56 protein-coding genes and 1 pseudogene (2 of these 57 running past the window's edge) are annotated in these 55,116 nt (G+C 70.7%); 24 read left to right on the top strand and 33 right to left on the bottom strand.

Features of this window, described 5'->3' with window-relative positions; all coding sequences use genetic code 11:
- On the bottom strand, nt 1-799 hold the 5' portion of the coding sequence (locus tag KTR66_RS01660) for an amidohydrolase family protein (RefSeq protein ID WP_213609683.1). 680 nt of this gene lie to the left of the window's left edge; the window shows 799 of its 1,479 coding nt (coding positions 1-799); the start codon lies at nt 797-799; its stop codon lies beyond the left edge, outside the window.
- Between the two features lie 111 nt (nt 800-910).
- On the opposite strand from KTR66_RS01660, the gene dctP reads away from it, so the two are divergent.
- The 11 genes from dctP to KTR66_RS01605 all read left to right on the top strand — a co-directional run bounded on the left by dctP (nt 911) and on the right by KTR66_RS01605 (nt 10,956).
- A complete protein-coding gene (gene dctP, locus KTR66_RS01655; protein WP_213609681.1) occupies nt 911-1,888 on the top strand; it encodes a TRAP transporter substrate-binding protein DctP in 978 nt (325 codons plus the stop codon).
- A gap of 78 nt (nt 1,889-1,966) precedes the next feature.
- Nucleotides 1,967-2,557, top strand: a complete 591-nt coding sequence (locus KTR66_RS01650; protein WP_213609922.1) for a TRAP transporter small permease — start codon at nt 1,967-1,969, stop codon at nt 2,555-2,557.
- The gene (locus tag KTR66_RS01645; RefSeq protein WP_213609678.1) at nt 2,554-3,831 is read left to right on the top strand and encodes a TRAP transporter large permease; all 1,278 of its coding nucleotides are present in this window, start codon (nt 2,554-2,556) and stop codon (nt 3,829-3,831) included. The genes KTR66_RS01650 and KTR66_RS01645 overlap by 4 nt, the downstream gene beginning before the upstream one ends.
- A gap of 56 nt (nt 3,832-3,887) precedes the next feature.
- A complete protein-coding gene (locus tag KTR66_RS01640) occupies nt 3,888-5,012 on the top strand; it encodes an efflux RND transporter periplasmic adaptor subunit (protein ID WP_213609676.1) in 1,125 nt (374 codons plus the stop codon).
- The gene (locus tag KTR66_RS01635) at nt 5,009-6,199 is read left to right on the top strand and encodes an FtsX-like permease family protein (protein WP_213609674.1); all 1,191 of its coding nucleotides are present in this window, start codon (nt 5,009-5,011) and stop codon (nt 6,197-6,199) included. The genes KTR66_RS01640 and KTR66_RS01635 overlap by 4 nt, the downstream gene beginning before the upstream one ends.
- Entirely contained in the window at nt 6,196-6,891 is a 696-nt protein-coding gene (locus tag KTR66_RS01630) for an ABC transporter ATP-binding protein (RefSeq protein WP_213609672.1), read from the top strand. Before KTR66_RS01635 ends, KTR66_RS01630 begins: the two co-directional genes overlap by 4 nt.
- Before the next feature lie 33 nt (nt 6,892-6,924).
- Complete coding sequence (locus KTR66_RS01625; RefSeq protein ID WP_213609670.1) at nt 6,925-7,275, top strand: copper resistance CopC family protein; 351 nt, start codon at nt 6,925-6,927, stop codon at nt 7,273-7,275.
- On the top strand, nt 7,272-8,168 hold the full coding sequence (locus tag KTR66_RS01620) for a CopD family protein (protein WP_213609668.1): 897 nt from the start codon (nt 7,272-7,274) through the stop codon (nt 8,166-8,168). The genes KTR66_RS01625 and KTR66_RS01620 overlap by 4 nt, the downstream gene beginning before the upstream one ends.
- A 66-nt stretch (nt 8,169-8,234) precedes the next feature.
- Nucleotides 8,235-9,470, top strand: a complete 1,236-nt coding sequence (locus KTR66_RS01615; RefSeq protein WP_213609666.1) for an ABC transporter substrate-binding protein — start codon at nt 8,235-8,237, stop codon at nt 9,468-9,470.
- 4 nt (nt 9,471-9,474) lie between these two features.
- Entirely contained in the window at nt 9,475-10,734 is a 1,260-nt protein-coding gene (locus KTR66_RS01610) for a serine hydrolase (protein ID WP_213609664.1), read from the top strand.
- A gap of 69 nt (nt 10,735-10,803) precedes the next feature.
- Nucleotides 10,804-10,956: a hypothetical protein gene (locus KTR66_RS01605; protein WP_213609662.1), complete on the top strand. Its 153-nt coding sequence runs from the start codon at nt 10,804-10,806 to the stop codon at nt 10,954-10,956.
- Here KTR66_RS01605 and KTR66_RS01600 read toward each other — a convergent pair.
- From KTR66_RS01600 to KTR66_RS01585, 4 genes are read right to left on the bottom strand one after another with little or no spacing between them, the layout of a single operon-like run.
- Nucleotides 10,953-11,645, bottom strand: a complete 693-nt coding sequence (locus KTR66_RS01600) for an SDR family NAD(P)-dependent oxidoreductase (protein ID WP_213609660.1) — start codon at nt 11,643-11,645, stop codon at nt 10,953-10,955. The genes KTR66_RS01605 and KTR66_RS01600 overlap by 4 nt on opposite strands.
- Entirely contained in the window at nt 11,632-13,296 is a 1,665-nt protein-coding gene (locus KTR66_RS01595; RefSeq protein ID WP_213609658.1) for a hydantoinase B/oxoprolinase family protein, read from the bottom strand. The genes KTR66_RS01600 and KTR66_RS01595 overlap by 14 nt, the downstream gene beginning before the upstream one ends.
- Complete coding sequence (locus KTR66_RS01590) at nt 13,296-15,389, bottom strand: hydantoinase/oxoprolinase family protein (RefSeq protein WP_213609656.1); 2,094 nt, start codon at nt 15,387-15,389, stop codon at nt 13,296-13,298. The genes KTR66_RS01595 and KTR66_RS01590 overlap by 1 nt, the downstream gene beginning before the upstream one ends.
- A 2-nt stretch (nt 15,390-15,391) precedes the next feature.
- Entirely contained in the window at nt 15,392-16,180 is a 789-nt protein-coding gene (locus tag KTR66_RS01585; RefSeq protein ID WP_213609654.1) for an SDR family oxidoreductase, read from the bottom strand.
- 125 nt (nt 16,181-16,305) lie between these two features.
- Between KTR66_RS01585 and KTR66_RS01580 the strand changes: the two genes are divergently transcribed.
- Nucleotides 16,306-17,277, top strand: coding sequence for a D-glycerate dehydrogenase (locus KTR66_RS01580; protein WP_213609652.1), 972 nt, complete (start codon nt 16,306-16,308; stop codon nt 17,275-17,277).
- Nucleotides 17,278-17,290: 13 nt separating this feature from the next.
- Here KTR66_RS01580 and KTR66_RS01575 read toward each other — a convergent pair whose 3' ends face one another.
- Both KTR66_RS01575 and KTR66_RS01570 read right to left on the bottom strand, forming a co-directional pair.
- Nucleotides 17,291-17,791: a LysR family transcriptional regulator substrate-binding protein gene (locus tag KTR66_RS01575; protein ID WP_213609920.1), complete on the bottom strand. Its 501-nt coding sequence runs from the start codon at nt 17,789-17,791 to the stop codon at nt 17,291-17,293.
- Between the two features lie 15 nt (nt 17,792-17,806).
- Entirely contained in the window at nt 17,807-18,085 is a 279-nt protein-coding gene (locus KTR66_RS01570) for a LysR family transcriptional regulator (RefSeq protein ID WP_213609650.1), read from the bottom strand.
- 81 nt (nt 18,086-18,166) lie between these two features.
- Here KTR66_RS01570 and KTR66_RS24685 point away from each other — a divergent pair.
- The 3 genes and pseudogenes from KTR66_RS24685 to KTR66_RS01555 all read left to right on the top strand — a co-directional run bounded on the left by KTR66_RS24685 (nt 18,167) and on the right by KTR66_RS01555 (nt 20,091).
- A pseudogene (locus KTR66_RS24685) lies at nt 18,167-19,171 on the top strand (formylglycine-generating enzyme family protein).
- Between the two features lie 208 nt (nt 19,172-19,379).
- A complete protein-coding gene (locus KTR66_RS25000; RefSeq protein ID WP_256437495.1) occupies nt 19,380-19,511 on the top strand; it encodes a hypothetical protein in 132 nt (43 codons plus the stop codon).
- Between the two features lie 13 nt (nt 19,512-19,524).
- The gene (locus KTR66_RS01555) at nt 19,525-20,091 is read left to right on the top strand and encodes a hypothetical protein (RefSeq protein WP_213609644.1); all 567 of its coding nucleotides are present in this window, start codon (nt 19,525-19,527) and stop codon (nt 20,089-20,091) included.
- Nucleotides 20,092-20,094: 3 nt separating this feature from the next.
- Here the strand turns inward: KTR66_RS01555 and KTR66_RS01550 are convergent, their stop codons facing one another.
- Nucleotides 20,095-22,407, bottom strand: a complete 2,313-nt coding sequence (locus KTR66_RS01550) for a methyl-accepting chemotaxis protein (RefSeq protein WP_213609642.1) — start codon at nt 22,405-22,407, stop codon at nt 20,095-20,097.
- 124 nt (nt 22,408-22,531) lie between these two features.
- On the opposite strand from KTR66_RS01550, the gene KTR66_RS01545 reads away from it, so the two are divergent.
- From KTR66_RS01545 to KTR66_RS01535, 3 genes are all read left to right on the top strand, one after another.
- Complete coding sequence (locus KTR66_RS01545; RefSeq protein ID WP_213609640.1) at nt 22,532-23,167, top strand: flavin reductase family protein; 636 nt, start codon at nt 22,532-22,534, stop codon at nt 23,165-23,167.
- A 58-nt stretch (nt 23,168-23,225) separates the two neighbouring features.
- Entirely contained in the window at nt 23,226-24,875 is a 1,650-nt protein-coding gene (locus KTR66_RS01540) for an iron ABC transporter permease (RefSeq protein ID WP_213609638.1), read from the top strand.
- 182 nt (nt 24,876-25,057) lie between these two features.
- Complete coding sequence (locus tag KTR66_RS01535; RefSeq protein ID WP_213609636.1) at nt 25,058-25,417, top strand: VOC family protein; 360 nt, start codon at nt 25,058-25,060, stop codon at nt 25,415-25,417.
- A gap of 95 nt (nt 25,418-25,512) precedes the next feature.
- Here the strand turns inward: KTR66_RS01535 and KTR66_RS01530 are convergent, their stop codons facing one another.
- From KTR66_RS01530 to KTR66_RS01475, 12 genes are all read right to left on the bottom strand, one after another.
- On the bottom strand, nt 25,513-26,700 hold the full coding sequence (locus KTR66_RS01530; protein ID WP_213609634.1) for an acetate/propionate family kinase: 1,188 nt from the start codon (nt 26,698-26,700) through the stop codon (nt 25,513-25,515).
- A 3-nt stretch (nt 26,701-26,703) separates the two neighbouring features.
- Nucleotides 26,704-27,636: a phosphate acetyltransferase gene (locus KTR66_RS01525; RefSeq protein ID WP_213609632.1), complete on the bottom strand. Its 933-nt coding sequence runs from the start codon at nt 27,634-27,636 to the stop codon at nt 26,704-26,706.
- A 9-nt stretch (nt 27,637-27,645) separates the two neighbouring features.
- The gene (gene fabI / locus KTR66_RS01520; RefSeq protein WP_213609630.1) at nt 27,646-28,425 is read right to left on the bottom strand and encodes an enoyl-ACP reductase FabI; all 780 of its coding nucleotides are present in this window, start codon (nt 28,423-28,425) and stop codon (nt 27,646-27,648) included.
- A complete protein-coding gene (locus tag KTR66_RS01515; RefSeq protein ID WP_213609628.1) occupies nt 28,425-30,740 on the bottom strand; it encodes a DUF3141 domain-containing protein in 2,316 nt (771 codons plus the stop codon). The genes fabI and KTR66_RS01515 overlap by 1 nt, the downstream gene beginning before the upstream one ends.
- Before the next feature lie 90 nt (nt 30,741-30,830).
- On the bottom strand, nt 30,831-31,322 hold the full coding sequence (gene bfr, locus KTR66_RS01510; RefSeq protein WP_213609626.1) for a bacterioferritin: 492 nt from the start codon (nt 31,320-31,322) through the stop codon (nt 30,831-30,833).
- Nucleotides 31,323-31,343: 21 nt separating this feature from the next.
- On the bottom strand, nt 31,344-31,514 hold the full coding sequence (locus KTR66_RS01505; RefSeq protein ID WP_213609624.1) for a bacterioferritin-associated ferredoxin: 171 nt from the start codon (nt 31,512-31,514) through the stop codon (nt 31,344-31,346).
- Nucleotides 31,514-32,536, bottom strand: a complete 1,023-nt coding sequence (locus KTR66_RS01500) for a Fe(3+) ABC transporter substrate-binding protein (RefSeq protein WP_213609622.1) — start codon at nt 32,534-32,536, stop codon at nt 31,514-31,516. The genes KTR66_RS01505 and KTR66_RS01500 overlap by 1 nt, the downstream gene beginning before the upstream one ends.
- A 132-nt stretch (nt 32,537-32,668) precedes the next feature.
- Complete coding sequence (locus KTR66_RS01495) at nt 32,669-33,457, bottom strand: HpcH/HpaI aldolase/citrate lyase family protein (protein WP_249731758.1); 789 nt, start codon at nt 33,455-33,457, stop codon at nt 32,669-32,671.
- Nucleotides 33,458-33,519: 62 nt separating this feature from the next.
- On the bottom strand, nt 33,520-33,954 hold the full coding sequence (locus tag KTR66_RS01490) for a RidA family protein (protein ID WP_213609620.1): 435 nt from the start codon (nt 33,952-33,954) through the stop codon (nt 33,520-33,522).
- 52 nt (nt 33,955-34,006) lie between these two features.
- On the bottom strand, nt 34,007-35,596 hold the full coding sequence (locus KTR66_RS01485; protein WP_249731757.1) for a cisplatin damage response ATP-dependent DNA ligase: 1,590 nt from the start codon (nt 35,594-35,596) through the stop codon (nt 34,007-34,009).
- A gap of 73 nt (nt 35,597-35,669) precedes the next feature.
- The gene (locus KTR66_RS01480; RefSeq protein WP_213609618.1) at nt 35,670-36,635 is read right to left on the bottom strand and encodes a tripartite tricarboxylate transporter substrate binding protein; all 966 of its coding nucleotides are present in this window, start codon (nt 36,633-36,635) and stop codon (nt 35,670-35,672) included.
- 55 nt (nt 36,636-36,690) lie between these two features.
- Entirely contained in the window at nt 36,691-37,707 is a 1,017-nt protein-coding gene (locus KTR66_RS01475) for a ligase-associated DNA damage response exonuclease (protein WP_213609616.1), read from the bottom strand.
- Between the two features lie 53 nt (nt 37,708-37,760).
- Here KTR66_RS01475 and KTR66_RS01470 point away from each other — a divergent pair, with 53 nt between their 5' ends.
- Nucleotides 37,761-40,247, top strand: coding sequence for a ligase-associated DNA damage response DEXH box helicase (locus KTR66_RS01470; RefSeq protein ID WP_213609614.1), 2,487 nt, complete (start codon nt 37,761-37,763; stop codon nt 40,245-40,247).
- On the opposite strand, the gene KTR66_RS01465 is transcribed toward KTR66_RS01470, so the two are convergent.
- A complete protein-coding gene (locus tag KTR66_RS01465) occupies nt 40,244-41,686 on the bottom strand; it encodes a TRIC cation channel family protein (protein WP_213609612.1) in 1,443 nt (480 codons plus the stop codon). The genes KTR66_RS01470 and KTR66_RS01465 overlap by 4 nt on opposite strands.
- Nucleotides 41,687-41,778: 92 nt before the next feature.
- Here KTR66_RS01465 and pdeM point away from each other — a divergent pair, with 92 nt between their 5' ends.
- On the top strand, nt 41,779-42,492 hold the full coding sequence (pdeM, locus tag KTR66_RS01460) for a ligase-associated DNA damage response endonuclease PdeM (protein WP_213609610.1): 714 nt from the start codon (nt 41,779-41,781) through the stop codon (nt 42,490-42,492).
- On the opposite strand, the gene KTR66_RS01455 is transcribed toward pdeM, so the two are convergent.
- Nucleotides 42,465-43,346 carry an amidohydrolase gene (locus tag KTR66_RS01455; RefSeq protein ID WP_213609608.1) on the bottom strand — a complete coding sequence of 294 codons (882 nt, stop codon included), beginning with the start codon at nt 43,344-43,346 and terminating at the stop codon, nt 42,465-42,467. The two genes, pdeM and KTR66_RS01455, sit on opposite strands and share 28 nt — an antisense overlap.
- Before the next feature lie 65 nt (nt 43,347-43,411).
- Here KTR66_RS01455 and KTR66_RS01450 point away from each other — a divergent pair, with 65 nt between their 5' ends.
- Nucleotides 43,412-44,161, top strand: a complete 750-nt coding sequence (locus KTR66_RS01450) for an SDR family oxidoreductase (protein ID WP_213609606.1) — start codon at nt 43,412-43,414, stop codon at nt 44,159-44,161.
- Between the two features lie 55 nt (nt 44,162-44,216).
- On the opposite strand, the gene alaS is transcribed toward KTR66_RS01450, so the two are convergent.
- The 11 genes from alaS to KTR66_RS01395 form a co-directional block, all read right to left on the bottom strand.
- Nucleotides 44,217-46,859 (bottom strand): alanine--tRNA ligase, encoded by a 2,643-nt coding sequence (gene alaS / locus KTR66_RS01445; RefSeq protein ID WP_213609604.1) that lies wholly within the window; start codon nt 46,857-46,859, stop codon nt 44,217-44,219.
- A 52-nt stretch (nt 46,860-46,911) separates the two neighbouring features.
- Entirely contained in the window at nt 46,912-47,310 is a 399-nt protein-coding gene (locus tag KTR66_RS01440; RefSeq protein ID WP_213609602.1) for an AtzH-like domain-containing protein, read from the bottom strand.
- Nucleotides 47,307-48,473 carry an amidase gene (locus KTR66_RS01435; RefSeq protein WP_213609600.1) on the bottom strand — a complete coding sequence of 389 codons (1,167 nt, stop codon included), beginning with the start codon at nt 48,471-48,473 and terminating at the stop codon, nt 47,307-47,309. Before KTR66_RS01435 ends, KTR66_RS01440 begins: the two co-directional genes overlap by 4 nt.
- Nucleotides 48,474-48,527: 54 nt before the next feature.
- A complete protein-coding gene (gene recA, locus KTR66_RS01430) occupies nt 48,528-49,568 on the bottom strand; it encodes a recombinase RecA (protein ID WP_213609598.1) in 1,041 nt (346 codons plus the stop codon).
- A 116-nt stretch (nt 49,569-49,684) separates the two neighbouring features.
- Nucleotides 49,685-51,127, bottom strand: coding sequence for an ATP-binding protein (locus tag KTR66_RS01425; protein ID WP_371818971.1), 1,443 nt, complete (start codon nt 51,125-51,127; stop codon nt 49,685-49,687).
- Nucleotides 51,124-52,179, bottom strand: coding sequence for a flagellar biosynthesis protein FlhB (locus tag KTR66_RS01420; RefSeq protein ID WP_213609596.1), 1,056 nt, complete (start codon nt 52,177-52,179; stop codon nt 51,124-51,126). Before KTR66_RS01420 ends, KTR66_RS01425 begins: the two co-directional genes overlap by 4 nt.
- A gap of 3 nt (nt 52,180-52,182) precedes the next feature.
- Entirely contained in the window at nt 52,183-52,962 is a 780-nt protein-coding gene (locus tag KTR66_RS01415; RefSeq protein ID WP_371818970.1) for a flagellar biosynthetic protein FliR, read from the bottom strand.
- A complete protein-coding gene (locus tag KTR66_RS01410) occupies nt 52,959-53,234 on the bottom strand; it encodes a flagellar biosynthetic protein FliQ (protein WP_213609594.1) in 276 nt (91 codons plus the stop codon). Before KTR66_RS01410 ends, KTR66_RS01415 begins: the two co-directional genes overlap by 4 nt.
- A gap of 47 nt (nt 53,235-53,281) precedes the next feature.
- Entirely contained in the window at nt 53,282-53,596 is a 315-nt protein-coding gene (locus KTR66_RS01405) for a flagellar hook-basal body complex protein FliE (RefSeq protein WP_213609592.1), read from the bottom strand.
- Nucleotides 53,596-54,003 carry a flagellar basal body rod protein FlgC gene (gene flgC, locus KTR66_RS01400; RefSeq protein ID WP_213609590.1) on the bottom strand — a complete coding sequence of 136 codons (408 nt, stop codon included), beginning with the start codon at nt 54,001-54,003 and terminating at the stop codon, nt 53,596-53,598. The genes KTR66_RS01405 and flgC overlap by 1 nt, the downstream gene beginning before the upstream one ends.
- Before the next feature lie 31 nt (nt 54,004-54,034).
- A complete protein-coding gene (locus tag KTR66_RS01395; protein ID WP_213609588.1) occupies nt 54,035-54,421 on the bottom strand; it encodes a flagellar basal body protein in 387 nt (128 codons plus the stop codon).
- Nucleotides 54,422-54,507: 86 nt separating this feature from the next.
- Here KTR66_RS01395 and KTR66_RS01390 point away from each other — a divergent pair, with 86 nt between their 5' ends.
- The 3 genes in view from KTR66_RS01390 to fliP are tightly spaced (at most 36 nt apart) and all read left to right on the top strand, a layout consistent with a single transcriptional unit that may run on beyond the window.
- Nucleotides 54,508-54,786: a hypothetical protein gene (locus KTR66_RS01390; RefSeq protein ID WP_213609586.1), complete on the top strand. Its 279-nt coding sequence runs from the start codon at nt 54,508-54,510 to the stop codon at nt 54,784-54,786.
- A gap of 36 nt (nt 54,787-54,822) precedes the next feature.
- A complete protein-coding gene (locus KTR66_RS01385; RefSeq protein ID WP_213609583.1) occupies nt 54,823-55,074 on the top strand; it encodes a hypothetical protein in 252 nt (83 codons plus the stop codon).
- Nucleotides 55,071-55,116: the 5' portion of a flagellar type III secretion system pore protein FliP gene (fliP, locus tag KTR66_RS01380; RefSeq protein WP_213609581.1), read on the top strand. The gene runs 677 nt beyond the window's last position; only the first 46 of its 723 coding nucleotides appear in the window; the start codon lies at nt 55,071-55,073; its stop codon lies off the right edge, out of view. Before KTR66_RS01385 ends, fliP begins: the two co-directional genes overlap by 4 nt.

Below are 55,116 nucleotides of genomic sequence, written 5' to 3'. Positions count from 1 at the left end.
AGCGGCCGAAATTCTCGCTCATGCTGCATTTGTGGTGGCTGATGACGACTTCGAGCGGCTTGTCGGGCGTGCCCGCCTCGCGCCCCGTGCGCAGCGTCTCGCGGATGCTGTCCATCACATGGTCCGCCTCGTCGCGCATATGGGTCGCGTAGAGGCCGCCCTCCTCGCGCAGCACTTCGGCGATGGCGATGACCTCCTCGGTCGGTGCCTGGGCATTGGGCGGGTAGTAGAGGCCGGTGGAGAAGCCGCCCGCGCCTTCGCGCAGCGCGCCGCGCAGGCGTTCCTGCATATGGGCGATCTCGCGGTCATTGGCCGCGCGATAGACATCGCCCGCCATGGCCTCCACGCGCAGCGACATGTGCCCGCAAAAGGCGAAGGTGTTCACCGAGGTCGGCTTCTTCGCCAGCGCCTCGGCATATTCGCCGAAGCCGCCCAGCGTGAACCAGCTCTCATCGCCCAGAAGATCGAGCGGCGGCGGCGGGCGGTTGGAGAGGCGCAGCGGCGCGAGGCTGACGCCGCAATTGCCGACGACGACAGTGGTCACCCCCTGGCTCGTCTTGCAATGCATGCATTCGGGGCCGCAGACCACGGCCCGGTCATCATGGGTGTGGGCGTCGATGAAGCCCGGGGCGAGGGCCAGCCCCTTCGCCTCGATCTCCTCCTGGCCCGTGGCGCTGCCCAGCGCGCCCACCGCCACGATCCGGTCCCCCTCCACCGCCACATCCGCGCGGAAACGGGGCGCGCCCGTCCCGTCGAAGACGGTGGCGTCACGGATCACCAGGTCACAGCGCAGGGTCATGGGCGTTCCTCAACTCTTCATTGGCAAGATGGAACAGCTTTGCGCCGAAGGCCATGTTGCGTGCAGGCACCCTAATAACGTATCCCGGTTTTACAAAATCCGGAGGTAAACATGTCCCTGATTCGCCGTTCCGCCCTTCTGGCGGGGCTTGCCACGCTCGTGATGGGCGGCGCCGCCTCGGCGCAGACCCAGATCACCATCCAGCACGCGCTGCCGCCCAACAGCCACACCGGCGCGGGCCCCATCGCCTTCAAGGAGACCTTCGAGCGGCTGACGAACAATCGTTACCGCATCGTCATCCAGCGCAACGACAATGAGCGCGAAATGATCGAGAGCGTGCAGATCGGCACCATCGACTGCACCTTCACCTCGACCGGCCCCGTCGGCAATTTCGTGCCCGAGGTCCGCATCTTCGACGTGCCCTTCCTGTTCCGCGACACGGCCCATGCCCGCGGCGTGCTGGACAGCGAGATCGGCCAGCAGGTCCTCGCCCGCTTCAACGCGCGCGGCCTGCACGGCGTGATCTGGACCGAGAACGGCTTCCGCCACCTGACCAATTCCCGCCGCGACGTGAACACCCCGGCCGATATCCGCGGCCTCAAGGTGCGCACCATGGAGAACCAGGTGCATATGCGCGCCTTCTCGGTGCTGGGCGCGCTGCCCACGCCGATGGCCTTCTCCGAGCTGGTGCCCGCGCTGCAGCAGGGCACGGTGGACGGTCAGGAAAACCCGATCTCGGTGATCGTGGCGAACAACCTGAACCAGGTGCAGCGCTACATGACGCTGACCAACCACGTCTATTCGCCGGCCGTGATGATCTGCAACCCGGGCACCACGCAGCGCCTGAACGCCGCGGATCGCGCGCATTTCATGACCGCCGCCCGCGCCGCGCAGGAAGCCAACCGCGCCCGCGTGACGGCCGACGAGGCCTCGGGCGTCGAGGAACTTCGCCGCCGCGGCATGACGGTGATCACCACCGTCAACACCGCCGCCTTCCAGGAAGCGCTGGCGCCCGCCTTCGCCGAGTGGGAGCGGACGATGGACGCGAACACGCTGCGCCGCATCCGCGACTGGCGCCCGGCGCAATAAGCCCGAAGCGCTGACGATCCTGGCCGCGGGGCGCACCCCCCGCGGCCTTTTGCTTGAGGGGGGACCCGCGTGAATCCCATGAACACCACGCCGCTCGCGATCGTGCTTTGCGGCACCGTCGCGCTGGTCCTGGCAGCCCTTTGGGCCGGCCGGCCCGGCCCGGGCCCGCATGCGGGGATCCGCCGCGCCGTCCTCGCGGCCGACCGCATCAGCACCGGCATCGCCACCGCCATCGCGGTGGCCGCCCTCCTCGTCGCCGTCTTCGCCGGTTTCTGGCAGGTGGTGGCCCGCTTCGCCACCGAGACGCCCTCCGTCTGGTCCGAGGCGCTGGTCCGCACCGCGCTGGTCTGGATGGCCTTCCTCGGCCTCGCCGCCGCGATCCGCACCGGCTCCCTCGTCTCCATCGACATGGCGCATCGCTATTCGCGCGGCGCGGTCCGGCGCGGCATCGAGGCCGCGGTGCTCGCCGGCAACCTTTCGCTGATGGGCGTGCTCTTCTGGTTCGGCTGGATCATGGCCGAGCGCGTGAAGTTCCAGGAGATGGCGGGCCTCGAGGTCTCGATCAGCTGGGGCTATGCGGCGCTGCCCATCGGCGCGGCCTTCGCCGTGCTGGGCGCACTCGGGCAATTCCTCGACCACAGGTCGGAAGAACTGGAGATGGCCGTATGAGCAGCTTCATGCTGACCGCGATGCTGGTGCTCTTTGCCGCCAGCATCCCCGTCGCCGTCGCCATCGGCATCGCGGCCGTCATCGGCGTCGCCAACTTCACCAACTTCCCCCTGATCGTGGCCGCCCAGCAGCTCTATGTGGCGCTGGACCGATTTCCGCTGGCCGCCATCCCCTTCTTCATCCTGGCCGGCAATCTGATGGATGTGGGCGGCATCTCCCGCCGCCTCGTGGATTTCGCCAAATCCATCGTGGGCGGCATCCAGGGCGGGCTGCCCGCCACCTGCATCGTCACCTGCATGATCTTCGCGGCCATCTCCGGCTCCTCCGTCGCCACCACCTTCGCGATTGGCGCGGTGATGATCCCGGCGCTGATCAAGGCGGGCTATCCGGTGCCCTTCGCGGCGGCGCTGATGGCCACAGCCGCCGAGCTCGGCGTCATCATCCCGCCCTCCATCCCGATGATCCTCTATGGCGTCACCACGCAGACCAGCATCCCCGAGCTCTTCATGGCGGGCTTCGGGCCGGGCATCCTGATCGGCGGCGCGCTGATCGCGACCGTGCTCATCTGGTGCCGCATCACCGGCTGGGGGAAGAATGACGGCGAGGGCCGGCTGTCCGTGCTGACCGCGACCAAGCAGGCGGGCTTCGCCCTCTTCATGCCCTTCGTCGTGCTGGGCGGCATCTATGGCGGCATCACCACGCCGACCGAGGCCTCGGTCATCGCCGTCATCTACGCCGTGCTGGTCGGCATGTTCCTGCACCGCGAGATCACGCTGCGCGACCTCTACCCCATCTTCAAGAAGTCGGTGATCAGCTCGGCGGTCATCATGTTCATCATCGCCTGTGCGGGCCTCTTCTCCTGGCTGCTGAACCGCCAGGGCGTGCCGGACGCGGCGGCGGAACTCATCGTCCATACCTTCGACTCGCCCACCTGGTATCTGCTCGGCGTGAATGCCTTCCTCTTCGTGGTGGGCATGTTCGTCGAGACCTCGGCCTCCATCATCGTCCTCGCCCCCATCCTGGCCGAGGCGGCGGAGCGGATGGGCATCAACCAGGTGCATTTCGGCACGGTGATGGTGGTGAACCTGGCGATGGGCATGATCACGCCGCCCTTCGGCGTGAACCTCTTCGCCGCGGCCCAGGTGGCGGGCACCAGCATCGACCGGATGATGCGCTACCTGCCCATCTTCATCGCGGTGATCTTCGCCTGCCTCATGGTCATCACCTATGTGCCGGCCATCGTGATGTTCCTGCCGGACCTGGTGTTCAGGTGATCTCCCGCTTGACCTGACCGGCGTGGGAAGGCGCAACCTTCCCCGCCATGAGACGCTTGCGCTGGCTTCTGCTGCTGCTGCTTCCCCTCGCGATCGCGGGGGGCCTCTTGGCCTGGGGCCAGCGCCCGCTGGAGGTGAGCCTTGCCCGCGTCGAGCGTAACGTGCCGCTCCGCGTCTTCGGGCTCGGCACGGTCGAGGCGCAGATCCTCTCCCGCATTGGCTTCGAGATCTCCGGCACGCTGGTGGCGCTGGAGGCCGATCACGGCGACCGCGTGGCGCAAGGCACGGTGCTGGCGCGGCTGAACGAGACCTCGCAGCGCGCCCGCGTCGCCCGCGCGGAAGCGACGGTACAGAGCGCCGAGGCCCAGCAGCCCCGCGTCGCCGCCATCGCCGAACGCGCGGCCGCCACCTATGCCCAGAAGCGCAGCCTGGCCCAGCGCCGGCGAGAGCTCGCCACGCGCGGCAGCGGCTCGCTGGAGGCGGCCGAGATCGCGGAGACCGAGGCGACCACGGCGGCGGCCGATCTCGCGGTCGCGCGGGCCGACATCACGGTGGCGCAGGCGCTGCTGGCCGATGCCCGCGCGAACCTGGCCGCCGAGCGCGGAACGCTCGCCAAGCACAGCCTGGTGGCGCCCTTCGACGCGCTGGTCATCGCCCGCAACCGCGAGGCGGGAAGCGCGGTGCAGCCGGGCGAGGTGATCTTCACCCTGGTCGCCCCCGGCAGCCTCTGGGCGCTCGCGCATGTGGACGAGGCGCGGGCGGGCCGCCTGCGCGAAGGCCAGCCGGCCGAGGTCCGCCTGCGCTCCCTCCCCGGCGAGGTCTTCCCGGCCCGCGTGGTGCGCATCGGCCTGGAGAGCGACCGCGTGACGGAGGAGCGCCGCGTCTGGCTGCGCTGCGAGCGCTGCCCCGAGCGCCCCGTGCTGGGCGAGCAGCTCCAGGTCGAGATCGAGACCGGCCGCCTGGCCGAGGCCCGCCTGGTGCCGGAGGCCGCCATCACCGGCTTTGACGGCGCCACGGGAAGCGGCTGGGTGCTGGAGGGCGGCCTGCTGCACCAGCGCCCGCTGCGCTTCGTGGGCCGCACGCTGGATGCGCGCCTGGTCCTCGCCGATGGCAGCCCCGAGGTGGTGACGCGCATCCTGCCCGGCTTCCGCGAGGGGCGGGCCGCGCGCGCCATCCCATGAACCTCGCGCTGCGCGACATCCGCCACAAGCTTGGCCGCTTCCTGCTGACCTGCGCGGGGCTCGGCCTGCTGCTGGGCGTCGCACTCGCCATGGTCGGCATCTATCGCGGCGTGGTGGAGGAAGCGCTCTCGCTCACCCGCGCGCTGGACGCCAATCTCTGGGTGGTGGAGGGCGGCACGCGCGGCCCCTTCGCGGAAGCGAGCCGCATCCCGGGCGACACGCGTGAGGCGGTGGCGCGCATCGCGGGTGTTACGGCCGCCGGCAGCGTCACCTTCCAGACCGTCGAGGCGCGCGTGGCCGGCAGTGCCGCCGCCAGCACCGCCGGCGCCTTCCGCAATGAGGCGGGGCGCGAGCGCGTGGGCGCGCCGCTGCGCGTGCAGATCGTGGGGTATGAGCTGGACCGGCCGGGCGGCCCGCCCGCGCTGGTGGAGGGCCGTGGCATCGCCGCGCGCCGCGAGATGGTCCTGGACCGCGGGGCGCGCCAGCCCTTGGGCGCCATGGTCGAGATCGGCGGGCTGCGCTTCCGCGTGGTGGGGCTGACGGCGCGCGCCGTTTCCTCCGGCGGCGATCCGCTGGGCTGGATCACGCTGGCCGATGCGCAGGAATTGCAGTTCCGCCTGAACGCGCCCGCCGCACGCCGCGCGACCGCCAGCGGCAGCCAGGGCCAGCCGCAGGATTCGGTGAACGCCGTCATTGCCCGCCTCGCCCCGCATGCGGACCCGGCGCAGATCACCGAGCAGCTGCGCCGCTGGAAGCACCTGGCCGCCCTCTCGGAGGCCGAGCAGGAAGAGGTGCTGACCCGCAGCGTGGTGGAGCGCGCACGCAAGCAATTGGGCCTCTTCACGGGCATCCTGCTGCTCGTCTCGGGCGTGATCGTGGCGCTGATCGTCTACATGCTGACCATGGACAAGCTGCGCGAGATCGCGACGCTGAAGCTGATCGGGGCACCCGACCGCGCCATCGTCTCGCTCGTCATGCAGCAGGCGCTGCTGCTGGGGGCCGTGAGCTTCGCCAGTGGCGCCGCGCTGCTGCTGCTGGTGAAGGACGTGTTTCCCCGCCGCGTCGTGCTGGGGCCGGAGGTGCTGCTGGCGGTGGCCGGCGTGGTCTTCGTGATCTGCCTGCTGGCCAGCCTGCTGGGCGTGCGGGCCGCGCTGCGCATCGAACCCGCCCAGGCGCTGGGCGGATGAACCTGGTCGAGCTGGCCGGCATCGCCAAGGGCTTCGGCCGTGGCGAGGCGCGCGTCCAGGCGCTGTCCGACATCCATCTGACGGTCGCCCCCGGCGAGGTGGTGGGGCTGCGCGGCCCCTCGGGCAGCGGGAAATCCACCCTGCTCAACGTCGTCGCCTGCATTCTGGAGCCCGATGCGGGGGTGATGCGCCTAGCCGGCGAGACGGTCTGGGAGGGCGCCTGGAAGCGGCGAGACCTGCGGGCGCTGCGCCGCGAGAAGATCGGCTTCATCTTCCAGGCGCACAATCTGCTGCCCTTCCTGAACGCGACCGACAATGTGGCGCTGGCCATCACGCTTTCGGGCGTGGGCCTCAGCGAGGCGCGGCAACGCGCGGCGGCGCTGCTCGATCACCTCCAGGTCGGCCGCCGCGCCAGCGCCATGCCGGCGCTGCTCTCGGGCGGCGAGGCGCAGCGGGTCGCCATCGCCCGGGCGCTGGCCAACCAGCCGCGCATCATCCTGGCCGATGAGCCGACGGCGGCGCTCGATTCCGAACGCGCGCGGGTGGTGATGGAATTGCTGCGCCGCGTGGCGCGGGAGCAGCAGGCCGCCATCCTCGTCGTCACGCATGACGAGAAGATCTTCGACCGCTTCGACCGCATGGTGAATCTGCGCGACGGGCGGATCGAGAGCGAGACGCATCCCGGCGCTTGACCCTGACCTCATGGGAAGGCCGAGACAGGGCGCATGCGCAACCTGCTCGCTGCCCTGCTGATTCTCGCCCCCGGCCTCGCGCTCGCGCATTCCGAATTGCGCAGCAGCAGCCCGGCCGATGGCGCGCGCCTCACGGGCCCCCCCGCCGAATTCCTGCTGCGCTTCAACGAGGCGGTGCAGGTGACCTCGCTGCGCCTGCTCGATGCCGCGGGCCAGCCCTTGCCGCTGCGCCGCGCGGGCGATGCCGCGCCCCGGCGAGAGGAGCGCGCCACCCCCGAAGCCCCCCTGCCCCCCGGCGCGCTGCGCCTCGAATGGCGCGCCATCTCGGCCGATGGGCACCCGATCCGCGGCACCATCCGCTTCACGCTGGAGCGCGCGCCATGATCCTCGAATATCTCCAGCCCGATCCGAGCCTGCTGGATGGCGCGACGGTGCTGCTGCGGGCCGCGCAATACGCCACCTCGCTGGGCGCGGCCGGCATCGGGCTCTTCCTGGCGGCATTCGGCCATCGGCTGGATGCGGCGGGGATGGCGCATCTGCGCCGCTGGCTGCTGGGCGCCGCCTTGGCCGGCATCGCCGTCTCGCTGGCGGGCCTCCTGCTGCGCGCGCAGATCCTGAGCGGCGGCGAAGCCTGGTTCGACGGCGCGGTCTGGCGGGCCATGATGGTCTCGCGCATCGGCGATGCCTTCTGGCTGCGCTGTGCGGGCCTGGCGCTGCTGGCGCTGGCGGCGATGCCCTGGCCGGTGGCCCCGGCGCTGGCCGCCATGGGTGCGCTGATGGCGGCGGCGAGCTATGCGGCCATGGGCCATTCCACGCTGTTCCGCCCGCGCCAGGAACTCTCCGCCCTGGTCACGCTGCACCTGCTGGCCGTCGGCTTCTGGATCGGCAGCCTGCCGCTCTTGATCCGCGCCGCCCGCGCGGGCGAGGGCGCGCTGATCGCCGCCTGGTCGCGCGCGGCCCTCGCCATGGTGGCGGTGGTGGTGCTGGCGGGCGGCATGGCGGCCGTGCTGCTGGTGCCGCGCTGGGATCTGCTCTTCGCCGCCTGGTATGGCTGGGCGATGATCGTGAAGCTGGCCCTGGTGCTGGGCCTGATCGCGCTGGCCGCCCGGCACAAGCTGCGCCTGACGCCGGCGCTGGAAGCCGGCGATGAGGCCGTGCCGGGAAAGCTGGCGCGCTCCATCCGCATGGAGGCGGTGCTGGCCCTGCTGGTCTTCTGGGCGGCGGCCGAAATGGTCTCGGTCCATCCCATTGATGCGGGCCATCGCATCGCCCCCTGAACCCGGCGCTTGCGCGCGGCCCGATCCCCGCGCAGCATCCTTCCAACATCAGGGAGGCCAAACGCCATGAATCCGATCACCCGCCGCGGCGCACTCGGCGCCGCCACCGCCATCGCGGCAACACCGCTGCCCGGCCGCGCCCAGCCGCGCGACAATGTGATCCGCATCGGCGTCCTGGCCGATATGAGCGGCCCCTATCGCGACACCTCCGGCCCCACCTCCGTCGCCGCCGTGCAGCAGGCGATCGAGGATCTCGGCATGGCGCAGCGCGGCGTGCAGGTGGAGGTGCTCTCGGGCGACCACCAGAACCGGCCGGATGCGGCGCTCGCCCTCGCCCGCCGCTGGATCGACACACAGGGCGTGGACATGATCTGCGAGGTGAACAACAGCGCCATCGCGCTGGCGCTGGCCAACCTCGTGCGCGAGAAGGACAAGATCCAGCTCGCCTCCGGTGCCGCCTCCTCCGCGCTGACCGGCCCGCAATGCTCCACGCATACGGTGCAATGGACCTATGACACCTGGATGTTCGCCAATGTGGTGGGCGGCGCCACCGTCCGCTCCGGCGGCGATTCCTGGTTCTTCATCACCGCCGACTATGCCTTCGGCCACCAGCTGGAGCGCGACACCTCGCAATTCGTCACGCGCTCGGGCGGGCGGGTGATGGGCAGCGCCCGCTACCCCTTCCCCGGCACCACCGATTTCAGCTCCTTCCTGCTGCAGGCGCAGGCGAGCCGCGCGAAGGTGGTGGGCCTCGCCATGGCGGCGGCCGACATGCAGAACTGCGTGAAGCAGGCGCATGAATTCGGCCTGACGCGGCGCGGCCAGCAGCTCGCCGGCATGATCATGTTCGTGCAGGACATCCGCTCCATCGGCCTCGAGGCCGCGCAGGGGATGGTGATGAGCGAGGTCTTCTACCACGACCTGAATGACCGCACGCGCGGCCTCGCGCAACGCATCCTGCGCCGCACGCCGGACAACATGCCGAACCAGGAACATGCCGGCACCTATTCCTGCGCCATCCATTACCTCAAGGGCGTGATGGAAGTGGGCGTGCCGCGGGCCAAGGCGAGCGGCATCGAGGTGCTGAACGTGATGAAGCGCATGCCGACCGAGGATGACGCCTTCGGCCCCGGGCGCATCCGCGAGGATGGCCGCAAGATCCACCCCGCCTATCTCTTCGAGGTGAAGGCGCCCCGCGAATCCCGCGGCATGTGGGATTTCTACAAGCTGCGCGCGACCGTCCCCGCCGAAGAGGCCTTCCGCCCCCTCAACGAGGGCGGCTGCCCTCTGATCAGGACCTGAGACCATGCAGCGCCGTCATCTCGCCCTGCTGCCCGCGGGCATCCTCGCCACCCCGGCGATCGCGCAGGAGGCGGAGCGCAGCCAGGACCTGGTCCAGGGCTTCTCCCGCGCGCGCCTCGCCCGCTTCCAGCCCGCCATGGCGCGGGAGGTGGAGCGCGGCAGCTTCAATGGCTGCGTGGCGCTGATCGCGCGCAACGGCCAGATCATCCATCACGAGGCCTATGGCCATCAGGACAATGCGCGGCGCATCCCCATGACGCGCGAGGCCATCTTCCTCCTGGCCTCCATGACCAAGCCCATCACCAGCGTCGCCGCCATGATGCTGGTGGAGGAAGGCCGCATGAAGATCGGCGACAACATCACCCAATGGCTGCCCGAGCTGCGCGAGCTGAAGGTGATGACCCGCGAGGGCGAGGTGCCGCTGGCCCGCCCCATCACCGTGCAGGACCTGCTGCGGCATTCCTCGGGCTTCGTCTATGCGGCGGCCTCGCCCTTCCCGCGCATCCGCGAGCTCTATGAGGAGAACGACATCGAGGCCCGGCGCGGCCCGGTGCCGGGCGATGAGATGCTGCGCCGCCTGGGCACCATTCCGCTGGCCTTCCAGCCGGGCGCGCAGTTCTTCTACTCGATCAGCACCGATGTGCTGGGCCTGCTGCTGCAGCGCGTCGCCGGCCAGCCGCTGGACCGGCTGATCGCCGAACGCATCACCGGCCCGCTCGGCATGACGGACACGGTCTGGTGGGTGGACCCGGCGCGGCGTTCGCGCGTGGCGGAGAGCATCGCCTCCGACCCGCTTTCCACGCCCATGTGGAACAGCTACCGCATCGAGCAGAACCCGGTTCCCGCCGGCCATTTCAAGGGCGGCGCGGGGCTGGTGGGCACCAGTTCGGACTATTTCCGCTTCGCGCAGATGGTGGCCAATGGCGGCAGCTTCGAGGGCAAGCGCTACCTCTCGGCGCCCACGGTGAACTGGATGCTCTCGGACCATATGGGCAGCATGGGCGGCACGCCCCAGGCCAGCACGGGCCCGGGCTATGGCTTCGGCCTCGGCTTCGCGGTGCGGCGCGAGCAGGGCATCGCCGTCGCCCCCGGCTCGCCCGGCGATGCGATGTGGGCCGGCGCCTGGGGCACCAGCTTCACCATTGATCGCGCCGAGAAGCTTGTCGGTGTCTTCATGGCGCAGGGGCCCTCCTCGCGCACGCATACGCGCATGGTGTTCAAGAACATGGTCTATGGCGCGATGGTGGAGAGCCTGCGCGGCTGAGGCTTGCGGCAGATCATTTTGTCCCCACCTCCCGGTCGTTAAACCGACCGGGAAAGAGGACGAACGACGATGCTGCTGAAACTGATCTGCGCCCGGGTGCTGCTCTCGAAATTCGCCATCCGCGGCGCGTTTGCGGCGGGCGCCATGGTGGGCACGGCGGGCGTGATCGGGCTTTGCGCGCTGCGGAAGACGATCGCGGAGAAGCGGGACAGCGCCGCCTAGAAGGTCTCGACCCAGGGACGCAGCGCGATCTCATGGCTCCACGCGCTGCGCGGCTGGTGCAGCGCGTGCAGATAGGTGTCGGCGATCGCATCGGGGTCGAGCAGGGAATCCGTGCCCGGCGCGGCCACGCGACTCGCGGAAGCGATGCCGCCATCAATCACGAAATGGCAGATATGGATGTTCTGCGGGTGCAGCTCGCGTGCCAGGCTTTCCGCCAGGCCGCGCAGCGCGAACTTGCCCATGGCGAAGGGCGCTGATTTCGGAAAACCCTTCACGCCGGCCGAGGCGCCGGTGAAGAAGATGGAACCGCGCCCCACCGCCAGCATGCGCCGCGCCGCCTGCTGCGCGGCCAGGAAGGCGCCGAAGGCGCAGACTTCCAGCGTGCGGCGCACCTGCTCGGGGTCGAGCTCGATGAGCGGCCCGCGCACACGGAAGCTCGGATTGTAGACGACGAAGGCGGGCGCGCGCTGCGCGGCGTCCAGCGCCTCGAACAGCGCGGCCACGGAAGCCGGATCGGCTGCATCGCAGCCATGGGTGCTGGCGCCGGTCTCGGCGGCGAGTGCGGCGAGCTTGCCCACATCCCGCGCCGCCAGCGCCACATCCCAGCCGGCGGCCGCGAGCTTGCGCGCGAGCGAGGCGGAAAGCCCCGCGCCCGCGCCGATGATCAGGGCGGTGTCAGCCCTGGCCATAGACCCGCTTCGCCTCGGCCAGGCTCACCAGCCCATCGGCCACGTCGCGCGCCACCAGCGCGGGGTCGCGCTGCTTGGGGTCGCCCATGCCGCCGCCGCCGGGCAGCTTGAGCACCAGATGCCGCCCCTTCGGGATCACCTGGAAGCCCTTGGTGCGCAGCACCGTGCCATTGGCGTCATCGAGCCCGACCCAGCCGCCCGCGCCCTCGCCACCGCCAAAGCGGCCCTTGGGCGGATTGGCCACGCGGTCGAAGATCGCGTTCACGGCGAATTCGGCATCCTTCTTGGCGCCGATCTCCATGATCTGGCCGAAGCCGCCGCGCGTCTTGCCCGGGCCCGCGGAATCCGGCCGCAGCTCCTTCCGCCAGAAGATCACGGGCGCCACGTTTTCGGTGGCCTCCACCGGCATGGTGCGCACGCCGGAGGGGAAGGCGATGCCGTCCAGGCCATCCTTCGTGGGCCTGGCGCCGGTGCCGCCGGAGTTGAAGGTGATGATCTCGAAATCCTCCACCTCCGCCGCCTGCCCGCTCACCTGGCTGCCACCGCGCAGCGGCGGGTTCCACAGCGCCGACGAGCCCTCGGCATTCACGCGGTCCGGGATGGCCTGGGCGAGGCATCCCATCATCAGATCGGGAATGAGCTGGCCGATCACATGCCGCACGCTGACCGGATAGGGGCGCGGCGCGTTCAGGATGCAGCCCTCCGGGATTTCCATGCGGAACGGCAGCAGGCTCGCCCAATTGTTCGGGATCTCGGGCGCGATCACGCATTTCAGGCCGAAGCAGGCATAGGCGCGGCAATAGGCCGGCGGCACGTTGATGCCGCGCGTGGAGAGACCCGAGGTGCCCGCGAAATCCACCACGATCTCGCCGCCCTCGGCGCGCATCGCGGCCTGCAGCGTGACCGGCGCCTCATAGCCATCCGAGCGGATCTCGCCGCGCCAGACGACGCTTTGCGGCAGCTTCGCGATCTCGGCCTTGGTGGCGCTCATGCTGCTGTCGAAGATGAAGGCGGCCAGATCGTCCAGGCTCTCCATCCGATACTCGTCCATCATCTCGACGAGGCGCTTGGCGCCGGCATCATTGCAGGCGCAGAGCGAGTAGATGTCGCCCTCCAGCTCGACGGGCGTGCGGCTGCCGGCGCGGATGAAGTCGAAGAAGGTGTCGTTGGGCTGGCCGGCCTCGAAGCACTTCACGATCGGGATATAGAGCCCTTCCTCGAAGACCGAGCGCCCCTCGGGCCCCATGCCGAGGCCGCCGATGTCGATGATATGCGCGGTATTGGCGAAGAGGCCCACGATCTTCCCGTTGCGGAAGGCGGGGCTGACCACCGTCAGGTCATGCAGGTGGCCGGTGGCGAGCCAGGGGTCATTGGTGATGTAGTGGTCGCCCGGCTTCATGGTGTGGGCGGGGAATTTCTTGAGGAAATGCCCCACCGCCTCGGCCATGGAATTCACATGGCCCGGCGTGCCGGTGACGGCCTGCGCCATCATCCGCCCTTCCAGATCGAAGACGCCGGCCGAAAGATCGCCCGCCTCTCGCACCGTGGTGCTGAAGGCGGTGCGGATCATGGTCTGCGCCTGTTCCTCGACCACCGCGATGAGGCGGTTCCACTGGATCTGGCGTTGGATCTTTTCGAGTGCCCCGCTCATCACGCATCCCCTCGCGTCAGTTCCAGATAGCCCAGCCCATCCATCCGGCAGGTCCAGCCCGGGCCCACCAGCGTGGAGGTCTCATCCTCCGCGATGATGCAGGGCCCCGGCACTTCCGCCCCCGGCGCCATCTGCGTGCGGTCATAGACCTGCCAGGTGGCGACCACGCCGGTCGCGGTATCGCGCACCTGCTGGCTGCGGATGGGCTTGGGCGCGGGTGCGGCGGCCACTTCGGCGGCAGGTTCCACATCCTCCACCACGGTGGCGACGGTCACGGCGAAGCTCAGCACCTCCACATCGCTGCCCGGAACCGGGCGGTCGTAGAAGCGCGTATACTCCGCGTCGTAAGCCGCGCGGATGGCGGCGATGTCGGCCTCCACCAGCGGCCGCACGGGCAGCGCGACGGCGATCTCATGCCCCTGCCCGACATAGCGCATATAGCCGATGCGGTGCTCGACGGTCGCAGCACCAAAGCTGCCCTCCGCCACCACCTTGGACGCCTCGGCGCTCATCGCCGCCAGCAGCGCGTTTACGCCGGCCACGTCGAAGCTCGCGAAGCGGGTGTAGAGGCTCTTCACCACCTCATAGCCCACGGGCGCGCGCAGGAAGCCGATGGCCGAACCCACGCCCGCGCCGGACGGCACCAGCAGCTTCTTCACGCCGATCTTCTCGGCCACGCGATAGCCATGCACGGGCCCGCCGCCACCGAAGGCGATGATGGCGCGGCCCTCATAGGATTTGGCAGACTCGATGGCATGGACACGCGCCGCATTGGCCATGTTCTCATCCACCATCTCGACCACGCCGAGTGCGGCCATGCCGGCCTCCAGGCCGAGGCCCTTGCCCACATGCTCCACCAGCGCCGCCTCGGCGGCCTGGGTGTTGAGCGCGAGCGAACCACCCGCGAAGGCCGCCGCGTCATAGCGGCCGAGGGTGAGGTTCGCATCCGTCACCGCGGGCTTGGTGCCGCCGCGGCCATAGCAGGCCGGGCCGGGATCGGCGCCCGCGGATTCCGGCCCCACCTGGATGCGCCCCATGCTGTCGAGATGCGCGAGCGACCCGCCACCCGCGCCGATCTCCACCATCTCGATCACGGGGATGCGCAGCGGCAGGCCCGAGCCCTTCCGGAAGCGGCCGACGCGCGCGACCTCGAAGGTGCGGCTCGCCTGCGGTGCGAAATCGTCGATCAGGCAGACCTTGGCCGTGGTGCCGCCCATGTCGAAGCTCAGCACCTTGCCCCAGCCGCGCTGCTTGGCCACATGCGCCGAGAAGATCGCACCCCCCGCCGGCCCGCTCTCCACGAGCCGGATCGGGAAGCGCGACGCCGTCTCGATGGTGGTGAGCCCACCGCCCGAGAGCATCAGGAAGAGCGGGCAGGTCATCCCACCCGAACGCAGCCCCGCCTCCAGCCGCGCCAGGTAGCTGGCCATGAGCGGCTGCACATAGGCATTGGCGACGGTGGTGGAGAAGCGCTCCCATTCGCGCATCTCGGGGCTGACTTCGCAGCTGAGCGAGATCGGCAGTTCCGGCCATTCGGCGCGGATGATCTCGGCCGCGCGGCGCTCATGCACCGGGTTCACGAAGCCATGGATGAAGCCGATGGCGAGGCTCTGCACGCCCTCCGCCTTCATGAAGGGGATCCAGGCGCGGACCGCCTCCTCATCCAGCTTCACCAGCACCTGGCCGGTATTGTCCAGGCGCTCCGTCACCGGCAGGCGCCAGCGGCGCGGCACCAGGGGCTGCGGCAGCTCGATGTTCAGGTCGTACTGGTCGTAGCGGCTCTCATTGCCCAGCGCGAGCACATCGCGGAAGCCCTCGGTGGTGAGCAGCGCGGTGGGCGCGCCCTTGCGCTCGATCAGCGCATTGGTGGCGAGCGTGGTGCCATGGATCAGCAGCGTGATGTCGGAGGGCTGCAGCCCGGCGCGGGCGAGCACCACCCGCACGCCTTCCAATACGCCCAACTCCGGCGCATGCGGCGTGGTGAGGACCTTGGCGGTCCAGCGCTGGACCTGGTCCTCGCCCGTGGTCGCCTCGATCGCCACATCCGTGAAGGTGCCGCCGATATCGACGGCGAGGCGAGCCTGACTGGACATGCTCACCACCCGCGCACCATCCCGCCATCGGTGCGCATGATGCTGCCCGTGATGTAGGCCGCCTGCTCACTGCACAGGAAGGCCACCAGCGGGCCGTATTCGCCGGGCAGGCCATAGCGCCCGGCCGGGATGGTCTTGCTGCGCTCGGCGATCACCTCATCCACCGTCTTGCCCTGGCGCTTGGCGAGGCTACCCGCCGTCTCCAGCGAACGGTCCGTGCGGATCGCACCGGGGGCAACGATGTTGCAGGTGATGCCCTCATGCGCCACCTCGGCGGAGAGCGTCTTCATCCAGCCCATGATGCTGGCGCGCAGCGTGTTGCTCAGCACCATGTTGGGCAGCGGCTGCAGCATGCCGGTGCTGCCGACATTGATGATGCGGCCATACTTGCGCTCGCGCATGCCGGGCAGCAGCCGGTTGGTGATGCGGATGGGCGAGAGCACGATGCTCTGGAACCAGGTGGAGAGCAGCGCCTCCGTCACCTCCAGCGCGGGGCCGGGCGGCGGGCCGCCATGGTTCTGCACCAGGATGTCCACGCCGCCCATGGCCGCCACCGCGCCATCGGCCAGCGCGTCCATCTGCTCGGGCTTGGAGACATCGGCCGGGATGCCGGTGCAGGAAGCCGCACCCGCCGCCACCAGTTCCTTGGCGGCCACATCCAGGCTCGCCTGGTCACGCCCGCTGATGACCAGCGCCGCGCCCTCGGCCGCCAGCGCATCCGCGATGGAGCGCCCCAGGCCCTTGGAGGCCCCCATCACCAGCGCGCGCTTGCCCTTGAGCCCGAGATTCATGGTCCATATCCCCTGAAAAAACCGGGCTTGACCCTGCCGCGCCGCGCCCCCTCTGGCAAGCCGCCGCGCGGCCGTTATGTTGCGCCCTCCCAAGCCCGCATCGGGCAAGTGACCAGGAAACGACCATGCCGAAGCCCGTGCTGCTCATCACCCGCAAGCTGCCCGAAGCCATCGAGGCGCGCGCCGCGCGGGATTACGAGGTGCGGCTGAACCCCGATGACGCCCCCTGGTTCCGCGACGGCGCCGAGATCGCCAAGCGCGCCCAGGGTGCGGATGGCATCCTCTGCGCGGCCGGCGACCCGATGAACGCCGCCACCATCGCGGCGCTGCCGGCCTCGGTGAAGTGCATCGCCACCTTCAGCGTGGGCTATGACCATCTGGACGTGGCCGCCGCCCGCGCGCGCGGCATCACCTGCACCAACACGCCCGAGGTGCTGAGCTTCGCCACCGCCGAGACGGCGATGACGCTGATGCTCATGGCCGCCCGCCGCGCGGGCGAGGGCGAGCGCATGGTGCGCGCCGGCAAGTGGGAGGGCTGGGCGCCGACGCAGCTCATGGGTGTCACGCTGGAGGGCAAGAAGCTCGGCATCCTCGGCATGGGCCGGATCGGGCGCGAGCTGGCCGCCATGGCGCGCGGCTTCAAGATGGAAATCCATTACCGCGACATCAACCGCCTGCCGCCCGAGGCGGAGATGGGCGCCATCTACCACGACAATGACGCGAGCTTCCTCAAGACGATCGACGTCATCTCCATGCATGTCCCGGGCGGCGATGCCACGCGCAAATGGCTGAACGCCGAGCGGCTGGCGATGATGAAGCCCGGCCACCTGGTCGTGAATTCCGGCCGCGGCGGCAGCGTGGATGACGCGGCCCTCGTGGCTTCGCTCACCTCGGGCCACACCCGCGCCGCGGGCCTCGACGTCTATGATGGCGAGCCCAAGGTCTTCCCCGGCTATTTCGCGCTGGAGAATGTGGCCCTGCTGCCGCATCTCGGCTCCGCCACCATCGAGGTGCGCGACGCCATGGGCCATCGCGCGCTGGAGAATCTGGACGCGGTGCTGATCCACAAGACGCCCGCGCCGCACGCCATCCGCTGAGGCGGCGGGGCGTTCAGGCGCATTCCGCCGAGACGCCCAACTCGCCGCAGATGCGCAGGCCCTCCGCGTGGCCCTGCGCATCGGCGTCGCGCAGCAGGTCCAGGAAGCCAGTCTCCGCCTCGCCCAGCCGGCGGCCGCGCAGGCGCAGCACGCCCGGATGGATGCAGACCCAGGGCTCCCGCCAGGGCAGCGCCACCACCTCGCCAAGCCGCAGCAGCCGCGCGGCGAGGCCCGTCGTCGCCGCCACCACCACATCCGAACGCGCGACCAGGTTCAGCGCGACCGTCGGGCTCTCATGCACCAGGGCCGGGAAGGCCGCGTGCGGGGCGCCCCGCTCCCGCGCCGCTTCCCGCGCCTTGACCAGCGACGCCTGCACCTCGCGCGGGGCGCGGCCGATGAAGGCGAAGGGATAGGCCATGATGTCGGCCAGGGTGACGCCGGGCCGATGGGTCAGCGGATGGCCGGGCCGGACGACGAAGACGCCCGGCTGCGGGCGCAGCGCCTCCGCCTCCAGCCCCGGGTCGCCCTGTCAGCCGCGCAGATCGAGCAGGCCGAGCGGCGCCTCGCGCTCCAGCTCGGCCATGCGCCCCAGGATGTCCCGCGCATCGGCCAGCACCGCGCGGCCGAGATCAGTCGTGACGGTGCCGCGGCCGGTGCGTTCGAAGAGCGGCCCGCGCAGCCGCGCCTCGATCGCGGCCAGCCCGCGCGTCACCGCGGATTGCGCGACGCCCAGCGCGCGCGAGGCCCGCAGCAGGCTGCCATGCTCATCAATGGCGATGAACAGGCGGAGGTCGCGGATCTCCAGCATATGCTTTCACCGCAATCCTTGATTGCTGTCTCATGTTTAGCGCCAGAGGCGCCGCTGCTGGCAAGCTGACTGTGTCGAGGAATGAGCCGGCTGATCAACGAGGTCACCCAGAAGCCGCAGACCCGGCCCGAGGAGACCCCGCCCGGCATGCGCCGCATCCCGGGCGGGGCCTTCCAGATGGGGTCCGACCAGCATTACCCGGAAGAGCGCCCCGCCCACCGGGTGGTCGTGGATGGCTTCTGGATGGACGCCACCACCGTCACCAACGCCGACTTCGCCGCCTTCGTGGCCGCCACCGGCTATGTGACCGTCGCCGAACGCCCGCTCGACCCGGCGCAATATCCGGGCGCCCAGCCCGAATGGCTGGTGCCCGGCGCGCTGGTCTTCCACATGACGGAAGGGCCGGTGGACACGCGCGACATCTCGCATTGGTGGCGCTGGACGCCCGGCGCGCAATGGCGCCACCCGCATGGCCCCGGCAGCGACCTCACGGGGCTCGAGACGCACCCCGTCGTGCATGTCGCCTTCGAGGACGCCGCGGCCTATGCGCGCTAGGCCGGCAAGGAGTTGCCCACCGAGGCCGAGTGGGAATTCGCCGCGCGTGGCGGGCTGGACGGCGCGGAATTCGTCTGGGGCGATGAGCTGGCCCCAGGCGGCACCCACCTCGCCAACACCTGGCAGGGCCCCTTTCCCTGGCGCAACTTCGAGGCGGATGGCTTCACCGGCACCGCGCCCGTCGCGAGCTATCCGGCCAATGGCTACGGCCTCCACGACATGGCCGGCAATGTCTGGCAATGGACGACGGACTGGTTCGCCGCCCGCCACGAAGCCGACCCCGCCAAGCCTTGCTGCGCGCCGCAGAACCCGCGCGGCCCGGCGATGGAGGGCAGCTACGACCCGCGCCAGCCCGCCATCCGCATCCCCCGCCGCGTGGTGAAGGGCGGCAGCTTCCTCTGCGCGCCCAGCTATTGCCGCCGCTACCGCCCCGCCGCGCGGCACGCCCAGATGGTGGACACGGGCATGAGCCATATCGGCTTCCGCTGCATCCGCCGTGACACGGACAACAAGGAAAGGAGAGCACCATGACGGAAGCCACACGGCCTTAGGGCCGCAACATACAGCTCGCGCAGGCGCAGCCGGCCGCCCCCGCGCGCCCGGCCGCCGCGCCGCAGGGCCGGCGCAATATCCTCGTCATCTTTGGCGACGACATCGGCTGGTCCGACATCAGCGCCGACAACATGGGGATGATGGGCTACCGCACGCCCAACACCGACCGCATCGCCCGCGAAGGGCGATGTTCACCGACGCCTATGACCGGCAGAGCCCGGTGGGCCGCCTGGCCCGCGCGCTGGATGACGCACCGGCGCGCGGCTGGCATGTCGTCTCCATGCGCGCCGACTGGGCGCGCATCTTCCCGCAGGATTGAGCAGGAGAACGTGATGAAGCTGATCGGACAGGCGCTGCTGGACGGCGCGCTGGTGGTGCTGCCGCTGGGCGCCGTAGCCCTCCTCGTGCTGGGCATCATCCACCGGCTGCAGGCCATGGCCGATCCGCTCTCCAGCACCTATGTCCATCCGGCCATCGCCGCCGCGCTCATGCTGCTGCTGCTCTGCGTGCTGGTGGGCGTGCTGGTGCGCTCGGCCACGGGCCGCCAGGCGCGGCGGCTGCTGGAGGCGGGGCTGCTCGAGCGCATCCCCGGCTATCGCCTGGCCCGGGCCTTCGCCGCCGAGGGGCCGCTCATGGGCCAGGGGCGCGCGCTGCGCCCGGCCCTCGCCCATATCGAGGAAGGCCTCTGCCCGGCCCTGGTGATGGATGAATTCGCCGATGGCCGGCTGATGGTCTTTGTCCCCGGCTCGCCCGCGCCCATGTCGGGCGCGATCTACATCTTCACGCCCGACAAGGTGCAGCTGCTCGACGTGCCGCTCATGCCCTTCCTGCGTGGCATCGCCTCCTGGGGCCTCGGCCTGCGCGAGATGATCGAGGCCGAGGCCGCGCGCCGCGCCTGAGGCTCAGGCGGCGCGCACCTGCTTCAGGAACTCGGCCGACTTGTCGCGCAGCAGCCCCGCCTGCTGCGCCAGGTCGTTCGAGGCGTTCAGCACCTCGCCCGCCGAACGGCCCGTCTCGCCCGAGGCCGCGCGCACATCCTCGATGCGCCGTGCGACGGCGCCGGTGCCATCCGCCACCAGCGCGGCGCTGCGCGCGATCTCGCGCGTGGCGGCCCCCTGCTCCTCCACGGCGGCGGCGATGGCGGCGGTCACCTCGTTCATGCGCTCGATGGTGGCGGTGATGGAGCGCAGCGCGCCCACCGCCTCGCCCGTGCTGCCCTGGATGCCGCCGATCTGCGCCGCGATCTCCTCCGTGGCCTTGGCGGTCTGCGCGGCGAGGCTCTTCACCTCGCTCGCCACGACCGCGAAGCCCTTGCCGGCATCGCCCGCGCGCGCCGCCTCGATGGTCGCGTTCAGCGCCAGGAGGTTGGTCTGGCCTGCGATGTCGCTGATCAGGCGCACCACATCGCCGATCTTCGCCGCCGCCTGCGCCAGGCCCTGCACCGTGCCATCGGTCGCGCGCGCCTCATCGGCCGCGGCGCGCGCCACCTCGGCACCCTCGGCCACCTGGCGCGTGATCTCGGCGACGCTGGCCGCCAGTTCCTCCGCACTCGCCGCCACCGCCTGCACATCGGCGCCCGCGCGCTGCGACACTTCGGAGACCGCCTCCGCCTCGCGGCCGGAGGTCTCGGCGGCGCCGGTCAGCGCATGGGCGGATTGCTGCATCTGCCCCGCGGCGGCGGCCACCGCATCCACCACGCCGCCCATCTCCGCCTCGAACCGGTCGGCGAGGCGCGCCTGGCCGGTGACGAGCTGCCAGCCCAGCATCGGGCCCACATAGACACCCGCGCGGTCACGGATGGCGGTGATGCTGAGGTCGACCACCTCGCCGCCGATGGCCAGCCGCGTGCGATGCGGCAGCAGCGAATCATCGGCCAGCAGGGTCGGTTGCAAGGCGGGATCGGGGTGCAGCGCACCCAGCGCCTCGCCCACCAGCGCATCGGCCGGGACCGGCAGCGCATGCTGGATCCGGCGCATCAGCGCCTGCGCCTCGGGGTTCAGATAGGTGATGCGGAAGCCGTCCCGCGGATCGGCCATCATGATGCCGACGGACATCTGCTCGAGCATCTGCTGGCGCGCGAAGGCCTGCGCCACCTCGCCCCGCAACCCCTCCAGGGCGACCGCGATCTGTCCGATCTCGTCGCTGCGATCCTGGTCGGGCACGGCATGCGCGGTGTCGCCGGCGGCGATCTGCCGGATGGCGGCGGCAATGCGCCCAAGCGGCGCGCCAATGGCCCGCGCCGTCAGCCAGCCCGAGACGGCCAGCAGCAGCGCGACGACGGCACCGATGATCCAGACGCTTTGCTCCAGCGTCTCCATCGCGTCGCGGGCGGCCGCGGCGTTCTGCACCGCCTCCGCCTCCAGGGAGGCACTCGCCGCACCCAGGGCGGTGGTTGTCCGGTCCCGCGTGGGCGTGTTGCGGGTGGCGCGCAGCTCCTGGATGCGGCTGGCCAGAGCCAGAACGCCATCGGCCTGCTCGGCGAGCGCGAGGCCGGTCGTGGCGAGGCGCTCCATATCGGTCTTGACCGCCTCCGGCGCGGCGGAGGTCAGGCGGCGGGCATGGACGCGCGCCTGGGAGGCCGCGCGGCGGGTGCGGGTGGAGGCGGCCGGGTCATCGGTCGCGAGATAGCGCTGCAGGCTGAGGCGCACCTCGTTCACCGCCTGCACGAAGGTGTTCATCACGTCGCGCAGCTCCTCCCGCGCCTCGCCCTCCAGGCCGAATTGCAGGTTGGCGGCGGCGGCTTCCAGCGCCTGGTCGAATTCGGCGAAGCGGGGGAAGAAGTCGGCGTCGCGCTTCTGGATCAGCTCGCGCCGCGTCTGCACCGTCGCCTGCAGGGCCGAGCGGTATTCGGCGAATTCCCTGAGCGTCGCCTCCAGCGGCGGGATGGCGGCAATGGCGGCATTCTCCCGCGCCTGGCCCAGCGCGCGCTCGGTGGCCGCGAGGCTCTCCTCCATCAGTGCCACCTCGGCGGCCAGGCGCTGCGGCTGGTTGGCCAGCAGGGCGCCGCGCAGGGCATTGTTGGCCTCCATCATGTGGCGCCCCGCCTCGAAGGCGGCGAAGCGGGCGGCGGAAGCGCGGCGTTCGGCCGCCTGCTGCTCGGCCACCTGTGTGTTCTCCCGCGTGACGAGGCCGATGAGCGCGCCGAGCAGCAGCAAGGCGACGCCGGCGCTGAGGGCCAGTTTTCGGCCGACGGACAGGTTCCGGAAAAAGCGCATGGCAGGGTTCTCCTTGTCCGGCCAAAGCTGCGTCCGCACCGCTTAAGGTCCGGTGAACGCCCCCTCGACAGATGCGCGCGCCCCCCTCAATTTGCCGGTACCCCACCCTCAAGGCCGCCCGGACATGCTCTTCGACTTCGAAACCCTCCCCACCGCCGACCGCTACAAGCTCATCGTCTCCACCGTCGTGCCGCGCCCGATCGCCTGGGTGGTGAGCCAGGACGAGGCGGGCGTGGTGAATGCCGCCCCCTACTCCTTCTTCAATGCCTTCTCGGACGACCCCGTCGTCATCGGCATCGGCTGCGGGCCGAAGCCCGGCGGCGCCACCAAGGACACGCTGGCCAACATCAAGGCGCTCGGCGAGTTCGTCGTCTGCCTCGTGCCGCAATCGCACCTGCCGGAGATGAACATCACCGCGACCGATTTCGGCCCCGAGGTGGATGAACTGGCGGAGGCGAAGCTCACCAAGCTGCCCTCCACCAAGATCCGTGTGCCCCGCATCGGCGAGAGCCCGGTGGCGCTGGAGTGCAAGACCTTCCAGCTGGTGCCCGTGGGCCACCACACCATCGTGCTGGGCCGCGTGGTGGCGATGCATGTGCGTGACGACGCCGTGATGGACGAGGCCAAGCGCTACATCGACACCCCCAAGCTCGACCTCGTGGGCCGCATGCACGGCCGCGGCTGGTACACCCGCACGACGGATCGGGTGGAGGTGCCGCGCATCACGCTGGCCGAATGGGAAGCGGCCAAGAAGGGCTGACCAGAGCCCGGCTTTGCTGTAGGAGAGCGCCGCAGATGAGAATGCGTCGCAACTCCCGATGAGCGCCACCACCCTGGTCGTCGCTCCAGCCCGCCGCGTCCCCCTTTGGGCGCGGCTGACGCTCGTCGTGGCAGGGCTGATCCTGCTGCCCATCGCGGCCGTTCTCGCGGCCGCCATCGCGCCAGCCGGCGAGGTCTGGCTGCATATCTGGCGGAACTCGCTGGCGGAGATGCTGGGAACCACGGGCGCCCTCGCCCTCCTGGTCGCGCTGATGGCGGGCAGCGCGGGCGCGGTCACGGCCTGGCTCGTCACCGCCTGCGAGTTCCGTGGCCGCGCCTTCCTGCAGGTCGCGCTGCTGCTGCCGCTCGCCATGCCCGCCTATGTCAGCGGCTATGCCTGGACCTGGCTGATGGATGTGGCGGGGCCGGTGCAAGGCAGCCTGCGGGGTGCGACCGGCTGGCGCTATGGCGACTACTGGTTCCCGGAGATGCGCAGCCTGCACGGCGCGGCGCTCGTGCTCGCCATGGTGCTCTACCCCTACGTCTACCTGCTCTGCCGCTCCGCCTTCCTCGCGCAATCCACCTGCCTGGTCGAGGTCTCGCGCACGCTCGGCCATTCGCTCTCGCGCTGCTTCTGGCGCGTGGCGCTGCCGCTGGCACGCCCGGCGCTGGTGGCGGGCCTGGCACTCGTGCTGATGGAGACGCTGGCCGATTTCGGGACGGTGCAGCATTTCGGCCTGCGCACCTTCACCACCGGCATCTACGAGGCCTGGTTCGGCATGGCCGACCGGGGTGCCGCCAGCCAGCTCGCCGCCGCCCTCCTGTTCTGCGTGGCGCTCCTGCTGGCGCTCGAACAGGCCAGCCGCGGCGGGCGGCGCTTCCACCCGATGACGACGCGCCATGCGCCCTTCCGCCCCGTGCAGCTGACCGGCTGGAAGGCGGGCCTCGCCGCGCTGGGCTGCGCCCTGCCGCTGCTGCTGGGCTTCATCATCCCGGGCGGCGCCCTCTTCGCGCTGATGATCGAGGCGGGCGACCCGCTCTCCCCCTCGCGCTTCCTGCCCTTCCTGACGCATTCGCTGACGCTGGCCGCCATCACGGCGGTGCTGGCCGTGCTGCTCGCTGCCTGGCTCGCCTGGGCGGCGCGGCTCTATCCCAGCGCCGCCTCGCGCTGGGCCAACCGGGCGGCGGGCCTGGGCTACGCCATCCCGGGCTCGGTCATCGCGGTGGGCACGCTGGTGCCCTTCGGCCTCTTCGACAATGCGCTGGATTCTTGGCTGCGCGCCACCTTCGGCGTGAGCTCGGGCCTGCTGCTCTCGGGCACCATCGCGGCCCTGGTCTTCGCCTATCTGGTGCGCTTCCTGGGTGTCGCGCTCTCCTCCGTCGAGAGCGGCCTCGCGCGGCTGAAGCCGAGCTTCCAGTCCGCCGCGCGCTCACTCGGCTGCGGCCCGGGCGAGGCGGTATGGCGCGTCGAGCTGCCCCTCTCGCGCGGGGCGCTGTTGACGGCGGCGATCCTCGTCTTCGTGGATACGATGAAGGAATTGCCGGCCACGCTGATCGTCCGCCCCTTCGATTTCGACACGCTGGCGGTGCGCGTCTACAACCTCGCCTCCGACGAGCGGCTGGCCGAGGCCAGCACCTCCGCCCTGCTCATCGTGCTGGCCGGGCTGCTGCCGGTCTATGCGCTGACGCGGGCGATGAAGCGAAGCTGAGCGCCGCCGGGAAGCCTGCGTGACCGCCTGACCGAATTGCCCCTGACCTCCCCGGGCGAGGATCACACCGGACCACCCGATGCCCGCTGGCGGCACACCCCGTTCCGCCTTTTCCATGGCCCGGCCGAGACCGGCCAACCCAGGCGAACCGCGGTTTCGTTCGCCGTCTGGAGTGCTGCGACATGAATGATCCGGCCCGTTGCATCCCGATCCTGGCCTCGCTCGACCTGCAGGAGACGATGCGCTTCTACACGGAGCAACTCGGCTTCGTCGGCGAAGCCTGGGGCGATTACGCGATCCTTCGCCGCGAGGCGATGGAACTGCATTTCTGGCTGGCGACGGATCGCATCCATCCGGAGCACACCTCCTGCTACATCCGCGGCGGCCAGGTGCCGCAACTGCACGCGGAATTCGCGGCGCGCGGCGTGCCGGGGCTCTCCGCCTTCACGGTCCGCCCCTGGGACATGAAGGAATTCACCATCCACGACCCGCATGGCAACCTGCTGCGCTTCGGCTGCGCGCCGCAGGAGGTCGTGGAATGACCGGGATGGGACCGCCTGCGGGATTCCGGCGCGACCATGGCGCCGAACCGGCATGACCTTCCTCGCGGCACGCCGCCACGGCCGGAGCCTGCGCTTCAGCCCAGGGAGACCACGCCCTGGCCCAGCACTTCCAAGACATGGCGGGCGATCATGCCCTCCTCATCCGTCGGCACGACCCAGGCCGAGAGGCGCGAACCCTCGGCGCTGATCCGCCCCTCCCCCGCCGCGTTGCGCGCCGCATCCAGCGTGAGGCCGAGCCAGGCGCAACCCGCCGCCACCTCTTCGCGGGTGGCCGCGTCATTCTCGCCGATGCCGGCGGTGAAGATGAGCGCGTCCAGCCCGCCCAATGCCGCCGCCAGCGAGCCGATCTCGCGGATGATGCGATGGACGAAGAGCGCGATGGCCTCCCGCGCCTCAGGCGCGTCAGAGGCCCGCAGCGTCCGCATGTCCGACGAGATGCCGGAGACGCCGAGCAGCCCGGATTGCCTGTAGATCAGCGCCTCGAGCGCGCGGGCATCCATCCCCTCGCTGTCCATCAGATGGATCAGCACGCCGGGGTCCAGCGCGCCGCAGCGCGTGCCCATCATCAGCCCGTCCGCGGCCGTGAAGCCCATGGTGCTGGCCAGGCTGCGCCCGTTCCGCATGGCGCAGAGGCTCGCGCCATTGCCCAGATGCGCGACGATGACGCGCGCGTCCCGCAGGCCCAGTTCCGGCAAGCGGCTCGCGACATATTCATAGGAGAGGCCGTGGAATCCGTAGCGACGGATGCCGGCTTCCGTCATGCGGCGCGGCAGGGCGAATTCCTGTACCAGCGGCGCCTGGCTGCGATGGAAGGCGGTGTCGAAGCAGGCCACCTGCGGCAATTCGGGGGCGAGCTCCGCCAGCGCGCGGATCGGCGCCAGATTATGTGGTTGGTGCAGCGGCGCCAGCGGCGAAAGGGCGGCCAGCCGCTCGATGATGGCGGGCGTCACCCGCACCGGCCCCGCGAAATCCAGCCCACCATGCACCACGCGGTGCCCGGCGGCGATGACGCGCGCGCCGCCCAGCGCCTCGCGTTCGAGCGCCAGCATCTCGGCGATGGCGCGGGCATGGTCGAAGCCCTCCGCCGGCCAGTTGCGCTCCAGCACCGTCTCGCCGGCGGCATCGCGCAGCCGCAGATGCGGCGCGGTGCCGATGCCCTCGATCAGGCCACGCAGATGGCCGGCGAAGGGCGCGCGCGTCTCATGCAGCCCGAACTTGATGCTGGAGGAGCCCGCATTCACCACCAGGAAGAATTCGGCCATGGCTCAGTCGCCCAGAGCGCGCACCGGGACGCTGCGCCGCGCCGCCGCCACCAGCGCCGCGATGGCGCAGGAGGCGATGCGGGTCAGGCGGCTGTCGGCCCGGCTGGTCAGGATGATCGGCACGCGGGCCCCCACCACGATGCCCGCCGCCTGCGCCCCGGCGAGGAAGGTGAGGCTCTTGGCCAGCATGTTCCCCGCCTCGAGATCGGGCACAATGAGCACATTGGCGCGGCCGGCGACGGGTGAGACGATCTTCTTGATCGTCGCCGCATCCATGTCGATCGCGTTGTCCAGCGCGAGCGGCCCGTCCAGCAGCCCGCCCGTGATCTGCCCGCGATCGGCCATCTTGCAGAGTGCGGCCGCCTCGATGGTGCTGGGCACGGCGGGGTTCACCGTCTCCATCGCCGAGAGGATCGCCACGCGGACCTGCTGGAAGCCGAGCGCATGCGCGAGGTCGATCGCGTTCTGCGTGATGTCCGCCTTCTCGGCCAGCGTGGGCGCGATGTTCACCGCGGCGTCGCTGATGATGAGCGGATCGGCATGGCCGGGCACATCCATCACGAAGCAATGGCTCACGCGCCGCTTGGTGCGCAGCCCCTCCTTCGCGACCACCGGGCGCATCAGCTCATCCGTGTGCAGGCTGCCCTTCATCAACGCCTCAGCCCGGCCCTCGCGCACCAGGCCCACGGCGAGTTCGGCCGCCGCGTCGCTATGCGGTGCGTCCAGCACCTCGATGCCGTCGAGGCTGACGCCCGCCGCCTGCGCGGCCGCCGCGATCTTCGCCTGCGGTCCCACCAGGATGGGCGCGATGATCCCGGCCTGCCGCGCCTCCAATACGCTGTCCAGCGAGGTCGCGTCGCAGGGATGGGCGACCGCCACGCGCGTCGGCGGGAGTTGCGCGCAGGCGGCGATCAGGCGGTCATAGCGGGAGGTCATGGCGCAGCCTCAGGCGACGATGTTGGCGCCGCCATCCACATAGATGGTGCCCCCCGTGACGCGGCGCGCATAGGGGGTGGCGAGATAGGCGCAGGCGAAGCCCACATCCATGATGTCGGCCAGTTCGCCGAGCGGCGCGCGCTCGGCGGCCTCGGCGAGCAGCAGCTCGAAATCCTTGAGGCCCGAGGCGGCGCGCGTCTTGAGCGGCCCGGGAGAGATGGCATGCACACGGATGCCCTGGGGCCCCAGCTCATGCGCCAGATAGCGGCAGGAGGCCTCCAGCGCCGCCTTCACCGGGCCCATGACGTTGTAGTTCGGCACGACGCGGGCCGCGCCGTAATAGCTCATCGCGAACATGGAGCCGCCCTGGCGCATCAGCGGCGCGGCCAGCTTCGCCATGCGCACGAAGGAATGGCAGGAGACGTCCATGGCCTTCGCGAAGCCCTCGGCCGAGCAGTTCAGCAGCCCGCCCTGGAGATCCTCCTTCGGCGCAAAGGCGATGGAATGCACCAGGATGTCGAGCCTGCCCCAGCGGCGCGAGATCTCCTCGAACACCGCCTCGAGCTGGCCGGGCACCGAGACATCGAGCGGGGCCAGGATCTCGGCCCCCAGCGCTTCGGCATGCGGCGCCACATGCGGCCGCGCCTTCTCGTTCAGATAGGTGATGGCGAGGTCGGCGCCCAGCTCCCGGAAGGCCCTGGCGCAGCCAGTGGCGATGGAGTGCTCATTCGCGACGCCGACGACCAGCGCCTTCTTGCCCGCGAGGACCGGGCTCGGAGGGGCCTGCATCAGCCGCGCCCCCGCGGGCGGCGGGGTGCGGGCGCGGCGGCCTTGCGCGGACGGGCTGCGCGGGGCGGCGCGGCGCGCTGCGGCCCTGGTGGCGCGATATCCGGCGCGGCGAGTTGGGGCGCGGGCGCCTCCAGCGCCGGCGTCGCCGCGCCGAACATGGCGGCGAGCGCATCCAGCCGAGCCTGCCCTTCCGCCGAAAGCGGGCCCTGCGCCAGCACCACCGCGCGCAAGGCGGCGAAGGCCCTGGCGCGCAGTTCCGCATCCTCGGGCAGCAGCTCCGGCAGGGTGGCCAACGCACGCGCCTCATCCATGCGGAGCAGCTGTGCCTGGTCGCGCACCAGATCGCGGAATTGCGGCAGCGTGAGGCGGATCTCGCGCGGCTGGGCCGCGCGCAGCGCCTCGATGACATGGGCGGCGCGTTCATCGAAGCCGCGCTCACCGCGCAGCACATGGATCAGCCCGCGCAGCATCGCCTCGGGCAGCCCGCCCTCGGCCATCCGGCGTGCGAGGGCGGCGGCCGACCGCTCCGCCGCCGCCTCCCGCACCAGGTCCCGCGCCACGCGGCGACCTGTGCCGCCGGTCTCCGCGCCCAGGCCCACCAGCGCCTGCAACAGGGGTGACCCATAGGTGGAGAGGAAGAGCGCCTCCTTCATCGCATCACGCGCGTCGCGATACGCATCCAGCGCGCGCACCACGCCGTCCGAGAATTGCCGCTCCATGGCCAGCAGCGGATTCTCCGGCTCGACCGGCCGGCGATCCCGGCGCACGGCCTCGGCCAGCACCGGGAGGGCGGCCAGGACGGGATTGCGGCTCGAGAACATGGCGAAGCGCAGGCGGTGCGGATGCAGCGCCCGCAGCGCCGCCGCCGATTGCGGCGTGGTCATCGCCCGCAGGGCAGGCGCCATGAACTGCGCGTAGAGGCCGCGATTGATCTCGGAGACGCGCGCCACCGTCTCGAAGCGGCGCTGGTCCGCCGCATCATTGCCGCCCATGGCGCGCAGGTCATCCAGCCCACGCCCCTCCAGCCGGAACAGATACTTCCCCTGCACGAGCTCCGGATTGGCCGTATCCTCGTCCACCTCGGTGATCACCGCCTCGTAGAGGCCGGGCGGCAGCATCTCGATCATGTCCATGCAGCTGGTGAAGCGGCCATGCTCGCGGCTCGCCACCTGGCCCGAGACGAAGATGCCCAGATGCCCGATGGTCTGGTGGACGGTATAGACCACCGTCTGCCCGGCCGCGCGCAGCTCCTCATCGGTGTCGTAGAGATCGGTGAGCCACCCCAGCGCCTGTTGCGGCGGCGTGATGTCATCCCCCCAGGAGCAGAAGACGATGATGGGCCCGCCGATGTTGCGCAGGTCCATCCGCCGCCCGTCGCGCGCCGTGATCGCGGCGGCCGAGAGCTTGTTGCCGACGAAGAGCTCATCCACGATGAACTGCATCTCCTCGGCGTTCAGCGTGACGGGATTGCCCCACCAGCTCTCGAAATCGAGGAAGCGCGCGGCCTCCGTGTCCACCTTGGAATAGAGGTTGTAAAGCTTCTTCCACCAGGTGTTGGACGGGTTCAGCCCCTCGAAATTGGCGATGAGGTTGGCGCCGTCGAAGATGCCATGGCCGAGGTCGCCGCTCAGCGCCGTCAGCCAGCTGCCGCCATAGAGGCCGCCCGTGTAGCGCATCGGATTCCTGCCACGCACGCCCGCCCAATAGGAGAGCGGCGCGCCGGCCAGCAGGATGGGCCCGGGCAGATCGGGGTTGAGCGAGGCCATCATCATGACCTGCCAGCCCGCCTGGCAATTGCCGATGAGGCAGGGCTTGCTCTCCGCCTCCGGATGGCGGGCGATCACGGTCTCGACGAAATGCGCCTCGGCCGCGCAGACATCCTCGATGGTCTGGCCGGGCATGGGGTCGGGCAGGAAGCCCACGAAATAGCAGGGATGGCCGGCGGCGAGTGCCACGCCGATCTCGCTCTCCTGCTTCATGCCGCCGATGCCCGGGCCATGGCCGGCGCGCGGATCGAAGACGATGAAGGGGCGCTTGGCCGGATCCACCGCCACACCCTGCGGCGGGATGATCCGGACCAGGCCGTAATTCACCGGGCGCGGCAGGGTGCGGCCATCCACCAGGAGCTCGACCTCGAAGGTCAGGACATGCGGCGCGGTGGCGCGCGCGCGCTCGATCTGGTTGTCGCCGCGCTGGCGCAAGGCATCGAGGGTCAGGACGGCGCGCTGCGCCGCATCCAGCCAATAGTCCTGGATGGCGCCGAAGGGCCAGAAGATGGGCGGCGCGTCAGGGCTCGGGGGAAGGTGATCCGGCATGGCTGGCTCCTCGACCGGCGCCGCGTCGGGCGCCGGCCGGGAGTGTCGCGCATCTCATGTTGCAGTGCAACATTTCACGCGTGGGAAGGCTCAACCGTGCTGGTCGGGGGCGGCCGCGCTGTTGAGTTGGATGTAGTTCTCGATCCCCATCTGGCGGATCATGTCGAACTGCGTCTCGAGGAAATCCTCGTGCTCCTCCTCATTGGCGAGGATGGCCTTGAGCAGGTCCCGGCTCACATAGTCGCGCACGCCCTCGCAATGGGCGATGCCCTCGCGCAGATCGGCCAGCGCCTTCACCTCCAGCTTGAGGTCGCATTCCAGGACCTCCTTCACGTTCTGGCCGATGAGGATGGGGTTCAGCCGCTGCACATTGGGCAGGCCGCCGAGGTAGAGGATGCGCTTGATGAGGTCATCCGCGTGCTTCATCTCCTCGATGCTCTCGGCGTATTCGTGCTTGGCGAGCTTGGTCACACCCCAGTCGTCCAGCATGCGGGCATGCAGGAAATACTGGTTGATGGCCGTCAGCTCGTTGGTGAGCTGGATGTTCAGGTGCTCGATGACCTTCGGGTCGCCCTTGGGCATGTGCCGTCCTTCGTTCCTGTTTCAGCCCCTGGTTGAGCCTTCCTTCAGAATTTGCACGACGCTGGGCGCGCAGCAACCACATTGTGCGCGCCCGCCGCAGCAGGCGTAGACCTCGGAGGGGCGGGACGCGCCCTGCGCGATGGCCGAACGGACGTCGCCGTCGGTCATCGCGTTGCACAGGCAAATGACCATCAGCGCCAGCCGGCGCGCTGCATGAGGCGCAGCGCCTCGGGCGAGAGCGCGCCGATGCGCGCCGCATTGAGCTGGTCCTGCTTGAAGGCGCCGAGGCCGCGCAGGAAGGCGCTGGGCTGGGCGTCGGCCACCACCGGATATTCGCTGTTGCCGTCGGCGAAGATGGACTGCGCCGCCTGGCCGCTCATGTATTCGAGGAAGGCCACCGCAGCCTCGCGATTGGGCGCGGTGCGGACGACGCCCGCGCCCGAGATGTTCACATGCGTCCCGCGATCGCCCTGGTTGGGGAAGAGCACGGCCATCTTCTCGGCCACCGCGCGGTCCTCGGCGCGCTGCGAGCGCGCGAGATTGCCGAGGTAGTAGGTGTTGGAGATGGCAAGCCGGCCCTGCCCGGCCGCGACCGCGCGGATCTGGTCGGTGTCGCCGCCAGCCGGCGGGCGCGCGAGGTTGGCAGCGATCCCGCGCGCCCAGGCCTCGGTCGCTTCCGCGCCATTGGCGGCCAGCATGCTCGCCGTCCAGCCGATGGAGTAGATGTTGTTGGAGGAGCGGGTGACGACCATGCCGCGATACTCCGGCTTGGCCAGGTCCTCATAGCGGGTGAGGCCGGCCGGCAGGCCCACGGACCTGTCATACATGACGACGCGCGCGCGCATCGAGAATCCGAACCAATGGCCGTCCGGGTCGCGCAGATGGGCGGGGATGCGGGATTGCAGCACCGCCGATTCGACCCGCTGCAGCACCCCCGCCTCCTGCGCGCGGGCGAGGCGGCCGGCATCCACCGTGATCAGCACATCCGCCGGACTGTTTGCGCCCTCCGAGCGGATGCGCTCCAGCAGCTGGTCGGCATTGGCCTCGATGAGGCGGATGCGGATGCCGCTCTGGCGGGTGAAGCCGTCATAGAGCTCGCGGTCCGTGTCGTAATGGCGCGATGAATAAAGGCTCAGGACACGCTCCTGCGCGCGCAGGACGGCGGGGGCGAAGAGCGAGGCGGTGGTGGCGGCGAACAGGAGGCGGCGGTGCATGGCGTTCCCTGTGGGGTGGTGGTGTCTGGGCGCTGGTTATCGCAATTGAGAACCACTCGCAAGTTTATTTGCGAATGTTTCGCAACTGCAGCCGATCATGGCCGCAGTCGCCCTGCCCCGCCTTGCGCCGGATCAACCGGCGGCCAGGCCCCGCAGGAATTTCGCGCGCTGCCCGGCGCCGGCCATGAGGAACACATGGTCCGATCCGCCCAGGATGAAGCGCGCGCCGAGCGCGATGTAGTCGCGCGCCACCACCTCGTCATAGACGCCGCCCATGCCCAGCACCTTGCCGTGCCGCGCACAGGCCGCCGCCACGCTCGCGTAAGCCGCGCGCACGCGAGGGTGGCCGATCTGCCCGGGGATGCCCATGGTGGCCGTCAGGTCGCTCGTGCCGAACATCAGCACATCCACGCCGGGGATGGCGGCGATGGCGTCCGCATTGGCCACGCTCTCCTCCGTCTCCACCATGCAGGCGATCAGCACCTGCTCATTGCTTTCGCGCTGCGCCGTCGCGGCGTCGGGTGCCTGGAAGCCGTAGAGGATGGGCGGGCCGCCCCAGCTGCGCTGGCCCTGCGGCGGGAAGCGGAAGGCTTCCACCACCTGCTTCGCTTCCGCCACCGTGTCCACATGCGGGACGACGACGCCCATGGCGCCATTGTCCAGGCAGCGCGTGCCCTCGAAGAGCGCGTCCTTGCAGCAGCGCACGATGGGCGTGCAGCCCTGGCCCAAGGCCGCCATGGAGATCTGCGCCGCGTCGTCCACGCTCATCGCGCCGTGCTCCATGTCGATGAAGAGCCAATCGAAGCCGGTGGCCGCCCCCAGCGCGCCGGCGGCCGAGCCGCGCAGGTGATGGATGCCGAAGCCGAGCGAAAGCCCGCCCTCCGCCAGGCGCTGCTTGGCGAGATTTGGCACGATGGGCATGGGTGACCTCCCTTTGGTTTGCACCCAGCGCATCACGCTGGGGTCAGGGGGTCAACCAGCGCTCAGCGAGCGGCGATCCCCACGATCTCCACCTTCGCATCGCGCGGCAGGCGCGCGGCCTGCACCGTGGCGCGCGCCGGCGGGTTGCTCGGGAAATAGGTGGCATAGACCGCGTTCATGCGCGCGAACTCGTTCAGATCCGCCATGAAGACGGTGGTGCTGACGATGTCGCTCATGCGGAAGCCGGCGGCCTCCACCACGGCCTTGAGATTGTCCAGCACGCGGCGCGTCTCGGCCTCGATGCTGCGATCGGCGATCATCTGGTTGGTCGCGGGGTCGAGCGCGATCTGGCCTGCCAGGTAGAGCGTGTTCCCCACCCGCAGCGCCTGGCTGTAGGGGCCGATGGCGGCGGGCGAGTCGGGTGTGGAGATCACCTGCGGCTGCGCCAGCGCGGGGCCGGCGAGGGCGAGGAGCAGGCAGGCGGTACGCATCATCATGGGGGTCTCTCCGTGTCGGAGGCGTAACCCTACGGAGATCCACGCCAGGCTTTCAACGCTTGATCAGCGCCTCCAGCGTTTCCAGCCGGTCGGCCTCCTCGGCCGGCTTGTCGCGGCGGATGCGGGCGATGCGGGGGAAGCGCAAGGCGACGCCCGACTTGTGGCGCGGCGAGTATTGCGCGGCGTCGAACTCCACCTCCAGCACCAGGGCTTTCTCGACCTCGCGCACGGGGCCGAAGCGGGCGGTGGTGTGGTCGCGGATCCATTTGTCGAGGAAGGCCAGTTCGGCATCGGTGTAGCCGGAATAGGCCTTGCCGATGGGCACGAGTTCGTCTCCGCGCCACAGGCCGAAGGTGTAGTCGGAATAGAAGCTGCTGCGCTTGCCGTGGCCACGCTGGGCATACATCAGCACGGCATCCACGTTCAGCGGGTCACGCTTCCATTTCCACCAGGGGCCCTTCACGCGGCCCGGTTGATAGATGCTGTCGCCGCGCTTGAGCATCAGCCCCTCGATGGAGGCGGCGCGGGTGCCGGCGCGGATCTCGGCCAGTTCCTCCATCGTGGCGAAGCTGATGAGCGGCGAGAGGTCCATCCGCGCCGGCGCCTCGCGCGCGAACCAGGCCTCCAGCCGCGCGCGGCGCTCGTCGAAGGGCAAGGCACGCAGGTCCGCCTCGCCCTCGAAGAGCAGGTCATAGAGGCGCACATGCGCCGGGTGGTCGCGCAGCATCCTGGCCGTCACGGTCTTGCGGTTCAGCCGCTGCTGCAGGTCGCTGAAGGGCGCCACTTCGCCCCCCGATGGGCCGTCCCGCATCACCAGCAACTCGCCATCCGCCACGCCGTGGAAGCGCATGGCGGCGAGGATCTCGGGGAAGGTGTTGGAAATATCCTCGCCCGAGCGGGACCAGAGCCGCGCGCCGCCCGGTCCGGCCGTGAGCTGCACGCGGATGCCGTCCCATTTCCATTCGGCGCGCCAATCCGGCGCGTGCAGCTTCGCGAAATCCGCCTCCTCCAGCGGATGCGCGAGCATGAGCGGGCGGAACACGGGCGCGCCGTTCGGATCGGGCCGCGGCCCCTGCCCCTCCAGCCAGGCGAAGAGCGTGAGATAGGGGGGCGCCACGCCATGCCAGACCTCCTCGATCTCGCCGAGGTCCACGTCAGCCCATTCCGCCAACCCCGCCTTGGCCAAGCGCGCCGATGCGCCGACGCGCAACCCGCCCGTGATGAGCTTGATGAGCGCCAGCCGCGCACCGGAATCCAGCGCGTCCAGCCAGGCGGCGATGATGCGGGGCAGTTCCGCCTTGGGCGCGGTTTCCAGCGTCTCGATCACCTCGGCGAGGCCGGGCGGCGGCGCGTTGCTGCGCGCATCCTCGGGCCAGAGCAGGGCGATGGTCTCCGCGAGGTCGCCCACGTAATCGTAGCTGAGCGCGAAGAGGGTCGGGTCGGTCCGTTCGGCGATGAGTTCGCGCAGCAGCGCGGGCTTGGCCGTGCGCAGGCTCAGCTCGCCGGCGAGGGCCGCGAGGCCGATGCCGCGATCTGGATCGGGCTGGTTCGCGAACCATTGCCGCAGCAGGGCCAGCTTGCCGTTGCGCCCCGGCGTAAAGAGCAGGCGCTCCAGCAGCTCCGCAAAATCAGGCAGACTCATCCCGTCAAGCGCCCGCTAAAGTCCAGGGGTCTGGGGCCTCTCGGCCCCAGCCGCCGGAGGCCATTTTTTCCTTTCATTCCGCCCGAATCCCCGCCTCACGGATCAGATTGCCCCAGAGCGTGGTCTCCGCCGCCAGCACCGCCGCGAGTTCCGGCCCGGTCTGATATTCCGCCTGCATCCCGTATTCATCGAAGCGCGCGCGCAGATCGGGGTCGGCCACCGCCGCGCGCAGCGCCTCGGCCAGGCGCGCGATGACGGGTGCCGGGGTCGCGGCGGGCACGAACCAGCCGGCGAAGGAGGCGACGACGAAACCGGGGAAGCCGCTTTCGGCCACTGTCGGCAGATCGGGCATGGCCTTGAGGCGCTGCGCCGAGGTGACGGCGATGGGCCGCGTCTGGCCCGCGCGCATGGCCTGGATGGCTTCGAGCGCCGTGCTCCACATGGCATCCGCGCGGCCGGCGCCGATCTCGGTATAGGCCTGCACGCCGCCGCGGAAATGCACCGTCTCGCCCGGCGGCAGGCCGGCGCGCTGGCGGAACAGCTCACCCACCAGATGCGTGCCCGAGCCCGCGCCGCTGGTGGCGGTGTTCATGGCGGCGCCGCGCTGCCGCGCCCAGGCGACGAACTCCGCGAGGTTGCGCACCGGCAGGTTGCGGTTGATGTGCAGGATATAGGGCACGGTGTAGGTGCCGGCGACGGGCGCGAAGGCGGTGCGCGGGTCGCGCGGCTCGAGGTCGGGGCGGAAATTCGGGATGGTGGCGAGGCCGATGCCGCCCGAGAGGATGGTGTAGCCATCCGGCCGCGCCTGGGCGACGTGAAGATTGCCGATGGCCGAGCCCGCGCCCGGCCGGTTCTCGATGATGATGTTCTGGCCGAGATGGCGGGAGGCGCGCTCGGCCAGCATGCGCCCGGCCGTGTCCACGATGCCGCCGGGCGGAAAGGGGATGACGAGTGCGGGCGGGCGCGTGGGAAAGCCTGCCTCCTGCGCGGTGGCGAGCGAGGGCAGGAGCAGGCTGCTGAGAAGGGTGCGGCGTTGCATGGGGCTTCCTCGGTGTTTGGTGGAAGGCTAGGCGGCGGCGCGCGGCCGGCGCCAGCTATTCCTCCTCCCCCTCCCCGCGCCCGATCAGGTGCAGCGCGCGGCCGCGGATGCCACGTTGGGCCAGGGCATGGATCAGCGCCTCCTCCCGCCCATGCGTGACCCAGACCTCCTGCGCCTCGACCTCGGTGCAGGTGGCGAGAAGCTCGGGCCAATCGGCGTGGTCGCTGATCACCATGGGCAGTTCCACGCCGCCCTGCCGCGCGCGCTGGCGCACGCGCATCCAGCCCGAGGCGAGGCAGGGGATGGGCTCGGCCAGGCGCCGCGCCCAGCGATCAGCGATGGCCGAGGGCGGCGCCAGCACGATGGCGCCGGCCAGGCGCTCCTTCCCCGCGACCGTGGCTTGCGTGAGCGGCCCGAGTTGCACGCCCAATTCCTCATACAGCGTGCAGAGCTTCATCAGCGCGCCATGCAGCGGGATGGGCTGATCCCAGCCCGCTTCGCGCAGCAGCGAGATCAGGCGCTGCGCCTTGCCCAGCGCATAGCAGCCGATGACATGGGTGCGCTCGGGGAAGAGGGCGACCGAGCGCAAGAGCCGCGCGATCTCCTGCCCGGCCGGCGGATGGGTGAAGACGGGCAGCGCGAAAGTGGCTTCCGTCACGAAGACGTCGCAGCGCTCGGGCTCGAAGGGCGCGCAGGTCGCGTCATGCCTCCGCTTGTAGTCGCCGCTGATGACGGCGCGGGCGCCCTGCCATTCGAGGCACACCTGCGCCGAGCCCAGCACATGGCCGGCCGGGCGCAGCCAGAGCTTCACGCCGTTGATGGTGAGGGTCTCGCCATAGGGATGCGCCTGTTGCGTCGCACCCGCGCGGTCCTCGCCCATGCGGGCGCGCATGATGGCCAGCGTCTCCTTCGTGGCGAGGACATGGGCGTGGCCGGGGCGCGCGTGGTCGCTATGGCCATGGGTGATGACGGCACGCTCCACCGGCCGCACCGGGTCCACGAAGAAGCCGCCCGGCTCGCAGAACAGGCCGTCCGGCGTCACGCGCAGCCAGGTTTCGGGATGGGGCGGCATTCGGTCTTCACCTCGGGGGATCCACCCCATATAGCTGGGGTGCCGTGAGAACAATGCCAGAACTTTTTGCGCGCTGGTTCGCCGGGCGCGGCTGGGCGCCCCGGGCGCATCAGCTCGACATGCTGGCGGCCGCGCGCGCGGGCCAATCGGCGCTGCTGATCGCGCCGACGGGCGGCGGCAAGACGCTGGCGGGCTTCCTGCCCTCGCTCATCGCGCTGCATGAGGCGCCGCGCGAGGGGCTGCACACGCTCTACATCTCGCCCTTGAAGGCGCTGGCGGTGGATATCGCGCGCAACCTGGAGGCGCCCATCGCCGAGATGGGCCTCTCCATCCGCGTCGAGACCCGCACCGGCGACACGCCGGCCAATCGCCGCGCCCGGCAGCGCGAAACCCCGCCGCAGATCCTGCTGACGACGCCGGAGAGCCTGACGCTGCTGCTCTCGCTGCCCGATGCGGGGGAGATGTTCGGCGGGCTGCAGGCCATCGTGGTGGATGAGGCGCATGCACTGGCCGGCACCAAGCGGGGCGATCAGCTCTGCCTCTGCCTCTCGCGCCTTGCGACGCTCGCGCCACAGGCGCGGCGCGTGGGGCTCTCCGCCACGGTGAACCACCCCGACGCCTTGCGCGCCTGGCTCTCCCCCACCGCGCGCGCCACGGATGTGGCGCTGATCCGCGCGGCCGGCGGCGCGGCCCCGCAGCTCGGCGTGCAATTGCCCGCGGGCCGCCTGCCCTGGGGCGGGCATATGGGCCTCGATTCCGCGCCCGAGATCCTGGCCCGCATCGCGGCCGCGCGTGTCACCATCGTCTTCGTCAACACCCGCGCCCAGGCGGAACTGATCTTCGCGGCGCTGTGGAAGATCAACGAGGATTCGCTGCCCATCGCCGTCCATCACGGCAGCCTCACCGTCGAGCAGCGCCGCAAGGTCGAGGCCGCGATGGCGGCGGGGAAGCTGCGCGGTGTCGTCGCCACCTCCTCGCTCGATCTCGGCATTGACTGGGGCGATGTGGACCAGGTGATCCAGGTGGGCGCGCCCAAGGGCGTCTCGCGCCTGCTGCAGCGCGTGGGCCGCGCCAATCACCGCATGGATGAGGCGAGTGCGGCCATGCTCGTCCCCGCCAACCGCTTCGAGGTGATCGAATGCGCGGCAGCCCTGGAGAGCATCGCCGCCGGCGAGCTGGATGGCGAGGAACCACGCCCCGGCGGCCTCGACGTTCTGGCGCAGCACATCCTCGCCATGGCCTGCCACGCGCCCTTCCGGCCGGATGATCTCTATGCCGAAGTGACCCGCGCCGGCGCCTATGCGGACCTCTCCCGCCGCGATTTCGACGATGTGCTGCGCTTCGTCGAGGATGGCGGCTATGCGCTCGCCAATTACGAGCGCTGGCGGCGGCTCTTCCGCGATTCCGAGGGCCTCGTGCATGTGCGCGGCACCGCCGTCGCGCGGCAATTGCGCCTCAACCTCGGCACCATCGTGGAACTGCCGCTGATGAAGGTGAAGCTGCGCGGCGGCCCCGTGCTGGGCGAGGTGGAGGAATGGTTCATCTCCACCCTCTCGCCGGGCGATACCTTCCGCTTCGCGGGCCAGGTCCTGCAATATGAGGGCATCTCCGGCGTCACGGCCGAGGTCTCGCGCGGTGGCACGCGGGAGCCGCGCGTGCCCACCTATGGCGGGGCGCGCATGCCGCTCTCCACGCACCTCGCGGACCGCGTGCGCGGCATCCTGAGCGACCCCACGCATTGGGCCATGCTGCCGGACAGCGTGCGCGAATGGCTCGGCATGCAGCGCTACAAGAGCGAACTCCCCAGCGCCGATGGCCTCCTCGTCGAGACCTTTCCGCGCGGCGGGCGCTGGTATCTCGTGGCCTATTGCTTCGAAGGGCGCCTCGCGCATCAGACGCTCGGCATGCTCGCCACGCGGCGGATGGAGCGCCTCGGCTGGGCGCCGCTCGGCTTCGTCGCCACCGACTATATCCTCGCTTGCTGGATGGCCTTCGAACCGGGCGACCCCGCGGAACTCTTCGTGGAAGACCTGCTGGGCGAGGACCTCGAGGATTGGATGGCGGAAAGCTCCATGCTCCGCCGCACCTTCCGCAACATCGCGACCATCGCGGGGCTGCTCGAGAAGCACCATCCGGGCGCCGAGAAGAACCGCCGCCAGATGACCGTGAATTCCGACCTCATCTACGACGTGCTGCGCAAGCATGAGCCGAACCACATCCTGCTGCGCGCAACCCGCGCCGAAGCCGCGCATGGCCTGACCGACATCCGCCGCATCGGCGCGATGCTGGCGCGCGCCAAGGGCCGCATCCGCCACCGCAAGCTCGATCAGGTCTCGCCGCTCGCCGTGCCGGTCATGCTGGAGATCGGCCGCGAATGGGTGGCGGGCGATGCACAGGAGGCGCTGCTGGCCGAGGCTGCGGCGCTGGTGGAGGAGGCGACGGGCGGCCTGGAGACCTTCGAAGAACCGCTCTTCGAGGGGGGCGAGGCGCCGCCGGAGCCCAGGCCCGCACGCCGCCCTCGGGAACGCAGAAGGCGCTAAGGCAGCCCCGGCGCGCGCATCCTGAGCACCGCCATGCGCGTGAGGACACCGCCCAGAACGGCCACCACCACCGCCGCCAGCACCTCCTCGCGCTCGATCACCGCGCCGCGCCAGGTGAGCCAGAGGGAGAGCAGGATGCTCCAGATCACCGCCACCTCCCCGTAGAAGCCGGTCTTGAGGTTCGGCACGTCACCGCCGCCGCGGATGATGTCGCGGATGATGCCGCCCCCCGCCCCGGTGATGGCGCCCAGCATCGGCCCCCAGAGCCAGAGCGGGCTCGCCGTGCCGACGGCGACCGCCACCCCCACCACGGTGAAGGCCGAAAGCGCGATGGCATCGGCGAGATCGAACAGCCGCTCGCGCCAGGCGCCGCCCGCGGCACTCAGCCGCGCCACCGCCGGCACCGCCCTGGCGAGCCGCCCAGCCAGGTAGGAGAGCAGCACCGTGCCCAGCACGAGCTGCAGGTAGAGCGGGCTGCCCATCACGCCGATCGGGTGGCGGCCCACCAGCAGGTCCCGCAGCACGCCGCCGCCCACCGCCGTCGCCAGCGCCAGCACCAGCGCGCCGAAGAGGCTGTAGCGCCCGCCGCGCGCGGCCAGATAGCCGGAGAGCGCCGCGCTCAGCGTGCCGATCACCTCCAGCACCAGGAACCAGGGACTGTTGAGCGTGAGGCCAAGCAGGATGGGCGTGCGGAACCGCGCGGCGATCGCCCCCAGCGTGCCATCGGCCATGAGTTCGGCGATGGCGGCGTCGAAGGCCGCGACCGTCGTCTCGGGCACGGCGGGGCTGAACATCAGGTGCAGCGGGATGGCGATGCGCAGCGCGGCATTTTCCTCCACCGCGCGCGGATCGGCGCTGGCGGCGATGAGCGTCGCCGCCGTCAGCCGCTCAGCCAGGAAACCGTCGATCTCGCCGGCCAGCAGCCGGCGCAGATTCTCGGCATCGCTGGCGCTGCGGCGCAGGCGCGCCGCCTGGGCGGGGTCGCGCAGCCAGGCATCCAGCGCCGGATCGCCATAGGAGAACCCCTCGATCACGCCGAGGCGAAACCCCGTGGCCCTCAGATGCGCGAGCAGCCCGGCCGCATCCGCCGCCGCCGGATGCGGCCCGCCATCGCGCCGCTGGATCAGCACATTGATGTCCTGCCGATAGGCGCGGCTCATCCGGGCCGCCGCCGCGCGCTCGGCCGTCCAGGCGACGCCCGAGGCAAGATCACGCCGCCCGGCCGGCACATCCTGCATCAGCTGCGGCCAGGTGGTGCGGGTGAAGCTCAGCGGCTGCCCGGCGCGGGCGGCGATCGCGCGCACCATCTCGATGTCGAGGCCCGTCGGCCCACGCGGCCCCTCACTCTGGAAAGGGGCGGCGGCATACCATCCAAGCTCCAGCGCGGGGGCCGCGCGGAGCGGTGCCAACAGGGCGAGGAGGAGCAGCCAGAACCGCACGTCATGTCCATCCTGTCATGTCGCCTCGCCGTTTGTGGCGAATCGCGCCCTGGGGCAAGGTCCGGCCGCACCATGCCGCCCCTGCCCGCCCCATGATCGCCGCCCCGCTGCACCTGGCGGGCGAGCGCCTGATGCTCTGCCCGAGCGGCGTCGCCCTCTGGCCGGCGAAGCGCACGCTCATCGTCGCCGATCTGCATTTCGAGAAGGGCAGCGCCCAGGCCATGCGCGGCCACCCCGTGCCGCCCTATGACACGCGGGAGACGCTGGAGCGCCTCAGCTTCGCCCTGCGCCGCTACGGGCCGCGCCGCGTCATCGTGCTGGGGGATGCGCTGCATGATGACGGCGCGCTGGCCCGCATGGCGCCGGCCGACCGCGCGACGCTGCGGCACCTGCTCTCACCGCTGGAGGTGCTCTGGATCGCGGGCAATCACGACCCCTCGCCGCAGCCGGATCTGCCCGGGCAATGCCTGCCGGAGTGGAAGGAGGGGCGCCTCCATTTCCGCCATATCGGCGGCGCCACGCCCCTGCCCCGCGCCGAGGCGGAGCTGAGCGGCCACTACCACCCCAAGGCGACGCTGCCGACGCGGGCCGGCGGGATTACCCGTCCCTGCTTCCTGGCCAGCGGCCAGCGTCTGGTCCTGCCCGCCTTCGGCGCCTTCACCGGCGGGCTCGACGTGCTGGACCCCGGGATGGCGCCGGTCACGCGCGGCGCGCTGCGCGTCTTCCTGCTGGGGCGCGAGCGTCTGCACAGCGCCAGCTTCGAGGCGCTGCGCCAATCCTACGCGGCGCTGGCCGCGAAGCCGTAGAGCGCCGCCGGGTTCTCCACCAGGATGCGCTGGCGCAGCGCCTCCTCCGGCACCCAGTCGAAGAACCAGTCGAGCAGCAGCCCGTCATCCAGCATCTGGGCGGCCGTTTCGAACTGGGTGTGCGGCCAGTCGGTGCCCCAGACGCAGCGCTCCGGCGCCGCCTCCACGAAGCGGCGCGCGATGGGCGTGAGGTCGGCATAGGGCGGGCGGCTCGCGCGGTAGCCGCAGAGCTTCACATGCACGCGGCCGGTCTCGATCAGGCGGAGTGCCGCCGCGAGATGCGCGCCATCAGGCCCATGCGCCGCGTCCACGCCCGCCATGTGGTCCAGCACCAGCGGCACCGGCAGCGCGGCCAGGCGCGGGGCGAGCGCCATCAGCACATCGCCCTTCATGTAGAGCTGGATGTGCCAGCCGAGATCCGCCACGCGGCGCGCGAGCGATTCCAGCTGCTCGACCGGCGTTCCATTGCCGCTGACCGCGTTGAACCGCACGCCGACCGCGCCGGCATCGGCCATGCGGCGCAGCTCGGCCGGGCTCGCCGCGTCATCCACCACGACGATGGCGCGCGCATTGTCCTGGCCGAACTGCGCCACGGCATCCAGCGTCACGGCATTGTCCGTGCCATAGACGCTGGCCTGCACCACGACGCGCCGCGTGAGGCCGAGCGTGCGCGCCATGTCGAGGTAATGGGGGATCAGCGCGGGCGGCGGCGTATAGGGCCGGGTCGCGCTCATCGGAAATCGGTCATAGGGGCCGAAGATGTGGAAATGGCTGTCGCAGCTGCCTTCGGGCGCGCGTTGCCGGGGCGGGTTCGTCACCGCATTCGCGGGGGCGCAGGTGTAATTCAGCTCCATGGGGTGAGATTGCGGGCATCGCGCGGCCGGCGCAATCTGCGCCCACATCAATCGGGAGTGACGCAATGAGCAAGGTGGCGGTTGTGACGGGGGCGAGCACGGGGATCGGGCGCGCCGTGGCTCTGGGCCTGTTGAAGGCGGGGTATCGCGTGGCGCTGGCCGCGCGCCGCCAGGACGCGCTGGACGAGACGGCGCAGATGGCCGGCGCCAACAGCGCCAACGCCCTGCCGATGGCGACCGACGTCGCCTCGCCCGATGGCGTGAATGCGCTGTTCGCCGCGCTCAAGGCCAAGTGGGGGCGCTGTGATCTGCTGTTCAACAATGCCGGCATGGGCGTGCAGGGCTATCTGCTGGAGGACCTGCCCGTCGAGAAATGGCTGGAGGTGGTGAATGTGAACCTCACCGGCAGCTTCCTCTGCGCGCAGCAGGCCTTCCGCATGATGAAGGAGCAGTCGCCGCAGGGCGGGCGCATCATCAACAATGGCTCGATCAGCGCGCATACGCCGCGGCCGGACAGCGTGGCCTATACGGCGACGAAGCATGCCATCACCGGCCTCACCAAGTCGCTCATCCTGGACGGCCGGAAGTACAACATCACCGCCGGTCAGATCGACATCGGCAATGCGGCGACGAACATGACGGCGCGCATGCAGAAGGGCGTGAAGCAGCCCAATGGCGAGATGATGGTGGAGGCCACGATGGATGTGCAGAACGTGGCCAACGCCGTGCTCTTCATGGACAGCGTGACGCCCGAGGCCAACGTGCCCTTCCTGACGGTGAAGGCCTCGCTCATGCCCTGGGAAGGCCGCGGCTGAGCCAAGTCCCGGGGTCTGGGGCCAATGGCCCCAGCCGCCGGAGGCCCTTTTTTGCTTAACCCGCCGCCAGCGCGCCCCGGATAGCGGCCAGCGCCTCATCCACCTTGTCGCCCTCCGGCCCACCGGCCTGGGCCATGTCGGGCCGCCCGCCGCCGCCCTTGCCACCGACGGCCGCCGAGGCCGCGCGCACCAAGGCCACCGCATCGGCGCGGCCCTTGGCCACCTCGCCCACGCCGACCACGATGCTGGCCTTGCCCTCGGCGCCGGAGACGAGCGCCACCACATCGGCGGCGCCGCCCTTCAGGATGGCCTCGGCCATGCCCTTCAGCTCCTTGGCCGGCATGTCGCCCAGGTTCTTCAGCGCGAGGCGCAGGCCGGCCACGGTCTCCACCTCGACGCCCGAGGTCGCCATCTTCTTGCGCGTCTCGGTCAGGTCGCGCTCGAGCTGGCGGCGATCCTCCATCAGGGCTGCCACGCGGGCCGGCAGGTCGGCCGGGCTCACCTTCAGCACGGCGGCGGCCTCGCGCAGCAGGCGGGCTTCCGCTTCCATCGCGGCATAGGCGGCAGCCCCCGTCACCGCCTCGATGCGGCGCACGCCGGCGGCAACGGCGCCTTCCGAGACCAGGCGGAACATGCCGATATCGCCCGTGCGCTTCACATGCGTGCCGCCGCAGAGCTCGATGGAGTAATGGCCAGCACGGTCCGTCGCCGCCGGGTCATGGCCCATCGCGACGACGCGCACTTCCTCGCCATACTTCTCGCCGAACAGCGCCATCGCGCCCTCCGCCACGGCGGCATCGGGCGTCATCAGGCGCGTCGTGACTTCCGCGTTCTCGCGGATGCGCGCATTCACCTCGGCCTCGACCCAGGCCAGGTCCTCGGCGGCGATGGGCGTGGGCTGGCTGACGTCGAAGCGCAGGCGCTCGGGCGCGACCAGCGAGCCCTTCTGGGCCACATGCGTGCCAAGCCGCCGGCGCAGTGCCTCATGCAGCAAATGCGTCGCCGAGTGATGCGCGCGGATGGCGCCGCGGCGCGTGTGGTCCACCTCGGCGATCACCGCCTGGCCCACGCTGACATCGCCGCTCTCGACCTTGCCGATATGGACAAACAGATCGCCCAGCTTCTTCTGCGTGTCGCGGATGCGGATCACGGCATCGCCCACGCGGATCACGCCCGCATCGCCCTGCTGGCCGCCGCTTTCGCCATAGAAGGGCGTCTGGTTCAGGATGACCGAGACCTCGCGCCCCTGCGCCACGCTGTTCACCGAAGCGCCATCCGCCACGATGGCGACGATGCTGCCCTCGGCCGTCTCGGTCGAGTAGCCAAGGAATTCGGTGGCGCCGAGCTTCTCCTTCAGGTCGAACCAGAGCGTCTCCGTCGCGGCCTCGCCCGAGCCCGCCCAGGCGGCGCGGGCGCGCTTGCGCTGCTCCTCCATCGCGGCGTCGAAGCCGGCCACATCCACGCTGCGGCCCTCGGCGCGGAGTGCGTCCTGCGTCAGGTCTAGCGGGAAGCCGTAGGTGTCATAGAGACGGAAGGCGACCTCGCCGGGCAGGGCCTCGGTGGCGCCGAGCTTGGCCTTCTCCGCCTCCAGCAGACCCAGGCCGCGGTCCAGCAGGGTGCGGAAGCGCGTCTCCTCCAGCTTGAAGGTCTCGGTGATCAGCGCGGCGGCGCGGCTCAGCTCCGGATAGGCGGCGGCCATCTGCCGCTCCAGCGCGGGGAAGAGGCGGTGCAGCAGCGGCTCGGAGGCGCCCATCATGTGCGCGTGGCGCATCGCACGGCGCAGGATGCGGCGCAGCACATAGCCGCGGCCTTCATTGGAAGGCAGCACGCCATCGGCGATCAGGAAGGAGCCGGCGCGCAGGTGATCGGCGACGACGCGGTGCGAGGCGCGGAACGGCCCATCCGGCTCCTGCCCCGTCAGTTGCGCGGATTCCAGGATGATCGCGCGGAAGGTGTCGGTGTCGTAGTTGTCGTGCTTGCCCTGCAGGATGGCGGCGAAGCGCTCCAGCCCCATGCCCGTGTCGATCGAGGGGCGCGGCAGCGGGTTCCGGGTGCCTTTCGGCTCCTCCAGGAACTGCATGAAGACCAGGTTCCAGATCTCGATGAAGCGGTCGCCATCCTGGTCCGCGCTGCCCGGCGGGCCGCCCGGGATCTTGTCGCCATGGTCGAAGAAGATTTCCGAGCAGGGGCCGCAGGGGCCGGTGTCACCCATGCGCCAGAAATTGTCGTCGGTGTTGATGCGGATGATGCGGCTGTCGGGCAGGCCCGCGATCTTCTTCCAATAGCCCGCCGCCTGCTCATCCTCGGAGAAGACGGTGACCAGCAGGCGCTCCTTCGGGAGGGCGAAATCCTTGGTGATCAGCGTCCAGGCATGCTCGATCGCCTGTTCCTTGAAGTAGTCGCCGAAGGAGAAATTCCCCAGCATCTCGAAGAAGGTGTGGTGGCGCGCGGTGTAGCCGACATTGTCCAGATCATTGTGCTTGCCGCCGGCGCGGACGCATTTCTGCGCCGTGGTGGCGGTGACGTAGTCGCGCTTCTCCTGGCCGGTGAAGACGTTCTTGAACTGCACCATGCCGGAATTGGCGAACATGAGCGTGGGATCATTGCGGGGCACGAGCGGGCTGCTCTCCACCACGCGATGGCCGTTGCGCGCGAAATAGCCGAGGAAGGTCGCGCGGATGTCGTTGCTGCTGCTCATGAGGGCGCCCAAATGACTGAGGGCGTGGAATTACCCCGCCCTGCCCGGGGCCTCAATAGGCGGGCGTCGCCTCCGTCACCGAGACATGGGCGGAGACGACCTTCCAGCCCACATCCGGGAAGCGCACCCAGCTCTGCGTCTGCCGCGCCGGCAGGTCGCCCCGGCCGCGCATCTTGAAGATGAGGTTCACCACGGCGAAATCGCGGCCGAGCGTCAGGATGTCGAGGCGCAGGCGCTCCAGCTTGATCCCCGGGCCGGGAGGGCGGCGGACGCGATGGGCGTGGATCTCGTCGAAGCCGAAGCCGTTCTCATGGATGGCGAGCCTGCGCGTGTGCGGCGAGTTCCAGAAGGTGTCGTCCAGCACCTCCACATCCTTGGAGATGAGCGCCGCCTCATAGCGCTCGAACTTCTCGCGGATCTCCTCGACCACTTCGGGAATGTTGGGGGTCATGCGGCGTTCTCCAGGGCAAGGGCGGTGCGGATCAGAAGGCTGTCGGCGCCGCGGGCCGCGATGAGCGAAAGGCCGACGGGCCGCCCCTCCACCGTCGCACCCGGGATGTTGATCTGCGGATGGCCAGCGAGGCCGCCCTGCGCGCAGAGGCAGAGGATCTGATCGCGGATCGGCGTCAGCACATCGAGCGGCAAACCGGCCTTGGGCGCCGGGAAGGGCGTGGTGGGGATGGCCAGCACCGTGCCGGGCGGCAGCAGGTACCGCATGCGGCCGCGCACCTCCTGCCGCATCAGCGCGGCCCAGCCGCGATCGGCCTCGCTCGACATGGCGCCCAGCACCAGGCCCTTGGCGACGGAGAAGGCGAAGCGCGGATTGTCGCGCTCCACCCATTCCCGGAAGGTCTCCCAGGCCTCGACCGGCTGCAGCACGCGCTGCGCGCGGCCCCAGACGGAGAGGCCGGGCGGGGCCATCAGGTCGAAGCGGGTGTCGGGGATGATGGCCTTGAGGCGGCGCACCAGGGGCTCGAGTGCCGCCGCCGTGGCAGGCTCGGCGAAGCCGAAGGCGTCTGTCGCGATGACGAGGCGCGTGGGCAGCGCCTCCGGTGTCGCCTCGCCCAGCAGCACCTCCGAAACACGGGCGAAGGTCTTCGCATCGCGGGCGAACCAGCCGGTGGTGTCCGAACTCGGCGCCTGGGGCAGCATGCCGGTCAGGTCCAGCCGGCCATGGGTGGGGCGGATGCCATAAAGCCCGCAGAAGCTGGCCGGCACGCGGACCGAACCACCGGTATCCGTTCCCAGCGCCGTGTCGCAGATCCCCTGCGCCACCGCGCTGGCCGAGCCGGAGGAAGAGCCGCCCGGCACATGGCCAGGGGCGGCGGGGTTGAGCGGCGTCCCCTCGAAGGCGTTCTCGCCCAGGATGCCGAGCGAGACCTCATCCGTGATGGTCTTGCCGATCAATGTGGCGCCGGCATCAAGCAGCGTCTGCACCGCCCAGGCATGGCGGTCGGGGATCGGGTTCTGCCGCGCCCAGTCCGGATTGCCGCCGCCGGTCGGCGTGCCGGCGACGTCGAAGAGGTCCTTCGCCGCGAAGGTGAGGCCCGAAAGCGGCCCGCCCGCGCGGCCCTCGATGCGGATGGAGCTTCCGGGAACGAAGGGAGAGGTCATGCGGCGCGCTCCAGGCGATGGAGCGCGCAGCCTGCCCGCGCGCGCGGCGCCTGGCTACTCCTCCCCGTCGTCCCCGCCATCGGCGTCGGGCGCCACCATCATGGCCCCCGCCACCGCCGCCGCCTGGCCGCGGATGCGCTTCTCGATACTCTCGGCCATCGCCGGGTTGTCGCGCAGATACTGCTTCGCGTTCTCCCGGCCCTGGCCGATGCGCTGGCCGTCGCAGCTGAACCAGGCACCTGATTTCTCGACCACGCCGGCCTTCACGCCGAGGTCGATCAGCTCACCCACCTTGCTGATGCCCTCGCCATACATGATGTCGAACTCGACCTGCCGGAAGGGCGGCGCCATCTTGTTCTTCACCACCTTCACGCGGGTCTGGTTGCCCGTCGTCTCCTCGCGCTCCTTGATCGCGCCGATGCGGCGGATCTCAAGCCGGCAGGAGGCATAGAACTTCAGCGCATTGCCGCCCGTGGTGGTCTCCGGGTTGCCGAACATCACGCCGATCTTGAGCCGGATCTGGTTCAGGAAGATCATCAGCGTGTTGGAGCGGCTGACCGTGCCGGTCAGCTTGCGCAGCGCCTGGGACATGAGGCGCGCATGCAGGCCGACATGGGTGTCGCCCATCTCGCCCTCCAGCTCGGCCTTGGGCACCAGGGCCGCCACGCTGTCCACCACCAGCACGTCAATGGCGCCGGAGCGCACCAGCGTATCGGCGATCTCGAGCGCCTGCTCGCCGCCATCGGGCTGGCTGATCAGCAGGTTCTCGACATCCACGCCGAGCTTGCGGGCATAGCTCGGGTCCAGCGCGTGCTCGGCATCGATGAAGGCGCAGGTGCCGCCCTTCTTCTGCGCTTCCGCGATGGCGTGCAGCGCCAGCGTCGTCTTGCCCGAGGATTCCGGGCCGTAGATCTCGATGATGCGGCCCTTGGGGAAGCCGCCGATGCCCAGCGCCAGATCCAACCCGAGCGAGCCGGAGGAGATGACCTCCACCCCTTCCATCGCGCTCTTGCTGCCCATGCGCATGATGGAGCCCTTGCCGAACGCCCGTTCGATCTGGCTCAGCGCGGCGTCGAGCGCCTTTCCTTTTTCCATCCTGGAGATCCCCTACAACCCATGGCGGCAATGCCGAGCCAGATTACACGCAATGCCCGGGCCGCCCACCGGATTCTGAAAATATGAATCCGGGCGGCGGCTCGGCTCGTGTTCTATTAATGTTCCAGATCGCGCCGCGTTGCAAGAGGGAGGAAGGCGCCCGCCACCGCCATCTTCAGCGTGTCGGGCGTATAGGGCTTGGCGAGGAAGCGGAACCCTTCCTGCGCCAGGTCGGAATCCACGATCGCCGCGGAGTAGCCCGAAAGCAGCAGCACCGGAACATCCGGGATCAGCCGCCTCGCGGCGCGCGCCAATGTCAGCCCATCCATGCCGGGCATGGCGACATCGGTCGCGATCAGGCAGGGCTTCAGCCCCTCCTCCAGCCGCTCCAGCGCTTCCTCGCCATCCAGCGCCTGCACCACCTCGAAGCCGGCCTGTTGCAGGCAGAGGGCGGCCACGCGCAGCAGCGAGGGCTCGTCATCCACCAGCAGCACGGGCCCGACGGGCACGGCCACGGGAATCGGGCGCGGCGGTGCGGGTGGTGCATCGGCCGGGCCCTCGTGGCGCGGCAGCAGGATGCGGAAGGTGGTGCCCTGCCCCGGCCTGCTCTCCACCTCCATCTGGCCGCCCAGCTGGCCGATGATGCCCTGCACCGTGGCAAGGCCGAGCCCAGTGCCGCCCGCCTCCAGCTTGGTGGTGAAGAAGGGCTCGAAGATGTGCGGCAGCAATTCGGCCGCGATGCCGGGGCCGTTGTCGGTCACCTCCACCATGGCGTAGCGCCCGGCCGGCAGGGCCAGGCTGTCCAGCACCAGGCGCCGGCCGGTCGCGATGCGCAGACGTCCCTCCCCCTTCATCGCATCCCGCGCATTCACCACGAGGTTCAGCAGCACCTGGTCCCATTGCGAGGGGTCCACGCGAATCCGGCGCGAGGGTTCCTCCAGGTCGAGGATCAGCTCGATGCGGGCGCCCAGCAGGCGGGGCAGCATCACCGCCATGGCGCGGATGGAATCGTTCAGGTCCAGCACGCGGGGCGCCATCACCTGCTGCCGGGCGAAGGCCAGCAATTGCCGCACCAGGGCCGAGCCGCGCTCGGCCGCCGCCTCGATCGCCTCCAGCTCCGTCGCGGCGGCCAGGCCCGGCGCCACATGCCGGAGCGATCCGGCCGCACCCAGGATCACCGAGAGCAGGTTGTTGAAGTCATGCGCGATGCCGCCGGCGAGGCGGCCCAGGATCTCCAGCCGCGCGCCCTGTCCGGGCGCCACACCCTCCAGCAGCAGCAGCGCGCCGCTGCCCGCGCCCAGCGGCAGGAGGCGCAGCAGGCCGACGGCCGCGACCTCCACCGGCGCCGGGGCCTGGCCTCCCAGCGCGGCGCGGATCGCGCCCTCGGCCGTGGGAAAGAGGCGGGCCGCGACCTCGCCCGGGCGGATCAGCACGGCGCCACCCAGCGCGCCGCGCATCGCCGCATTGGCCAGCACCACGCGCCCGCCGATGTCGAGCAGGGCCGCGGGATGCGGCAGGGCGCTCACCAGCGCCTCGGCCGTGGGCGGCGGGCGCGTCACGGCCCACCGCGCAGGCGCATGACATAGGCGATGATGCGCGCCGCCGCGTCCCAATGCTCGGCCGGGATCTCCTCCTCCAGCTCGACGCGATACAGCGCGCGCGCCAGCGGCGGGTCGGCCATCACCGGCACGCCCGCCTGGCGCGCCACTTCGCGGATTCGGGCCGCCATCGCATCCACCCCCTTCGCCACCACGCGCGGCGCCGCCGCCTGCCCGGGCTCATAGGCCAAGGCTACGGCATAATGCGTGGGATTGGTGATGACGACAGTGGCGCGCGGCACGGCGGCCATCATCCGCCGCCGCCCCGCCGCCTCGCGCAGCTGGCGCAGCCGCCCCTTGATCAGCGGGTCGCCCTCGCTTTCCTTCATCTCCTCCTTCAGCTCCTGGCGGGACATGCGCAGGCGCGTGAGGTGGCGGAAGCGCACCAGGATGAGGTCGAGGATGACGAGCAGCGCGAAGGCGGCGAGCGTGGCCCCCAGCAGCCGCAGCACGCCGCCGCCGGCCGCGCCGAACATCGCCGCCGGCGGCGCCTCCAGCAGCGCCGCGAGGCCCGGGAGGTCCGCCGTCACATACCAGATGGCGGCAGCGACGATGACGAGCTTGATCAGCGTGCGCGCGAATTCGAGCAGCCCATCCGGCCCCAGGATGCGCGTGACACCCGCGATGGGCGAGATCTTGGCGAGGCTCGGCGCCATGGCGCTGGCCGAGATCACGCCGCGCGTCTGCGCCAGCGTCGCGATCACCGCCCCCGCCACGGCGGCCGCCGCCACTGGCCAGGCGAGCGCCAGGAAAAGCCCGAGCCATTCGCGTGCCACCATCCCCGCGCCCAGCTCATGCGCGCGGCCGAGCGTGCCGCGCATCGCCGCCGCCATCTCCGACACCTGGCCCGGCAGCAGGATCGCGGCGAGGAGCGTGGTGGCGAGCAGCGTGGCAAAGCCCACCGCCTCGCGCGAGAGGGCGATGTTGCCCTGCTGCGCCGCCTGGTCGAGGCGCCTCTGGGTTGGCGCCTCGGTCTTTTCGGCGGAGCTGTCGTCCTCTTCCTGCTCGGCCATGGCTCAGCCGCCCGGCAGGCGCAGGAAGCCCTGCACCATGGCGCCCTGCCAGACGGCCAGCATGGCGGGCAGCAGCAGCAGGATGAGCAGGAAGCCGCCCAGGATCTGCACCGGTGCGGCAACGACGAAGACCTGCGCCTGCGGGGCGAGGCGGGCGATCAGGCCAAGCCCGGCGTTGAAGAGGATCGCCGCCAGCACGAAGGGCGCGGCGAGCTGCAGGGCCAGCGCCAGGCTGTCCGCCGCCTTGCGGGCCAGCGTCTCGGCCGCCGCCCCGGCCGGCAGCCCCATGCCCGGCGGCAGCACGGCATAGCTCTCCACCAGCGCGCGCAGCGGGATTTCATACAGCCCCGTCGCCAGCACGAGCGCCGCGGTGGCCAGCGCGAACATCCGCGCAAGCGCGGTGGCCGAGGCGCCCAGCACCATATCCCCCTGCAAGGGCGAGGCGAGGCCGATCAGCAGCGCCACCACCTGCCCCGCCTGGGCCAGCGCCATGGCCAGGAAGCGCGCGAGCAGCCCGATCCAGAGCCCGATGCCGATCTCGGCCAGCAGCAGGAAGGCGAGGCCCGAGACCTCTCCGGGCATGGCGGGCAGGCCGGGCGAGACCACCGGCAGCAGCACGAGGACGAGGCCAAGCGCGAGGGTAAGGCGCAGCGTCGCCGGTACCTCCGCCTCGCCAAGGCCCGGCAGGAGCATCGCCGCCGCACCGAGGCGGCAGAGCAGCAGCACGGCGTGGAAGGCGAGGCCGGGCAGCGCCTCCAGCAGCGCGGCATCGGCCGGCGTCACGGCAACCCGCCCAGCGCGATCACCTGGTCGAAGAGGCGGATGGACCAGGCCTGCATCAGCCCGATCATCCAGGGCCCCATGACCAGCATCAGCCCGCCGATGGCGGCGAGCTTGGGGAGGAAGGCGAGTGTCGCCTCCTGGATCTGCGTCAGCGCCTGCAGGAGCGAGACGGCGAGGCCGATGGCCAGCACCAGCAGCAAGGGCGGGCCCGCCAATTGCAGGCTGACCCAGAGCGCCTCGCGCATCGCCATGGCGACAGGTTGTTCGAGCATGCGGCCCCGCCTCCTGCGGGTGCGCGCCGAGAGCGGGAGAGGGCCCGCTAGATCGGCATGCGCATCACGTCCTGATAGGCGCTGATCACGCGGTCGCGCACGGCGGTCGCGGTCTGCAGGGCGATCTCCGCGCGGGAGACGGCGAGCACCACATCCGTCACGCTGCCCTGGCCGGTCAGCGCGCGGGCCGAGGCCGCATCCGCCCCCTGCCCCACATCAATGGCGCGTTGCGCGGCACGGGTCAGCGCCTCGCCGAAGCCGGCGCCCTGGCTGAGCGCCTCGGCCCCGCCCATGGCGGCGCGATAGGCGGCGGCGGCACCGCCCAGGGCGAGGCTGGGTGCGGCGAAAACCGGGGCGGCCATCAGCGCAGCGTCTCGATGGCGCGCAGCAGCATGCCGCGCGTGGTCTCGAGCACGGCCAGATTGGCCGAGTAGCTGCGATTGGCCTCACGCATGTCCATGTTCTCCACCAGGCTGTCCACATTGGGCGTCTTCACATAGCCGCGCGCATCGGCGGCCGGGTGGCCGGGGTCGAAGCGCTCGGGGAAGTCGCGCTGGTCACGGCCGATGCGCGAGACCTGCAGCGTCTCGGCGCCCAGGCTGCGGTCCAGCCGGCTCGCGAAGGTCACGGTCTTGCGGCGATACGGGTCGGCGCCGGGCGACTGGCCGGTGCTGTCGCGATTGGCGATGTTCTCGGCCACCACGCGCAGCCGCGTGGATTGCGCCGCCATGCCGGCCGCGGAGATGGAAAGGGCGCGATCAAGATCCATCAGCTTTTTCCTGCGTTGCGGTTGAGGGTCATCAGCGGCCCAGCGTCATGCGGAACAGGCCGATGTATTTGCGATGCAGCCCCATCGCGAGGGCATGCGCCTGGTCGGTCTCGGCGATGCGGACCGCCTGCTCGTCGAGCGAGACGGCGTTGCCGTTGGGCGTGCGCTCGCTCACGCGCCGTGCCTCGAGGGCGAGGCTCGCCTGGCGCGCAGGCGTGAGGTGGCGCGCATCGGTGGTGAGGAGGCCCGCCGCCGCCTGGCGCCGCGCCAGCACCGCCTGGAAGGGGACGGCGTCGCTCGGCCGGAAGCCCGGCGTATCGGCGTTCGCGACATTGCGCGCGAGCAGCTTCTGCCGCGCATCAAGCCAGGCGAGGCGGCGTTCCGCGAGCGAGACGGGCGAGTTGCCGATGACATCCATGCGCCCAGCCAACACCGATGCCGGTTAAGGCTTCGTGAAGCGCCGCGCTGAGGAAGTCTTAACCATCATCCCCGCATCCTCGCGCCATGCCGAAGCCCCAGCGCCACGCCGAGCCCCCGCCGCCGAGCCTCGAGATCGCGGCCATGCTCGCCGCGATCGAGAGCCTGCACGCGACGCTCACCATGGCCCGCGCCCTGGTCCTGGCCGGGCGCCAGGTGGATCTCGGCGGGCTCGACCGCGAGGCCGCGCGGCTCTGCGCCGCCGTCGCCTGCATGCCGGGCGATTCCGGGGATTCCCTCCTGCCGCCGCTGCTGCGCCTGGCGGGCGAGGTGGAGGCGCTCTCCCTCTGCCTGCCGCGACCCTGACGGCCCCATCCCTCCAGCGCCGGCAGGAGGCCGCGCATGCCCCCAGACATCATTCTCCAGGCGCTGGCCGCGCTGGCCGCGGTCCTGCTCCTCGCCTGGGGCGCCGCGCGTCTCGCGCGCCGGCGGGGGCTCGTCACCACCCAGCCCGGGCGGCTTTCCATCCGCGCGGCCATCGCCCTCGATGCGCGGCGGCGCCTCATCCTCGTCAGCTGTGACGGGCGCGAGGCCTTGCTGCTGACCGGCCCGGCCGGCGACAACTTCCTGGGCTGGGTGCCGCCCGCGCCATGAGGGGCCTCCTCCTCCTCGCGCTGCTGCTGTTGCCCGGGGCGG

This window comes from Roseococcus sp. SDR (assembly GCF_019083995.1).
Taxonomy (GTDB): Bacteria; Pseudomonadota; Alphaproteobacteria; order Acetobacterales; family Acetobacteraceae; genus Roseococcus.
This window is presented reverse-complemented; position numbering and strand designations above follow the sequence as displayed.

Coding starts and splice junctions, on each gene's coding strand:
- KTR66_RS01595 (WP_213609658.1), bottom strand. CDS start 13,296: ATGAGCGGGGCACTCGAAAAGATCCAACGCCAGATCCAGTGGAACCGC.
- KTR66_RS01530 (WP_213609634.1), bottom strand. CDS start 26,700: ATGGCCGAATTCTTCCTGGTGGTGAATGCGGGCTCCTCCAGCATCAAG.
- KTR66_RS01600 (WP_213609660.1), bottom strand. CDS start 11,645: ATGGCCAGGGCTGACACCGCCCTGATCATCGGCGCGGGCGCGGGGCTT.
- KTR66_RS01390 (WP_213609586.1), top strand. CDS start 54,508: ATGCCGAAGCCCCAGCGCCACGCCGAGCCCCCGCCGCCGAGCCTCGAG.
- KTR66_RS01450 (WP_213609606.1), top strand. CDS start 43,412: ATGAGCAAGGTGGCGGTTGTGACGGGGGCGAGCACGGGGATCGGGCGC.
- KTR66_RS01550 (WP_213609642.1), bottom strand. CDS start 22,407: ATGCGCTTTTTCCGGAACCTGTCCGTCGGCCGAAAACTGGCCCTCAGC.
- KTR66_RS01470 (WP_213609614.1), top strand. CDS start 37,761: ATGCCAGAACTTTTTGCGCGCTGGTTCGCCGGGCGCGGCTGGGCGCCC.
- KTR66_RS01480 (WP_213609618.1), bottom strand. CDS start 36,635: ATGCAACGCCGCACCCTTCTCAGCAGCCTGCTCCTGCCCTCGCTCGCC.
- KTR66_RS01620 (WP_213609668.1), top strand. CDS start 7,272: ATGATCCTCGAATATCTCCAGCCCGATCCGAGCCTGCTGGATGGCGCG.
- KTR66_RS01605 (WP_213609662.1), top strand. CDS start 10,804: ATGCTGCTGAAACTGATCTGCGCCCGGGTGCTGCTCTCGAAATTCGCC.
- pdeM (WP_213609610.1), top strand. CDS start 41,779: ATGATCGCCGCCCCGCTGCACCTGGCGGGCGAGCGCCTGATGCTCTGC.
- KTR66_RS01635 (WP_213609674.1), top strand. CDS start 5,009: ATGAACCTCGCGCTGCGCGACATCCGCCACAAGCTTGGCCGCTTCCTG.
- KTR66_RS01440 (WP_213609602.1), bottom strand. CDS start 47,310: ATGACCCCCAACATTCCCGAAGTGGTCGAGGAGATCCGCGAGAAGTTC.
- KTR66_RS01535 (WP_213609636.1), top strand. CDS start 25,058: ATGAATGATCCGGCCCGTTGCATCCCGATCCTGGCCTCGCTCGACCTG.
- KTR66_RS01540 (WP_213609638.1), top strand. CDS start 23,226: ATGAGCGCCACCACCCTGGTCGTCGCTCCAGCCCGCCGCGTCCCCCTT.
- fabI (WP_213609630.1), bottom strand. CDS start 28,425: ATGCAGGCCCCTCCGAGCCCGGTCCTCGCGGGCAAGAAGGCGCTGGTC.
- KTR66_RS01545 (WP_213609640.1), top strand. CDS start 22,532: ATGCTCTTCGACTTCGAAACCCTCCCCACCGCCGACCGCTACAAGCTC.
- KTR66_RS01495 (WP_249731758.1), bottom strand. CDS start 33,457: ATGCCCATCGTGCCAAATCTCGCCAAGCAGCGCCTGGCGGAGGGCGGG.
- KTR66_RS01630 (WP_213609672.1), top strand. CDS start 6,196: ATGAACCTGGTCGAGCTGGCCGGCATCGCCAAGGGCTTCGGCCGTGGC.
- KTR66_RS01395 (WP_213609588.1), bottom strand. CDS start 54,421: ATGGATGTCATCGGCAACTCGCCCGTCTCGCTCGCGGAACGCCGCCTC.
- KTR66_RS01410 (WP_213609594.1), bottom strand. CDS start 53,234: ATGCTCGAACAACCTGTCGCCATGGCGATGCGCGAGGCGCTCTGGGTC.
- recA (WP_213609598.1), bottom strand. CDS start 49,568: ATGGAAAAAGGAAAGGCGCTCGACGCCGCGCTGAGCCAGATCGAACGG.
- bfr (WP_213609626.1), bottom strand. CDS start 31,322: ATGCCCAAGGGCGACCCGAAGGTCATCGAGCACCTGAACATCCAGCTC.
- KTR66_RS01525 (WP_213609632.1), bottom strand. CDS start 27,636: ATGACCTCCCGCTATGACCGCCTGATCGCCGCCTGCGCGCAACTCCCG.
- flgC (WP_213609590.1), bottom strand. CDS start 54,003: ATGGATCTTGATCGCGCCCTTTCCATCTCCGCGGCCGGCATGGCGGCG.
- KTR66_RS01475 (WP_213609616.1), bottom strand. CDS start 37,707: ATGCCGCCCCATCCCGAAACCTGGCTGCGCGTGACGCCGGACGGCCTG.
- KTR66_RS01555 (WP_213609644.1), top strand. CDS start 19,525: ATGAAGCTGATCGGACAGGCGCTGCTGGACGGCGCGCTGGTGGTGCTG.
- KTR66_RS01385 (WP_213609583.1), top strand. CDS start 54,823: ATGCCCCCAGACATCATTCTCCAGGCGCTGGCCGCGCTGGCCGCGGTC.
- KTR66_RS01650 (WP_213609922.1), top strand. CDS start 1,967: ATGAACACCACGCCGCTCGCGATCGTGCTTTGCGGCACCGTCGCGCTG.
- KTR66_RS01435 (WP_213609600.1), bottom strand. CDS start 48,473: ATGACCTCTCCCTTCGTTCCCGGAAGCTCCATCCGCATCGAGGGCCGC.
- KTR66_RS01405 (WP_213609592.1), bottom strand. CDS start 53,596: ATGGCCGCCCCGGTTTTCGCCGCACCCAGCCTCGCCCTGGGCGGTGCC.
- KTR66_RS01580 (WP_213609652.1), top strand. CDS start 16,306: ATGCCGAAGCCCGTGCTGCTCATCACCCGCAAGCTGCCCGAAGCCATC.
- KTR66_RS01615 (WP_213609666.1), top strand. CDS start 8,235: ATGAATCCGATCACCCGCCGCGGCGCACTCGGCGCCGCCACCGCCATC.
- KTR66_RS01455 (WP_213609608.1), bottom strand. CDS start 43,346: ATGGAGCTGAATTACACCTGCGCCCCCGCGAATGCGGTGACGAACCCG.
- dctP (WP_213609681.1), top strand. CDS start 911: ATGTCCCTGATTCGCCGTTCCGCCCTTCTGGCGGGGCTTGCCACGCTC.
- KTR66_RS01490 (WP_213609620.1), bottom strand. CDS start 33,954: ATGATGATGCGTACCGCCTGCCTGCTCCTCGCCCTCGCCGGCCCCGCG.
- KTR66_RS01645 (WP_213609678.1), top strand. CDS start 2,554: ATGAGCAGCTTCATGCTGACCGCGATGCTGGTGCTCTTTGCCGCCAGC.
- KTR66_RS01485 (WP_249731757.1), bottom strand. CDS start 35,596: ATGAGTCTGCCTGATTTTGCGGAGCTGCTGGAGCGCCTGCTCTTTACG.
- KTR66_RS01590 (WP_213609656.1), bottom strand. CDS start 15,389: ATGTCCAGTCAGGCTCGCCTCGCCGTCGATATCGGCGGCACCTTCACG.
- KTR66_RS01420 (WP_213609596.1), bottom strand. CDS start 52,179: ATGGCCGAGCAGGAAGAGGACGACAGCTCCGCCGAAAAGACCGAGGCG.
- KTR66_RS01570 (WP_213609650.1), bottom strand. CDS start 18,085: ATGCTGGAGATCCGCGACCTCCGCCTGTTCATCGCCATTGATGAGCAT.
- KTR66_RS01585 (WP_213609654.1), bottom strand. CDS start 16,180: ATGAATCTCGGGCTCAAGGGCAAGCGCGCGCTGGTGATGGGGGCCTCC.
- KTR66_RS01515 (WP_213609628.1), bottom strand. CDS start 30,740: ATGCCGGATCACCTTCCCCCGAGCCCTGACGCGCCGCCCATCTTCTGG.
- KTR66_RS01500 (WP_213609622.1), bottom strand. CDS start 32,536: ATGCACCGCCGCCTCCTGTTCGCCGCCACCACCGCCTCGCTCTTCGCC.
- KTR66_RS01625 (WP_213609670.1), top strand. CDS start 6,925: ATGCGCAACCTGCTCGCTGCCCTGCTGATTCTCGCCCCCGGCCTCGCG.
- KTR66_RS25000 (WP_256437495.1), top strand. CDS start 19,380: ATGTTCACCGACGCCTATGACCGGCAGAGCCCGGTGGGCCGCCTGGCC.
- alaS (WP_213609604.1), bottom strand. CDS start 46,859: ATGAGCAGCAGCAACGACATCCGCGCGACCTTCCTCGGCTATTTCGCG.
- KTR66_RS01505 (WP_213609624.1), bottom strand. CDS start 31,514: ATGGTCATTTGCCTGTGCAACGCGATGACCGACGGCGACGTCCGTTCG.
- KTR66_RS01610 (WP_213609664.1), top strand. CDS start 9,475: ATGCAGCGCCGTCATCTCGCCCTGCTGCCCGCGGGCATCCTCGCCACC.